The organism is Dysgonomonas gadei ATCC BAA-286, from assembly GCF_000213555.1.
Classification (GTDB): Bacteria; Bacteroidota; Bacteroidia; order Bacteroidales; family Dysgonomonadaceae; genus Dysgonomonas; species Dysgonomonas gadei.
The window spans coordinates 33,962-91,632 of the sequence record NZ_GL891992.1 but is presented as its reverse complement, the minus strand read 5'-3'; the positions used below and the strand labels follow the sequence as shown (position 1 = coordinate 91,632).

Genomic DNA, 57,671 nt, shown 5'->3' with positions numbered 1-57,671 from the left:
GGCTGTAACAAAATAATGGAACCCGAATTCACCGACTGTTACCGGAAATGAGTAGCTGTTGGTATGTAAGCCTGTAACCAGTATATTACCGGCATTGTTTATGTCTATTTCTTCGGTAGCAGAGGCGTATATATTGTAGGTGTAAGTTTCGTTATTGTCGGGAGCATCCCATTTTATATTCAGATAGCCCTGATCTTTATATACTTGTGTAATAATCGGAGAGTTTGGAGATATATTATCCAGCCATGTCAAAGGTGGTAACTTAGCAGGAGTAGGGTAATAGGTCCGGATAGAATCCTTAATCCCTTTCAGATTGCTTAGAATATTTCCCGTGCGGAAATACGCTTGTCCTTTCACATTATTATCCCGTGTATATTTCATCTGGTTTAAGATATCCTCTAACGACCAATTTTGTTCATCCATTTGATAAACGCCTAGTCCCGGTACAACAACCCTTCCGTTGCTGTTTGCCACCCAATCGTCGAGAAATGGATAGAAACGGTGTTCTTTGTAATACATCATAGGGAATACCAAGTCGTGCTTACCGCTTTTCATCCAATGGCCTGCGTCCTGAAAGACGGTTTCATAAGCTGTCCAGCCATCGTTGGGTGCCACATGCTGCAATACCCGGTACCGTCCAAGAGGTGAACTGCTTATCTGCACCCAAGGTTTAATTGCTTTTACATTGTCGTAAATATCCGCAACTAATTGGTTTATATTGTCTCTGCGCCAGTCGTGCAAACTTTTCCCATTACCATATTTCTTGAAGGTGTCATCGTCGGGGAACTTCTGAGTATTACTGGGGTAGCGTATGTAATCGAAATGTATGCCGTCGACGTCATAGTTCTTTACTATTTCGTCAACAATGGATGAAACTAACTTTTTTGATTCGGGCCTTCCGGGATCGAGATACCAGGTTCCGTGGACTTCTTTGTAGTAATCGGGTTTGTCTTTAACTACAGTGCCCCTCCGCCTTTTACCTTTTCCTGTATATTTCATCTTAGCTTTATCCATCGTGTAAGTCACAAGCCAGGCATGACATTCCATACCTCTTTTGTGGCACTCCTCAATGGCAAAGGCCAATGGGTCGAAACCTTCCGCCTGATTAAAGTAGGTACTCAAAGGTTCTATCTTAGATCTGTAGAACACACGTCCCTGTGCACGTGCCTGAAATAACACAACATTAAAATGTTCTTCTTGCAACTGATCAAGAATATCTCTTAATTGCTTTTTCTGCGCATCCACGCTGGTTCCTTGTTTAGGCCAGTCCAGCCCCCAGTTGGTAGTAAGCCATGCGGCCCTTACTTCAGTGGAAGGAACTTGTGCAAAGATGGATAATGGAAACAAAAAGAATATTGATAATAATCTGAATAATTTCATGCTTTATAATCCGCTAAAATTTACATCGCTGAACAAGAGGGATGGTAACCGCCATGGCGAACTTTCACGCGGGTCATTTCCTACTTCTGCAAGATTTTTCCATAGAACAAGTATGTTGCCTGTAATGTTCATCTCGCTTACAGGAGTGGTTACTATACCTCCTTCAATCAGGAAACCCTCTATGCCAAACGAAAAGTCGCCTGTTGTAGGGTTGCTGTTGCCACCGTTGAAGCCTGTTATCCAGATCCCTTTTTGCACAGATTGTAATAATCCGTCAAAACTTTGGCTTCCCGGTGTAGTTTGTATAATGGATGGTGAAGCTATTGTAGGCTCTATATTCATTTTTAGCGAGTTGTATGTGTCTATGAAGTATGTTTGTAATATACCTTTGTCTATGATGACACGCTCTTTGGTGGCGATGCCTTCGCCATCAAACCACCTGGCTCCGAACGAACGTGCAAGATGCGGAGTGTCAATGATTGTCAACTTGCCGGATGTAATCTGCTGTCCGAGTTTATCTAACAGGAACGAATTCTTTTGTTGCAATGCTGTTCCATACATCGCTCCCATTATTGGAGAAAATAAACGTGATGCGGTGGTGTTGTCGAGCAGCATATCGTATCTGCCCGATTTGATTTTCCGTTGGCCTATTTTTCGCAGCGACCTCTCAAGCGCTGTCTTTCCTATTCCGGTCTTTTTCAGATCATCCCAGTAGATAGAACTGTCGAACCAATAAGATTCGGCCCGGGCATCGCTGTCTGTTTTCAGGGCAACCTCTACTGTCAGATTGAAGGCAGAGTCTATACTTTCTGCTTCAAATCCGTTGCTGGCAATCATATATTCAGCACCCACGCCATCATCATATGATGAAGTGATGGAGATGATACGTTTATCCGATTCATATATCTCTTCAACCGCCTGCCGGGCTATATCCAGTTTTTTATCGGTACTGATGTTTTCAAATGAGTTATCATATAAGTCCAGTCCCTGACTGTCCCCTTTATAATATCTGTCAGGATTGGGTAGTTGGCGGAGTGTATCCGGAGCCAAATATCCTGTTGATACGATTCCTTCTTTAATGAATGTTTCCAGCCCTGCTTTTTCTATGCGGTTGGTAGAAAATGTACCATATTTTCCATCGACAAAAAACTCGATATACAATTTGTTTTCAGAACTTTGGTGCAATTTGTCCAGTTGTGTATTGCGGTATTCAAACGAATTATTGTTTGCCGTGATAATCGAAACACGTGCAGCCTGGCATCCGTTTTGCAAAGCAAATCGCATGGCCCATTGCGCAGTATCTTTATGTTGTTCAGTAATCATATTATAATCTTTTCACATGCAAAAATACACAGAATAAGATAAAGCAATTCATAATTAAGAATGAAAATTAATAATTGGCTTGCCGCTTATCAGTAAACAGCCACAGTTAACAATTAGAACCTCTTTATACTTTTTACTCAATACTGACTATTTTGAAAAGGTAACAAAAGTAACACGGAAAACAATTAAGAATGAATAATTAATAATTAGCTTGCTGAGCAGAGCGAAAACTCTCACCAGTGAATAGTCGTCAGTTAGCAACTTGTATCTCGTGTTTTGTCTACTCGTATCTCATATAACTTTCAACTTATTACTTTCAACTTATTACTTATCCCAATACTTCAAAGAACTCCAAAGCCATAAGCTTTACCTATAGATAAAATACTCCGGTTATAATAACTCATAACTTGTAAGTTTTTCTACCTTTGTAGCATTCTTATTCTAAAAATGAAAGAATGGAAACATTTCCTTCGAGCCCTTACATTCAGTTTTCCCGTAATCAATGGGCTGCTCTTCGCGACTCGGAACCGATGACGCTCACATACGAAGAGTTATTGACTCTGCAAGGTATCGACTACGAGCTTTCCATTGATGAAGTAGAAGATATTTACCTTCCCCTTTCCCGATTATTGAGCTATTACTTCAATGCGCGTACCAGCCGCCAGTCGGTACTGACAAAGTTCCTCAATCAGAAATCGATGAAAGTACCGTTTATCGTAGGTATTGCAGGCAGTGTGTCGGTGGGTAAGAGCACTACCGCCCGTGTATTACAGGCATTGCTTAGCCGCTGGAAAGAAAACACCCGCGTATCTCTGATAACTACCGACGGATTCCTGTATCCGAATGCGATATTAGAAGAAAAGGGCATTATGCTCAAAAAAGGCTTTCCTCAATCATATGATATAAAGACTTTATTGAAGTTCGTCACCGACCTGAAAGCAGGGAAAAGAAATGTAAAGGTGCCCAAGTATTCACATCTTATTTATGATATTATTCCAAACGAATATCAGGTTATAGACCAGCCGGATATACTTATCCTGGAAGGACTGAATGTTCTGCAGAGCGGAATGGACTATCCCAATGAGAAACCGCGTATATTTGTTTCCGATTTTGTCGATTTTTCAATCTATGTCGATGCCGATGAGCAGAAACTGGAGGAGTGGTATATCTCCCGTTTTATGAAGTTCAGAAAAGGGGCATTTACCAATCCTGATTCGTATTTTCACAGTTTTGCCAAACTTGCCGACAAGAACGCGATCAATACAGCAAAAACCATCTGGAGAGAAATAAACCGTAAGAATCTGCGTAAAAACATACTTCCTACCCGTGAGCGTGCCAGTCTGATATTGCATAAGGGGGAAGGGCATGCTGTGGATTATGTAAGGCTAAGGAAATAAGTCTTATTATAGAGTTAATACATAAAAAAGGAGGCATCTGTGCAGATGCCTCCTTCTCATTTTATCTCTGGTATGAATTAGTCGATAAAGTCTACAGTTTCTTCTCCAATCATCTGGCGAAGTGTATTTTTTAACTTCACGTATTGGATAAACAAGTCATGCTCTGCAACCTTGCTAGGCTCGTGCATAGGGCTCTTGAAGTAGAATGACAACCAGTCTTGTATACCGCTCATTCCTGCACGTTTAGCCAGGTCTGTAAACAGAACAAGGTCTAAGCAAAGAGGAGCTGCAAGGATAGAGTCTTTGCAAAGGAAGTCTACTTTCATCTGCATTTTGTAACCTAACCATCCGAACAAGTCGATATTATCCCATCCTTCCTTATCGTCGTTGCGAGGCGGATAATAGTTGATACGAACCTTGTGGTAAACATTACCGTAAAGTTCAGGATAAAGTTCCGGTTGAAGGATGTTGTCGATAACCGAAAGTTTCGATTCTTCCTTTGTTTTGAATGAACCCGGATCGTCAAGAACCTCACCGTCACGGTTACCAAGGATGTTTGTAGAGAACCATCCGTTAAGACCAAGCATACGGGTCTTGAACATCGGAGACAATACGGTCTTTAACATTGTCTGACCTGTCTTGAAGTCCTTTCCACATATCGGAGTCTGGGTTTTTGCAGCCAGTTCCCACATTGCAGGTATGTCTACAGTCAGGTTAGGCGCACCATTGATATATGGTATACCCATAGATACTGCAGCATATGCATACACGTTTGAAGGAGCAATGTCTTTATGGTTTTCTTTCAACCCTTTTTCTAAAGCGGCAAGAGTTTTGTGTACTTCACCCAGCGGAGTAAACACTTCTGTACTACCGCACCAGATAACTACGATGCGATCGCAATTATTTTCTTTCTTGAAGTTTTCGATGTCTTGTTTTACTTGTTCCATCAATTCCCATTTAGTAGGAGCCGATTTTACCCAAGTACCATGCAAGCGTTTTACAAAGTCCTGATCGAATACAGCTCTCATCGGTTTGATAGCAGCCATCTCATCTTTAACCTTGTCTAAATCATCTCTTGTTAAAACATCTGCATGTTTTGCAGCCTCATAAGCATCTTCTTCAAAAATGTCCCATCCACCGAATACGACATCATTAAGATCAGCCAAAGGCACTGCATCTTTGATTTTAGGAAAGCGGTTTTCTTCTCTTTTCCCTAAACGCATTGTAGCCAATTGAGTTATTGACCCTACAGGAACTCCTTGTCCTTTACGTGTTAACAACGTTCCTGCCATGAAAGTTGTAGCAACAGCTCCAACTCCTACTGTAAGAATACCAAGTTTTCCCTTGGCTTCTCCTACTTGTACTTTTCCCATTTTTAATTAAAATTTTAAGTTATACTGCAACCCGCAGCTTACATTAAATTCTGCTGTCTCATCAGACAACATATAATAGAATAGCATCAAGTGTACCCTCACTATCATTTTATTATCCCAACCCGATATTTTCCATCACAAGACATTTGCCCGGCAACTTCCATTATTGGTAGCAACAATACAGCTGGCACTATAATATCATCAAAAAAACAAGGATTTCTTTTCAATCTAGCTGAAAAGCTGATTTCAACTCTATGAAATCATCTATAATCAGGTCGGCTGTTGCATCTTCGGCATCCTCTTCCCATCCTGTGCCTTTGAGCCAAATAGTATGACACCCAAGGCTGCGGGCGGGAACGATGTCTTTTGTGTAAGAATCTCCGATAATCACTACCGAAGAAGCCGGAATATCCAGGCTCTGGACTCCTAATCCAAATATAGCAGGATCGGGCTTTCTTATACCAACAACAGCAGATTCAATTATATCATCAAAATAATCCAGTAATTCAAAATCGCTCAAAACAGATTGTACGTTTCCATAGAAATTAGAGACCAATACCATAGGATAACGACTCTTCAATATTTCAAGCAAGGGCTTCTCTTTTTCTATTAAGCTCCTGACAAAGGTATAACATTGTGTCGAAATAGCAAGGCTATAGCTCTTTGTTTTATCATTTTCGGGTAAAAAACCTTTATTAATTAAGTAATCTATCTGTAAATCTATCTTTTTTCTAAGCAATATAAAAAAGTTATCCTCTGCTTCAATAACGGGGTGTGTAGCCAGATAACGCTCGGCATATACATAAGCTTCGCGAAATTGTTCTTTCGAAACCGGCACTCCATTATCCACATACGCATCCCAAAGCACTTCGGCCCAATGTTTTCCATTACTGTCGATAGTGCCTCCGTAGTCGAAGATTATTCCTTTTATTTTACTTATATCCAACATTCTTTTTCAAATCTTAAAAGGTAACAAAGGTAACACTTTTTTCAGTTAACAGTCAACAGTTATCAGTTGACAACTTGTAACTATTTCAAAAAGGTAACAAAGGTAACATGATTAAAGTCTTTTCAGAGTGTTACTTTTTACTGAATCCCTTTGCTTTTACTTATTCGATAGTATAGATAAAGATAGATGGGAAATAAAGCGGATAATCCGATATTTATTTTGTAGTTCGAGTCCGGATTATTCAACGAAAATATAATCCTTGTACGTGATTATTTTATACTCAGCCTCCAATTACTACATAACAGAGAGCTAAAAAGAAAATCATTATAAATAGTGAAATTATAAAAGAACTAATAGCCAATACAAGGTATATAGATTTTTGATTGTTAATCTTTAGCTTTCTGAAATAAAGTATAATTAGAATTATTGAAGTGACAAACAAAATAATAGATGATATAGGTATAGAATATATTAGCCACATAATTTGCTGTTTTTGACAAAGCTAACAATTTTCTCTAAATTCTTACAAAAAGAGTTCGATACTTTGATGCTGTGCTCCACAAATAAATATCCCTGCATTTGAAAAGTTTAGGGATATTTATTTTTATATTCGTAATCTAAATAACTTTATACAATTAATATAAGCTATGAAAAGGAGCTCGATAATATCTCTTTTAGGATTCTGTCTATCAGTTGTATTTACGTTTGTGTTATTTGTCGGATTATTTACAGCTAGATGGGATTATGTAATAGAGCATACCTTTGATACCATCTATGTTTTGTCTTTAGGGTTACTTGTCCCAATATCATTTTTTGTTGGTATCATTTTTTTTATAAAAAGTATTCTTTGTAAGGATAAACTATTGTTTATTCCTATTATTGTAGGTATTATTGCTTTAGTGTTTAACTCTGTATATTATTTATCCATTGTTGATTCAGTTATCGAACTTCTAATGATAAAGTTAAATATTGCATAAGATAAATTTATTATTTTCTTAAAATCCTCACAAAAAGAGTTCAATACTCTATAACTATTATATTATCTCCTGATATCAACGTGATATTTTGCGAAATACTTCTGTAAAATTACAGGGGTAGCTCTTCAAATATTTGAATTTTGTGTAAATCATTATCCCAATTAGCCCTGTGGGATAAAAATATATGACCTTGTGGGACAATAGGAACATCTGTATCGAGACTGCCTGCGGGAACAACAAGCAAGCTTCCTTGCATCTGAATGTTTGGAAGTGCAGATCCACAATCAAGACAAAAACTTTTAATATGTCCTGATGATTCAAAATCAAAGGTTTTTACGTTATTCTCCCCTGATAACCAGTTTAATTTGGCGGTCGAAGAAAATAAATTAGCAGCATGAGCTGAGCCTGTATCTTTACGACAATATTCGCAATGGCAAAGGAAGAAACGCTCAAAAGTACCTGTTATTTCAAATGTAACTTTGCCACATAAGCATGTTCCTGTATGTTTTATATTCATATTGATTTATTTTGAACAAAGCTAATAATTTTCCCAAAATCCTCACAAAAAGGGTTCGGGACTTTGATGTTGTGCTCCACAAAGTTTAAATCCTCGAACAGAAATGTTTGGAGACTTATTATTTTATTAGTTTATTTTTTATCACTTTCATATAAGAATATGCTATGCTATCTTTTCCAAAAGAAATATGCGATTTGTCATTCCATAATGTACCATAATCGAAATCATAAATATCTTTGCCTTCAGGGCTATCAAAATAAATAGTATCATTTTTTATTTTGTATTTACCCTTCAGTTGTTCTCTACCATAACTATATTCGTAAGTATTATTTCCATAAAGAGTTAACCAACCATTATTCCCTGCAACTCCATCCAAGTATGCTATCAATAAATCACCTTTATAAAGAACTCTTTTCGGAATTAAGCCACCTGGCATCAAAAAAGGTATTATTAGTGCTGTTATCATCAATATAGTGACAATATTATGCGTCTTATTTTTCAATTTGGCCTCAATGCACTTGACAATATTATAAAACGTATACACTATTGCACATAGAAAAATGGTGATATATGTTAGTCTTATTATAGATGTCCATTCACCTAATTCATATACCCAATAATCAGAAGTATTTTCATATAAGAACACGAAAGAGATTAATATTATTTGAGAAATATATTTTTTCATAGTAAATACCTTTTATTTCAAGACAGAAAGTGAGTAATACTCTCCCAATCCTCACCAAATGAGCTTCTTTTGTGCTATGCCCCATGAATAATTAGCTCCCTTTAACTGGAATATTAGACGATTTTTTATTTCTGGTTTTAATCAAAACCACAATTCCAATAGCAATACTGATCAGTGTATAAAAAGCGAAGACGAATAACCACAAAAACTTACTGTTCAAGTATCCGTAACTGTCAACTGCCTCATATTTATAGCTAACCATACAATCTAAGATTTCGTAAAGGATTCTAAAGAACCCGATAGTTGAGAGTATAAGATATATCCAAATAGTTATTTTCATTAAATACGATGATTGTCACACATTTGCACAAAGCTAATAATTTTTCCAAAACCTTCATGAAAAGAGCCTGATACTTTGGCATTGCATTTAACCAAAAGAAAAGCACCTGATTTCTCAGATGCTTTTATATCTTAGTGTCGAAATGTATGCCGGGATACCTCCAATTATCTTTTCTTCTTCATGGCATAAGTCTGTGCTTTCAAAAATTCGCCAAACTCTTTTATATCTGTGAATTTGGCTTGCTCCTCAACAGAGATCGGTTTACCGAAACGTACATAAATAGTCTTACCTCTTTTGTTCGTCGTTTCATGCAATAGACGTACAGTCCTTATTTTCCAGCTAATAAATCCTAATGTACGATATATCCACGAATTGCTTCCATCTATATACATAGGAATAACCGGAACCTTTGCTTTCTTTATCAATTTAAGAACAGTCGGTTGCCATTCACGATCTTCGGTCTTAGTCAGATGATTGGTCGATACACCTCCTGCCGGAAACAGCCCCAACGGATGTCCGTCATGCAAATGCTCCAGGCATTGCTTTACACCCCCCAGACTCGATTTCAAATCTTTCATCTTATTTCCTTTAGCATAAGGATTGACCCCGATAAAATGCTCATCCATTGTATCTATCTGGCTCAGCATCCAGTTTACCATCATCTTGTAGTCGCGGCGTTTACCTGCTACTGTACTGATAGCTATTATTCCATCTATATGACCTATTGGATGGTTCGAAACCGTAATGAACGGCCCTTCTTTGAATTGATCAAGGACTTCATAATTCTCATACTTGCGGATGATCCCCATTTTGTCGAGCATATCATTCACAAATTCAAGACCTGTATACTGTTTGGAGGCATCGTAAATAGCGTTTACCTTATTTAGGCCTCCTACACTAAATACAATATTTGTAAGGACGTTTCCAAAACGCCCTCTGAATATAGGATGCAGGTTTTGTATCATATCCCTGCTTATTAATTTCTCTTTCATATGCTTTTTTCAGCTGACAGTCTGTTACAAACAATCTGTAACTTACTTTATATAATTCAGATATTTGCTGTAAAATGATTTAAACCAGCCCAGTCTCATCAGCACAAATTCGAATAAGGCAATGCCCACTACTGCGCAAAGGATGCCTAACAGCACATCTATGATATAATGGTGAGACGTATATACTGCTGTAAACCATATGCCGAATAAAAATATTATAACAACGGACAGAATACCCCGGTTACATTTCTTCTTTATAGCATAGAACAGTACCACTACCAGATATGCCGAATGCAGGGACGGAACCGCCGCAAATACATTGGCATTACGCCCATAGATGGAATTAAACAAGGGGAAACCTATCAGTTCATCAAACCGGACTAAGCCGGCCATATTACCGGGTGTATTCAATACCGGTTCAAACCCGTAATTCATCGCATACCATGGCGGTGCAGCAGGATGAATATAATAACACGTGAAACCGAGCAGATTGACAAAGAGGAAAACCATTGCAAAGCGAAGGAACATATCCCTGTCTTTCTTGAAATATAGGTATAGACCGAATGCCACCGGAACAGGTACCCAGCCCAAATAAAATATACCGGCTAAAAAATCGGCGATTGCACTCGTATGTAGAGTGAAATACTCGCAAGGAATAAGTACGGCACCATCTACTGTAATACCGAATAACGCTTTCTCCAGATTGTATAATCCCTCTACATCTATCGGATTCACCAGATAATTGGGATATACACGCATCCAGTCGTATGAAATGCCAAATATAAGAAATGGTAATAATCCTACAGCTAATTTCCGGGTCTTGGTATTAACAAAAAACAACAAGAGAAAAAGGGCGATCAATAGAAAATGTTCGGGTCGGAATCCTACAAATATGCTTGTCAATATAGAAAACAGAATGGTTATCCCAACAACAATAACACTCTCTCTCAGAGTTGGTAAAGAAATCTGTAACTTCATCTATTTATTCTCCTGCTTTATCTTTTCGGTCTTGTTCCTGTAACACTCTTTTGCAGTGTCTCAGGCGGTTAATAGCTGTAATATTGGAAAATATGGCAACAAAGGCAATCGGTACTACCATAATTAATATAGGTTCAAACAAAGGGATGCTTTCTTTGTGAGGTACTGCGACACGATAATCAGGGAAGAAATATCCGAACAGCCCGCAGAGTATACATCCTACGGCAATAGTCACCACACGCTCGGGACGTTGCATGAATCCACCTTTACATTCTATACCCAATCCTTCGGCACGCGCACGTACATAACTTACCATCATGGAACCGATAAGAGCAATAAATGCAAATAACGAACTAAAGAAATATCCTTGCAGAATCAGATAATAACAAATACCGAATAGGACAATCAGTTCACTGTAACGGTCAAGCACCGAATCGAACAGTGCTCCGTAGCGGGAACTCATTTTTCCAATACGGGCAACCTGTCCGTCCATCATATCGAACAGTCCGGCAAATAAAATAACGAATCCTCCCCAACCTACAAATGACAGATCACCCGCATGGCCATAGGTGTGCCCGAAAAAGACTTTTCCCCGCATAGCCCCGCAAATAAAAATGACACAGGCTACGATATTCAGAATCAGTCCCGTGGCTGTAATGAAATTGGGTGTTATACCAATCCTTACCATCCCTCTGACAAGAGGGTCAATAATTTTATAAATTATTTGTTGAGCAATATCTCTAGCTTTCATTCTTCCACTTTTTAAGGTTTATATATAGTTGTGCATACAGCAACACCTCTCTATATGTCATCCGTATGTTTCTTTTCTCTCTCTATAACTTCTTCTTTTTTATTTTCCGCCGTATTCTTTTTTACAAAATATTTTTTGAAATCTCTGTTTTTGTATACAAAAAGGCGCTGCATATTGTAGTTCCATCCAAAACCCACGATAAGCGATACAATTATCTTTGGTATAAGGAACACATTGTTGGCAATAATATCCGGAAGGCTTTCCATAGGCAGCCACTTGGTCACCAGTTCTGTCACCAGCACGGTTCCTTCCCTGTTCAGGAACAGATTGACCAGCCAGACCATCACGTATTTTATAGCGACGTGTTTTATCTTACTGTCCTGAGCCTTGAATGTCCATTTATAATTTATAATACAATTGACTACTCCTCCCGAAATATTACCGAAAAGGGTAGCATTACCATAAAAGACACCAAAAATATTAGTGAGTAATATGGTTACAGTAAAGTCTGTCAAACTAGATATTTGTGAGGAGAACTGCGCCCGCACAAACATGAAAATCCCACCTTTTTCAGAGACGGTTTTCGTGACCTTCTTTACCCAATCAGCCATTTTCCTCCTAATAATATTATAAAGCCATACACTCCTGCAAGCACGTCATCCATCATTACACCCCATCCGCCTTTCAGGCTCTCCATTTTGCGGATGCCCAACGGTTTCCATATATCAAATAACCTGAACAAGGCAAATGCAATCAGCGCATGATATATATTTCCTGCGTCGGCAGCCAGAAGGGTTATCCATACACCGACCATTTCATCGACAACAATGCGTGAAGGATCTTTGCCCCAAGAGGGTTCAAGTACATTTGAAGACCAAACGCCAAGAGCTGTAAATATGATAATTAATGCAATAGTTATCAGTAGTAGGGGGAGAGGAGAAACAAATAAAGAAAGGGCAATCCATATAATAGCAGCTAATGCTGCGCCCGCTGTACCGGGTGCAAACGGGGAGAAACCCGTACCAAAGCCTGATGCGATAATTATATGAAAGAGGTTCTTTTGTTTCATTTTTTCAATAAAGGCACAAAGTTATCAAAAAATGCATTGATATCAAAGTGGTTAAAAATATATAATCTGACTACATTTAATTTTCTGAAAATGTTTGTCAATACGACATTATTTACATTTTATCAATATTCCGTATTTGTATTCGCAGATATCTTTTGCGAAATACGTTCAGCAATATACGGAACGGATTTTTCACGGCAAGGTGCAAAGCTGGGCCAGTCATTAAAATCAATAATTTTGAACGAACCGTCAGCTGCGATGATACAATCCCCGCCGTATATATCTACATTCAGTACTTCTCCGGCTTTACTGCAAGTCTTCTTCAAAGCGTCCAGATCGAATGGAAATTCTTTCGCGCTCCCGTTTACAGCTTCCAAACCGAATTTGGTAAGACTTAGATCGAAAGGATAGAACCAATAGAAAAAGTCAGTGCCGTATACTCCGTAAAACTTAACCAGATCTCCGACAAGATGCTCGTTTATCACAGCATTGGGTATATCGCGCAATGCAAATTCCTGTAAAATAGATTTAGCTTCTTCTATATTACGGGCATAAGTGACATCCTCACGGTGAATCGTATGTGAATCGCCTCTTTTTATCCAGAAAGCACCGGTATTCATTCTCTCCAGTTCTTTGGTAGGATCGTCGGTCACATCTACGATTATACTTTCAGGGTGCGGTATATTATTATCCATCAGCAAACGTGTCATGGTAGTGCGGGTACAGTTTTCGATACCTGTTCCTGGATTTATGATTATCGCACCGTCTGCCTCATATTGTTTCAGCCGTTTGAGTGTGCTTTTGTCGCGGGCCATATTGAAAATATACTTCTCGTTCTCCTCGCTTAGTACAAACTCGGATTCGGTATACTCTCTTACTTCATATCCCATATTACGCAGACATTCAGCCGTAAGGTTGAATATCATACCATCATTACCAATATGGTTGGGAGAAAATTTAGTATTCCTTTTGACTCCTGCTATTCTAATTTTTGACATCTTTATTTTTTACAAATTGCTCTGCCTTCTTTATATCTTCTGCATGGTCTACGTCAACAATCTTTACAAAAGGAAATGCTTTCAGATTCAGGTTATCAGTTACCAGTTGCCGTTGAAAATTACGCATCCGTGACTGCCCTGCTTCGAGACAGGATTCTAATGTATCTATTGCTTTGGGGGTGAGTCCATATATTCCACCCGATATATACTTACAATTATCTGAATTATCAAGAAAACCCTTTATATTCATTTTACTGTCAACTTCCACATACAATGGCTTTTCATCGTCTATATAGTCTGTTACAGCCATCATGCCGTCATTATCTTCATCTGAGGCAAAAGCCTGTATGAAATTGCCGAATTCCTCTTCTTTGAATATGGTATCGACTGTAGTCAGGCAGAATTTTCCATCCCGTAGAAAATTTCGCAGTTCAAAAAAACTATGCATCGAACTGGGGGTAGATTTCACCACGACATTAAACGGTACATTAAGCTTCAGATTGGATATATAATCCTGAACCTGTATCATCTCCTCATTGATAATAATACTTATCGAAGAAGCATCATTCTTGAGGAAAATATCGATCAAACGACGAATCATTTCTTTTCCATCCAGCTTTACCAAAGGCTTCGGCAAAGTAACACCTTCTTGAGCCAGTCTGGAGCCTTCCCCCGCTGCTATTATAGCATAATTCATAAATATTAATATTTTTTGACTAAAGTCAATCAAAAAGGTTTAATCTGAACAGAAAAATTATTCTTCTGTAGTCAGGTCAAGCACTTCATTATCTCCACCTCTTTCTACATAGAGTTTCTTCAATGGGTTGGCATGTGCTTTATCAAATTCGATCCTATTACCGAAAGTATCTATGGCCATATAGACGGCCTGACGAAAAGATTCTTCCGAAGCTTCATTCTTTCCGGCTATGCCATAGGCCGTTCCGTGAGCCGGAGACGTACGGATAATAGGTAATCCGGCCGTAAAGTTAACACCGTCTTCCATAGCTAAAGTTTTGAAAGGTGCTAAACCCTGGTCGTGATACATTGCCAGTATACCGTCGAACTTTGCGAATCCACCTGCTCCGAAAAAACCATCGGCAGGATAAGGTCCAAAGCACAGTACTTTTTTATCTTGTAATTCCTTTATGGCAGGAGTGATGATATCATTCTCTTCTGTTCCCAGTAAGCCGTTTTCTCCTGCGTGCGGATTAAGAGATAATACTGCAATACGTGGCCTCCCAATTCTGAAATCACGTTTCAGGCTGGTTTCGAAGCGTATAGCAGCATCCATTATTTTTTCTTTTGTTAGTGATTTAGGAACATCAGCCAACGGAATATGCCCTGTTACAAGAGCAATGCGAAGCGAGTCCTTAATCAGAATCATCAGGCTTTTATCTCCGTCTTTACCAAACCGTTCTTCAAGATATTCCGTATGCCCGGGAAAATGGAAATCTTCACGCTGAATATTATGTTTGTTGATAGGGGCTGTCACAAGGACGTCGATCAGTCCGCTTTTAAGGTCTGCAACTGCTTTTTCAAGCGATTTATATGCTGCTTCTCCTGCTATTGCAGTCGATTGTCCGATTTCAATTTTAGTATCTTCATTAATACAGTTGATGATATTCACTTTGTTTACCACCGCATCTTTCGCATTATTTATCTGGTTGAACGAAACAGGTTGTAATTCCATCGCTTTGCGATGAAAGGAAGCTACTTTTGCCGAGCCGTAAATGACAGGAATACACATCTCTGCCATCCGGATATCTGCAAATGTTTTCAGAATAACTTCATATCCTATCCCGTTTATATCACCTTGTGTTATACCTACTTTTATCATAGTTTGATTTAGTTTTTAGATTCTATTACCTGCAGCCATTGTCCGGCAAGGGTTTCGACAAAATCGACAAAGGTCGGGGCTTTATCGTATTGATAAATTGTACATAACGGATGACCTTTGTGCGGTGTGATTTCGAATGGTGAATAGTCGTCATGTAAATAAACGAAAACTTCTTTTGTTTTATGATTATAGAAGGTCGTATTTCCATTCGCTTCAAGAGCAAAAGTCAGAAAGTCGGACGTATCCATCGGTTCTATACCCTGCAATTTACATTCATCCGCATAATTTTGTTCCCATCCTCCGATACCGACTGTGGAATCTACTAACGAGAATGTAAACTGATTGGCATCTATGAAACTTTCCGCCTCCATAGTATTGTCTTCGAGCCAATATTCTACAATCCCTCCCATATTTTGGGATAGCAGAATGTGCTCGGGTATAATATTACGCCCTTGGGGCACACAATGTTCCAGTTTACAAAGCCAGCCGATGGTACTTCCGCCGTTGAGCGTCCATATATACTGCCGGAACCGCTGATTGCCGTTCAGCGTAAATTCTACTTTATATGCTTTATCCAATAACCGGGTCATTTTTGGGAAAAGAACGGCAAAGTCTTTCGGCAAAGTCATCTTCCCATCATGGATCCCGTTAAATACAACCTGATTATTCTTCATTCTTTTTACTTTTCATTGTCGACAACATACCGCAAGCCGCGAATATATCTTCGCCGCGCGATGCGCGTATGGTCGAAGTAACACCTTTACTTGTCAGATAATCCCTGAATGCCTCCATTTTTTCCTTTGTCGATGTTTTCAGATTAACATTCGGTATCGCATGGAAACGTATGAGATTTACCCTGCATTCGATTCCTCTGAGCATCTGTGCCAGTTCTTTGGCATGTACGAGCGAATCGTTGAAATTATCAAACATTATATATTCAAAAGACAATCGCCGTTGCTTTGTCCAGTCATATTCTTTTAATAAGTCCATCACCCCGGCTATAGGAAAAGCCTTTTCGGCCGGCATAATGGATAGCCTCTGTTCTTTCTCCGGGCTATGGATGCTGATTGCCAGATGGGCATTGCTTTCATCCAGAAAACGTTTCAACTTGGGCGTAACACCGGTTGTAGATACTGTTATTCTTTTCGGACTCCAGGCCATGCCATAATCGGCTGTCATAATTTCGAGTGTCTTTTTCAATTGCTCATAATTGTCCAGAGGCTCACCCATTCCCATAAAGACAACATTCGTCAGATCTTCGGCTTCACGAACCGAATAGAGCTGATTCAATATTTCATTGGCAGTAAGATTGCCGTTGAAGCCCTGTTTCCCTGTCATGCAAAACAGGCAGTTCATCTTGCAACCGACTTGTGAAGACACACAAAGCGTAGCCCTGTCGTCCTCGGGGATCATCACGGCTTCGATAAGTTTATCGTTCTCCGTTTTGAATAAATACTTAACAGTACCATCTACAGATTGCTGAAATTCGAGCGGGATATATCTTCCCACATCGTATTTTTCCGACAACAAAGCCCTGTTTGCGACCGAGATATTTGTCATCTGGTCTATCGATGTTACCCTTTTCTTGTATACCCAATCGGCGATCTGCTTTGCTGCAAATCTGGGTAGACCGCACTCACCTGCCACTCCATAGAATTCATCCATGGTCATACCCAGTAAGTGTTTTTTTTCTATCATATTTTTAGTTGATAGCCGTCAGCTAATAGCCGCTATAAACTAACGGCTATTTACTAATGGCTTTATTGTGTATTATAATCTTTTCTTAATAGCTTCGCTATCCTTTTCAAAACCCGGTTTATCCAACAAAGCGAACATATTTTTCTTATATGCTTCCACTCCCGGTTGGTCGAATGGATTCACACCTAAGATATACCCGCTGATACCACATGCTTTCTCGAAGAAGTACAACAACTGTCCGATACAGTATGCATCCAGTTTAGGTACCTCCACTTTGATGTTCGGCACACCTCCGTCAACGTGAGCCAACTGTGTGCCCAGTTCAGCCATCTTATTCACAAAATCCACACGTTTTCCTGCAAGGAAGTTTAATCCGTCAAGATTTTCTTCATCGGTAGGCACTGTCAATGTTTCATTCGGTTGAGCTACTGATATAACAGTTTCGAAGATAGAACGTTCACCTTCCTGTATCCATTGTCCCATAGAGTGAAGGTCGGCGGTAAAGTCAACCGCAGCATTGAAGATACCTTTATTTTCCTTGCCTTCGCTTTCACCGTAAAGTTGTTTCCACCATTCTGCGATGTAGTGCAACTTAGGGTTGAAGTTGGCCAGGATTTCGATTTTCTTACCTTTTTTGTATAATTCATTACGCGTTACGGCATATATTTCAGCAATGTTTTTTCCGAAAGGTACAGCAGGTGCGGTTTCTTTTTCCATATATGCAGCACCGGCAACCAGCTGACGGATATCAATTCCGGCTAGTGCGATAGGAAGCAAGCCTACCGGAGTCAACACAGAATAGCGTCCTCCTACATTATCAGGAATCACATATTTTTTAAACCCTTCTTTTGTAGCCAGTGTAAACAATGCTCCACGCGCAGCATCTGTAATAGCTACGATACGGTGTTTCGCTTCACCCTTACCTACTGTTTTTTCCAGTTCGGCTTTAAGGATGCGGAAAGCCAAAGCAGGTTCTGTTGTTGTTCCCGATTTGGATATATTGATGATACCGAAAGATTTACCTTTCAGGTATGCCAGTAATTCCACAAGATAGTCTTCACCGATATTGTTTCCTGCATATAGGATTACAGGTGTCTTACGGTCGCGTTGCAACCAGTCGAAGGCATTCGACAGGGAATCGATAACAGCCCTTGAACCCAGATAGCTACCACCGATACCGACAAGTACAATCACTTCGCATTTTGCCTGTAACGCTTTCGCTGTATCTTCTATATCTTTTAATTCAGCATCTGTAATCGAGGAAGGTAAATTCAACCAACCCAGAAAGTCGTTTCCTTTACCCGAACCATCGTGCAATGCTTCATTGCATTTCTTTGCCAAAGCAGCCTGATTGTTGATATCAGCCTGATTAATAAAACCTAAAGTCTTGCTAATGTCTAATTTGATAACCTTATCCATAACCTTTATTTATTTTAATATTTGTTCTCTCAATACTTTAACTCCCTCGCGCGCTGATGCATTTTCGTATAATACGCGATACACCAGATCAGCTATAGGAATATTCACATTATATTTTTCGTTCATTTCCCTGATACATTTTGTACCATAATATCCTTCGGCGATCATTTCCATCTCTATCTGAGCGGCTTTTACGGAATAACCCTTTCCTATCATGGAACCGAATGTACGGTTACGGCTGAAACTGGAATAACAAGTAACTAATAAATCTCCCAGATATGCCGAATCCTGAATCCGTCTTTCTATCGGAGATACAATATCTACAAAACGTTCCATCTCGGATATTGCATTCGATACCAGTACCGCCTGAAAGTTATCTCCATATTTCAGTCCGTGGCAAATACCCGAAGCAATGGCATATACATTTTTCAACACAGCCGCCAGCTCGATACCTGACACGTCATTCGATACGGATGCCCGCACAAACCTGTTATTGAATATTCCGGCAATGGCGTGTGCCTTTTCAATGTCAGGGCAGGCAATGGTAGGATATGTCAGTCTCTCCAAGGCTATTTCCTCGGCATGGCAAGGCCCGCCGACAATAGCCATATTCTCAACAGGGATATCGTAGAATTGCGTCAGATAATCGGTAACCAACAGGTTTTCGGGAGGGATAATTCCCTTGATGGCCGAAATAATAAACTTGTCGCTTATTTTAGTGGTCAGTTTATCCAGATGGCTTTTGAGAAAAGGAGAAGGAACAGCTAAGATCAGTGTATCGGAATCCTCAACAACCTGAGTAATATTGGAATAGAATGAAATTCTATCCAGATTAAATTCAACTGTTGATAAATAAGAAGGGTTATGCCCTGTCTTTTTGAAGTCCTGTATCTGTTCCGGACGGCGCATATACCAATTGATATGCTTTTCGTGATTCAGCATAATCTTGGCTAATGCGGTAGCCCATGTTCCACCACCTAAAATTGCAATTTTACCGGGAAAACTCATGTGTTTATGTTTTAGTTAGAAATAGGGTGATTAATTAATCTTTTTTACCCAACTCTCAATCACTTCAACCGAAGGCAATGCCAGTTCCAGCTTATGCTTTTTGTTGATATCACCTAAATCCTGTCTTATCTTCTGTGGATTGACATCTTTCAAGTCTTCCACTGTAAGGTATCCGGCTTTTTGGAGAACAGGAACCAATTCTTCCGACACTCCCAGTTCCGTATATTTTGCTACAGGATCTTTCTTCGCCACTTTTTCAGGGCGCATCTGAGGGAAGAACATCACTTCCTGAATACTTTCCTGTCCGGTCATAAACATTACCAGACGGTCCATACCTATACCTATACCGCTTGTCGGCGGCATTCCGTATTCCAGTGCTCGCAAGAAATCCTGATCGATAAACATCGCTTCGTCATCTCCTTTTTCCGATAATTTTAGCTGGTCTTCGAAACGGGCGCGCTGATCTATCGGGTCATTCAACTCCGAATAGGCATTCGCAAGTTCCTTACCGTTTACCATCAATTCGAAGCGCTCGGTAAGTTCGGGATTATTGCGGTGTTTCTTTGTCAGCGGCGACATTTCCACAGGATAGTCGATGATAAATGTAGGTTGTATATAATTTCCTTCACACTTGTCTCCAAAGATGGCATCTATCAGCTTTCCTTTGCCCATCGTCTCGTCCTGTTCCACGCCAAGCTGTTTGCAAACATCGCGAAGCTGAACCTCATTCATTCCGCTAATATCCACACCTGTAAAATGCTTAATGGAATCTATCATGGTCACACGTGGGTAAGGCGCTTTGTAGTCAATCTCATTTTTACCCATTTTCACTTTGGTAGTTCCATGCACATCCATACAGATTTTCTCCAGCATACGCTCGGTGAAATCCATCATCCAGTTGTAATCCTTATATGCTGCATAGAATTCCATTACTGTAAATTCAGGGTTGTGTGTCCTGTCCATACCTTCGTTGCGGAAGTTACGTGAAAACTCATAGACACCGTCGAATCCTCCCACTATCAGGCGTTTCAGGTAAAGTTCGTTTGCGATACGCAGATACAATGGAATATCCAGTGCATTGTGATGAGTAATAAACGGACGCGCCGTAGCTCCTCCCGGTATGCTTTGCAGTACGGGTGTGTCCACTTCTATGTATCCGTGTCCGTTCAGGAATTCACGCATCGAATTAAAAACTTTTGTGCGTTTGATAAATGTATCTTTTACGCCTTCGTTGACGATCAGGTCGACATAACGCTGACGATAGCGTTGCTCAGGGTCAGTAAATCCGTCGTAGGTAACCCCGTCTTTTACCTTCACTACCGGAAGCGGACGAAGCGATTTTCCTAATACGGTTAATTCTTCGGCATGAACAGAAATTTCGCCCATCTGCGTGCGGAATACAAATCCTTTAATACCTATGAAGTCTCCGATGTCCAGTAACTTTTTGAAGACTGTATTATAAAGTTCTTTATCCTCGGTCGGACACAGATCGTCACGTGATATATACACCTGTATACGTCCTTCCGCATCCTGTAACTCCACAAATGAAGCTTTACCCATGATACGGCGGCCCATGATACGACCGGCAATAGTTACCGGGCGACGCTCTGCTTCATCTTTGAAGTTTTCTTTTATCTCTTTTGAATATGCATTTACATCATACAGCGCTGCCGGATACGGTTCTATCCCTAACGCTCTCAACTCTTCTAAACTTTGTCTACGAAAGATTTCCTGTTCGCTTAATTCTAGTATATTCATTATCAATCTATCTTCAGATTTTTTTAGTTTCAAAAATTAAAATTGGTTCGTATGCGAATAACCACGCAAAGTTAAAAAATATAATCACAAATACACGTTTTGTATTCGGTTTAATAGACACCACACGTGAAAGCAGTTCTTTTTTTAACAAAAAAACGAAAATTGATATAGGTAAAATCGGAGACCTTTACATGTGAAATAAGTAATATAAATTGTACCTTTGCACCCTCAAAGATGGGAGGGCTACACTCCTTAACCGTATTAGAACAGATTAAAAATGTTGAAAACCGCAAACATAGATGAATTAGAGAATAAAAAGATAAGTAAACTACTCTGGCAATATGCGCTCCCGGCTATCGTGGGAACAATGGTCAACGCGCTATACAATATTATCGACCGTATTTATATCGGACATGGCCCTAATCTGGGAGACCATGCTATCGGAGGACTGGGGATCGTACTGCCTATTATGAACCTAACTGCAGCTGTGGGTATGCTGGTAGGAGCCGGTTCGGCAAGCCGCATATCTATCTGTCTGGGTAGGGGCGATAAGGAAACCGCAGAGAAAATTATCGGCAACTCTTTTCTGATGACCCTTATACTGACCGGAACATTAGTCACCGTATTATTTATGTTCCTCGATCCTATACTGATGCAAATAGGTGCAACTGAAGAAACATTCCCTTATGCAAAAGAGTTTCTTTTGTATTATTTACCTGGGAATATCTTTCTTACCATGTGCTTTAACTTCAACAGTATGATGCGTGCATCAGGTTATCCGACTAAGGCAATGTATACTATGCTGATCGGGGTGATAGCGAATATCATTATTGCTCCCATATTCATATTTGTACTGGAATGGGGGATTAAGGGAGCTGCTATTGCAACTATTATATCCATGTTCATCGGGTTATGCTTCGTTATGCATCACTTTATGAACCAAAACAGTATGCTCCGTTTACGCAGGAAAAACATAGGGCTGAATCCGAAGATAGTATGGGCGATCGCCAGCATCGGTTTGTCCCCTTTCTTTATTCAGGTAGCTGCGTCGGTCGTGGTATTCATGCTCAACAACAAGCTGAAAGTGTATGGCGGCAATGTGGCCATAGAAGCATATGCTATTGCCAATACCCTGGTAATGATCATTATCATGGTACTGGTAGGACTTACACAAGGTATGCAGCCGATAGTGGGGTATAACTATGGAGCCAGAAGGATAAGTAGGGTGAAAGAAACACTCAATTATACGATTAAAGTAGGGGTGTGTATAGGTATTGTAGGCTGTGCGATCGGACTGCTGTTACCTAATGTTATAGTACAGCCGTTCAACCCTTCTGCCCCGCTGGCTGCCGAAGCATCGAAAGCTCTGCGCATCATAACCGTGATGCTGCCTTTGGTCGGTTTCCAGATTGTGGTTACCAATTTCTTTCAGTGTATAGGGATGGCGGCGAAATCAATCTTCCTTAGTCTGACGCGCCAGTTTCTGTTGCTTATCCCTGCTCTGATCATATTACCGCACTTTTTCCAACTGAATGGTGTCTGGTTCTCATTGCCGGTGGCAGATAGTTTGTCAACATTGTTGACTGCGGGGATGTTTATATGGCAGATAAACAAATTTAAGAAAATGGAGACTTCAGAATTATTATGATAGATAATATAAACAGACAGAATATACTGCAACATTTCTCCGTCACGGAAAGTGACTTACTGAAAGTGATCTCAGAAGCCCTGAGTAAAGGAGGAGATTACGCCGATATATATTTTGAGCATACATTCAGCAATAGTATCTCGCTCCGGGATGGAGACGTTAACCGTGCCGCTTCGAATATCGATTACGGTGCGGGAGTAAGGGTGGTGTCGGGAGATCAGACCGGATATGCCTATGTCGAGAACACCGATATTAAGGATTTACTGAAAGCGGCCCGCACAGCGGCAAGTATCGCGTCAATGCTTGTAAGGACAAATAATGCGGTTGAAATAAGAGAAAGCCATTTTCATAACTATTATAAAATAGAAAAGCCCTGGCTAGACGTATCGGTAGCCGACAAAAAACTATTTGTCCAGAAATTGAATGACAGGATATTCGAGCTTGATCCCCGTGTTATCAAAGCATCTGTAAGTCTGAATGATGCTACATCATATATCCTTTTTTTCAACTCGGAAGGTATACTGACTTGGGATTACCGTCCGATGTCAATCATGTCGGGATCTTGTACGATGGAGCAGGACGGCAAAATAGAAAATGGCTATTGCTCACGCGCTTACCGGAAAGGATTTGAGTTCCTGAACGAGGAATTAATTGAAACGATTGCCCGCGAAGCCGTAGCACAGACCTCCCTCATGTTCGAAGCCATAAAGCCTAAAGGTGGCGAGATGCCTGTGGTTATGGGAGCCGGAAGTTCGGGTATTCTGTTGCACGAAGCTATCGGACATACCTTCGAGGCTGACTTTAACAGGAAAAATGTATCTATATTTTCCGACCGGTTTGGCAAACGGATCTGTATGCCCGGTATCAACATTGTGGATGACGGCACAATAGAACATGCCCGTGGCGCAATCAATTTCGACGATGAAGGCGTGGAGAGCCAAAAGACATACATTGTAAAGGACGGCATTCTCGAAAGTTACCTGCACGATCGCATCAGCGCAAAGCATTACGGTGTGGAACCGACGGGAAACGGGCGGCGTCAATCGTTCCGGTACGCGCCATTACCACGTATGCGGGTTACCTATATGGAAGAAGGGAATACGCCGGAAGCCGATATTATAGCATCCGTAAAAGAAGGTGTGTATGTGGATAATTTCACAAACGGGCAGGTACAGATCGGCGCCGGGGACTTCACATTCTTTGTAAAGACAGGCTACCTGATAGAGAACGGAAAACTGACCCGGCCGATAAAAGATATAAATATCATCGGGAACGGCCCGAAGGCGTTGGGCGACATCACCATGACAGGCAACAACCTGAAAATAGACGAAGGGGCATGGACCTGCGGCAAAGACGGGCAGGGTGTTCCGGTCGGACAGGGTTTACCATCGGTATTGGTGAGTAAACTGACTGTGGGAGGGGAATGATTGTTGTTTCAAGATTTCAGGTTTCAAGATTTCAAAATTAAGGAGAATAATCTTGAAACTTGAAATCTTGAAATCCTTATAATATCCCCTTATCCGTATCGGCATTATCCAGGCTCTTCTTCCCTGCCTCATGCTTACGCCCGAAAGACATGTTCCATGAAAAGCGCAGGTAAAGCATATGCCCGTTCTCTTTTATGTACGACCACGATGTTGCCGGTTTTACGGATGAGATATTTCTACTGCCGGCACTCCAGTAATCCTTGAACGGATATGACATCCCCAGCGATAATTTAGCCTCTTTGTGTTTATATCCGGCTTCTATATAGTTCCAGTCCTCCCCGTAGTAAATAGATTCTCCCCATAATTCCTTATAGCGGGAATTCAACCCTATAACAAAGCTGAGGTTTTTATACAATACATTTGAGCGGAATCCTCCATAAATAGCATTATAAGTATGGTTTATCCCGGTGTTTGCATTGAAGATATCCCGTTGCAGGCCAAACCAGCCGGTCAGAGTCCAGATGTCCTTTATTATTTTAGCGGTAATATCTCCCGACCAGTAGAAGTAATGCTGCCCTTTATGATTGTCTGAATACGACACGATCTTATCCCCCTCTATGCTGTATGTATTGACAATAACTTTATCGAAATACATATATCCGAGTGTAGTGCTGATGTCAAAGATTCCTTTGTTTACATTGAATATCAACTTGTTGTTATATGTATTGGTAAGTTTCAGATCCGGATTGCCCCTGCTGAGCTGATAAGCATCCACCTGTTGCTCCACTCTGCTGAGCTGGCCTAACGACGGGGTTCTATTGCTCACTACAAATGAATACTTTACCGACAGATTATCATTGAATGGATAATTTAACTGCACGGAAGGCCGTATCGTATAAAATGCGGCATCATTCTCTCCCTCCTTAAACCAGATGCGCGAGCCGCCGAGCCCTAAAGTATAACCCAATTTTTTTGCTATCTTGCCTTGTATCTGTGCAAAAGCATACGAATCGGAGTTTTTCATTTCCGTTTTTGTATCCGTATTCCCTCTGTATGTATTATCTGCAAAACCCTGCGTATGCTTTGCCCCGGCGCTAAAGGTCAGGTTTTTGAACTGTTTTTCATAAACAGCTTCACCGATAACTGAATATTTATTACCATCCACCTTGTTATAGATCTCTGTCTGCGGCACGGATTCCTCCGATTCCAGATAATTGCTTTCACTGTCCGAATTGATATATGTACCTACTATATTAACAGCCAGCGATTGCTTATTTTTCAATTCCTGCTTATAGTATATATCCAGAACCGGAGTGTACTCGAAGCCATTCCGCCTCGCGCTGGAATAAGCCGGGGTAACCTTGTCGGAGTAGAAGTTATTGAAGTCTGTTGTATTATCGTAATTATAAAGCTGATTCTTAAGAGCCACATTAAACACATATTTATCTACGGATGTCAGGTTATATGTCAGGTTGAAGCGATGATACTGGTATTCCATAGGGGCTTCGATCCCCCTTTGTTCCCGGGAGACCGGATTTGCCGGGAAATTCAGTAATTCGCTTTGTTCTGTCCATCGTTTATCGTAAGACCTGTAATTTATATAATAATTAAGCCCGAATTCCGACGCTTTATTATTCATCTTGAACGTAATATTATCGTCTCCGAATCCTATATAAGGAGAATTGCGCCCGTCTACGGATACATATCCGCCATAATTCTTCTGCCTGTCCACGATCAGGTTTACGACCGCGCCTACATTTTCGTTGCCGAAACGCACGCCGGGGTCTTCAAAATATTCCACTCGTAGGATATCTTTCGAGCGGAGAGCGGCAACTTCCTGTACGGTAGCACGTACACCATTGATCCGAAGTTGTACTTCTTCATTGCCTACTTTTATTGTCTGGTTTACAGGGTCGATATTCAAGCGGGCAAGCGACATATTGCTTAGCAGGTCGAAGGCATTGACAGAACTTTTTATCTGCATCGAATCGGGAAGGATTATCTGCCTGTCTACTTTATTTATTATTCTGTTAGCCGTCACTGTTACCTCTCCCAGTGCTTTCGATTCTTCAATCATCTCTATATCGCCTAAGTCGAGGTGAGACGACAAGTTACTTATCTTTATAAATGCAGTCCTGTATCCCAGAAAGGAGGCTTTCAGTAGATAATCCTGTTTCTGGAATTGTCCTGCCATAGCAAATAATCCCAATGTATCCGTCTGGCAGCCGGTAATATATGTGGAGTCGGTCTTTAGTAATACCATCGTTACGAACTCGACCGGCTTCTTTGTATTTACGTCTATTATACGTCCTTTCACATCAATCGCTTGCAAAGAAATACTAAAGAGGAAAATAAATAATAAAATGATCGCGCTTCTCATCATTAAGCTTAATTTATGTAACATCAATTTTATTATTATGACGGAAGAAAAAACGGGGTGTTACAATTAATCTTGGAGAGCAAGACTGATTTGTATATAAACTTTCGAATAATTTATCTATGTAATAATAGCTAATAGCCTTTAGCTGTTAGCTTATAGTTCTTTGAAATATTGTAGTAAGTGAAAAACGAAAAGTGAAGAACGAAAAATATTTATCACTTTTAATTTTTCACTTACTAATTGTTTTCTGTGTAACTTTTGTTACCTTTTATTTTTAACCACAGAGTAAACGGAGTAGCGCGGAGTCTTTAGAAGAAAAAGTGACAATAAAAATTGAGTGAAAAGTCGTCAGGTTTGTCAGGTTTTGTACATAAGATATTGGCTAACAGCTATCAACTGAAAGCCAAAAATGTGTTACCTTTTATTTTAAAACACGGAGAACCAACGGTCGGCAGAGCCAAAAAGGAGTAGCACGGAGTTCTTATAAAAGAGACGCTTCGTTCAGCTTAGCATAACAAGCCAATTATTAATTATTCATTCTTAATTATTAGTTGCTCTTTGTGTTACCTTTGTTACCTTTTGAAGAAAGATACAAGTTACTCCGTCCTGCGGGCAATTATGAGTAGATTAGAGTTCAAGTCGTTAACTGCTAACTATTGACTGTTAACTGATATGTGTTACTTTTTACAAAAGGAAATAGATCGCAATCATATGACAGACGCTTCCACCCAGTACAAAGAAATGGAAAACAGTATGCATATATTTCTTCTTTGTCCACGAATAGAAGAGAGCTCCCACTATATATGAGACCCCTCCTGCTATAAGCAGGTAAAGAGCTCCGATGCGTCCGTCGGCAGATAATGCATCGGCCAGGGGTTTGAAGGCGACAAGTATGGCACAACCCATCAGTACAAAGCAAATCGTTTCCAGATTACTATGGTCTTTTAGCTTGGCAAAACTAAGTATCAAGCCTGCTATGGCAGCCAGCCAAATGAAGATGAAAAGTGACCAGCCCCATGCACCTTCGTTACGCAGCACCAACAGTGTAAATGGAACATATGTACCTGCTATATGCAGATAGATGGCAGCATGGTCACATTTGCGGAGCATACTTTTCCGCCGGTCGTGCTTGCAGCCATGATACCATGTAGATGTGATATACGACGCCATCATACCGAAAAGGTAGATGATAACACAACCAATAGCCCACCCGCTACCGTTCTCAATAGCAGTGGCGAGGAGTATATATCCACCGCTGATGCCCAGCAGAATACCTACGGCATGTGACAGGCTGTTTGCCAATTCTTCCTCTTTTGTATAAAATTTGCTTTTTCCCACTTTGTCTTGGATTAAGGTCGCAGACCTATTTCGCGTTTTCGTATTTAAAAACAGCAATAGTCAGTTATGATTAAATAATGTTGCATTAAATACCTTCTTTTACTTATGAGGAACAAAAGTACGGATTAAGTTTTTAAGAATGGCGAAAAAGAGAAATACATCCGCTTGCGCCCTGCTTTAATAATATTATACTAAAAGGGGGTAAGTCCTTATAAAAACGAAAAAGAGCAAACAAAAGCCTGTTCTATCTGTTCTATGAGTGATGCAAAATATTTATATATGTATTTTAAGTGCGTGGAATATCGTATCTTTGCAAACTGAAAGAGCTAACAGCACGATGGCCAAGGCTATCGGCTAAACAATTAATTACTCATGCAAGAAACTCAAGATAAAATTTTAGAAGATGTTACCTCCGGTGATTACAAATACGGATTTGTAACAGACATAGAAACAGAGGTTATTCCGGTAGGACTCAACGAGGATGTTGTCCGTCTGATTTCGGCAAAGAAGAACGAGCCCGAATGGCTGCTGGAATTCCGTCTGAAAGCATACCGTCACTGGCTGACAATGGATATGCCGGATTGGGCAATGCTCAAGATTCCGCCGATAGATTACCAAAGCATCAGTTATTTTGCTGCACCTAAAAAGAAAGACGGTCCCAAAAGTTTGGATGAGGTAGATCCCGAACTGTTGAAGACATTTGATAAGTTGGGCGTGCCTCTTCACGAGCGTGAAATACTGGCAGGTGTGACGGGTATGGCTGTAGATGCGGTAGTGGATAGTGTTTCGGTGAAAACGACATTTAAAGAAGTGCTGGCCGAAAAAGGGATTATATTCAGCTCGTTCAGTGAAGCTGTGCAGGAGCATCCCGAGTTGGTGAAAAAATACCTCGGGTCGGTAGTGCCGTATCGTGATAATTTCTTTGCGACACTCAACTCGGCAGTATTCAGCGACGGGTCGTTCGTATATATTCCTAAAGGCGTTCGTTGCCCGATGGAATTGTCTACATACTTCCGTATCAATGCTGCTAATACAGGACAGTTTGAACGTACACTGATCGTTGCCGACGACAATTCGTATGTGAGTTACCTCGAAGGCTGCACAGCGCCTATGCGTGATGAAAACCAGTTGCACGCGGCTATTGTGGAGATTGTTGCTCTCGACCATGCCGAGGTGAAATATTCGACTGTCCAGAACTGGTATCCGGGCGATAAAGAAGGTAAAGGCGGTATTTACAACTTCGTGACTAAACGGGGTGTTTGTAAAGGGTGCGGATCTAAGATATCGTGGACACAAGTGGAAACCGGTTCAGCTGTAACATGGAAATATCCTTCATGTATCCTTGCGGGGGATGATTCTATCGGCGAGTTTTATTCTGTAGCCGTAACGAACAATTTCCAACAGGCTGATACAGGAACGAAAATGATTCATATAGGGAAGAATACCCGGAGCCGCATCGTATCGAAAGGTATTTCTGCCGGACAAAGCCAAAACTCGTATCGTGGACTGGTAAAGGTATCTCCGAAAGCAGAAGGCGCTCGTAACCACTCACAATGCGACAGCTTATTGTTGGGCGATAAATGCGGTGCACATACTTTCCCATACTCGGATATTGCCAATCCAAGTGCAATCATTGAGCATGAGGCTACAACATCGAAAATCAGTGAAGACCAGATACTGTACTGTAACCAGCGTGGTATTGGTACGGAAGAGGCTGTCGGCCTGATTGTAAACGGATATGCAAAAGAAGTGATGCAAAATCTGCCTATGGAGTTTGCAGTAGAAGCCCAAAAACTATTACAGATAAGTCTGGAAGGTAGTGTGGGATAAACCGCCATTATTCTTCGGAATCTAAAATATAAAAGACAGTTGATGAGGCTGTCTTTTTTTGTGGAGAATATTCTATGAAATGTATTTTTCAGGGATAACTTTATCTATGTATTGTATATGAGCTACCTATATCTCCGATAGGCACATATATGCAGATGCAAAAAAAGGAGGTGTTTTAATTACTGTAAAAGCCACTTGCAAACAGTAAATAAAGACTTCATTTTTGCAAAGCATTCATAGAGTAAAGAAAGAATAATAAGTTTATTTTCTAAATTTGTATATCATTTAATAAGAGTCAATATGAAATTTATAGCTATTATCCCCGCGCGTTATGCCTCTACCCGCTTTCCGGGAAAACCTCTTGCCGATATGGCTGGAATGCCTATGATACAACGTGTTTATGAGCAGGTAAAGAAAGCCATTGACGAAGTATGGGTTGCAACGGACGATCCCCGGATATTCGAAGTCGTAGAATCTTTTGGAGGAAAGGCTGTAATGACTTCGCCGGATCACAAGAGCGGTACGGATCGTATACAAGAGGCGTATGCTAAAGTAGGTGATGGCTTTGATGTGATAATCAATGTGCAAGGTGATGAGCCGTTTATTCAACCCGGACAGATTGAAGCGCTTAAAAACTGTTTTGATAACAAAGATGTTGAACTGGCAACATTGGTAAAGCCATTTAAAAAAGAAGATGGTTTTGAAGTTCTGTTCAACCCGAACTCGCCTAAAGTAGTTGTGAATAAAAAGAACGAGGCCATTTATTTCAGCCGTTCCATTGTACCTTATATCCGGGATGCGCACCATACCGAATGGCTCGATAAGCATACTTTTTTCAAGCATATTGGTATGTACGCTTACCGCTCCGATATTCTGAATGAAATAACCAGATTACCTCAATCCTTATTGGAAAAGGCGGAATCGTTGGAGCAGCTTCGCTGGATAGAAAACGGATACCGCATCCGTGTGGGATATACAGATGCAGAAACTATCGGTATAGATACTCCGGAAGATATGGAAAAAGCATTGGCCTTTCTCGGTAGCAGAAAGTGAACTATCTGACTCCTTTTACATTCATGCGCAAGCTATATAAATACTGAGAAGCTGTAATAAAGAGGGTTTTCATGTCTTTGCCTCCAAAGCAAACGTTGCTTGTCCAGTTTGCTTCAACAGGAATATACTCTATTTGCTCTCCTTCAGGATTGAAGACTGTGACACCCCGTCCTGTCAGATAAATATTCCCTTCATTATCAATAGTCATTCCATCCGAACCTAACGAAGTGAAGAGTTTCCTGTTTGTAAGAGAACCATCGGGAAGAATGTCATAAACATATGTTTTATTTGCCCCGATATCGGCAATATATAATTGTTTCCCGTCAGGAGTGCCAATTATGCCATTTGGTTGGACAAGGTCTGTCGCGACTTTTATTACGGTCTTCCTGTCCGGATAAAGATAATAAACATATTGTCCTTCCTGTTGCATTTCAGAACTTCGGGTCCAATAATCACGTTTGTATAGTGGGTCTGTGAAGTAAATACCACTGTTTGGATGTATCCACAAATCGTTAGGGCCGTTTAGCTTTTTCCCGTTAAAATCTGTAATTAGGACAGTATGATTGCCTTCCTTATCAATGCTCCATAATTCATTATCCATATCCGAGCACGAGAGCAGGCCTCCGTTCCGGTCAAAATAGAGGCCGTTTGCCCGTCCGGTATTTTCCAAGAATGTCGATAGCTTGCCATCTGTCGACCATATTAGGATCTTGTCGTTTGGCTGGTCAGTAAAATATACATTCCCTTTTTTATCTGCGGCAGGCCCTTCGGTAAAGCTGAAACCATCGGCTAACTTCTCTATTTTTGCGCCTGGGGCTACAAGGCTTTTCGGCTTTTGGGCGAAGGTTGAGAAACTGAACGGGATGAGAAAAAGGGAAAGAAGGATTTTATTTTTTATCATGTCAGGTAATTTTTACAGATATAATTATTCGCCGCAATTAAGTCATTTTTCCTGAAAGAATGATAAACATAGATGTTTAATGTTGCATTTATTCAAGTTCTAAATTATTGTATTAAAATACTATTGAATACTTAAACACTTGTTTAGTCCGATAATCTTTTTTATTTTTGTAACTAAACAATCGTTTAGAACACATGTTTAATAATGAAGATTCTTCGGAAGTAAGGAAACGAATTCTTAAAGAGGCACAAGTGCTTTTTATCAAAAATGGTTTTAAGGGAACCAGTGTCAGGGATATAGCAAAGGCCTCGGGCACGAATGTGGCCATGGTAAATTATTATTTCCAATCGAAATATAATTTATTTGAGATCATATTTGAAGATGCCCTCGATGTATTCACAAAAAGGATATTTGAAACGATAACATCTGACCTGCCATTTTTTGAACTTATCGAAACCTGGATACATACTTACTATGAAATCCTTTTCGAATATCCGCAAATTGCGGCGTTTATACTGAATGAAGTAAGCCTTAATCCTGCCGGCCTGACTAACAGGATTAAAGCTCGTAATCCATATATATCTTTCAGTAAGGTTGAGGAACGCATAGAGGAAGAGATCAAAAAAGGTACGATAAGAGAGACTCCTGCCGCCGATTTTTTACTGAATATATTATCGCTGTGTATGTTCCCTTTTATGTTTGGAAATCTGGCTATGACATTGATGGAAATTCCCCGCAATATATATGATGAATTGATTGCCAATCATGAGAAATATGTAATAGAATTTACGATAAACGCATTGAAACCGTGCGATAAAGAGTTCAAAAAAAACTAAACTACATTATAATATGAATAAAAGACAACAATATAAAATGGGAGTTGACGTAGGTTCGACAACTGTGAAGATTGTCGTTTTGGATAATAATCAACAAATTATACACAAATCCTATTGTCGTCATCAGGCTAATATACAACAAACACTTGTAACAGAACTGCAAAAAGTTGTAGAGTTATATCCCGATACTATATTTAATATTAATATTTCAGGTTCGGCCGGTATGGGTATCGGAGAGCGTGTAGGGATACCCTTTGTACAGGAAGTAGTTGCTGCCGTTGAGGTAGTAAAGAATGTTTATCCTGCCGCCCATACACTTATCGATCTGGGTGGAGAAGATGCTAAGATGGTGTTCTTTAGTGAAGGCCGTCATCCCGATATCCGTATGAATGGAAGTTGTGCCGGAGGGACAGGTGCATTTATCGACCAGATGGCCAGCCTGATGAATATATCGGTAAATGAACTGGGCGAAAAGGCTTTGACTTATGATAAGATATACCCCATAGCATCACGTTGTGGCGTATTTGCCAAAACAGATGTGCAGAACCTGATAAGCCGTAATATCCCTGTTTCGGATATTTCTGCTTCTATCTTGCATGCTGTAGCCTTGCAGTCGGTTACAACACTTGCCCGTGGATGCGATGTAGTGCCTAAAGTGATATGTATCGGCGGCCCATTAACATTTATCCCTGCCCTTCGTAATTCTTTCCGCGATGTATTGAAAATTGAGGCTTCGGATATTATTGTACCTGAGAATGGAGAATTTTTCCCTGCCTGGGGAGCTGCTTTATATGAAGAAGATGGCGCAAAATCTTTTGAATTAAATTGTCTGATCGAGAAGCTCAATGAGTCCACTTCGTCTAACCACAGTGAAGCGTTGCCGGCTCTGTTCAAAGACGAACTGGAGTATATAGAATGGGATGCTAACCGCAATGTAAAGACTCTGCAGTTTAGAGCATTGGGTGAAGAAAAGTATGTAGAATGCTTCTTAGGTATCGATTCGGGTTCCACAACCTCAAAAGTGGTAATAATGGATACCGATGCGAATATTATCTATAAATTCTACGGAAATAACGAAGGTAACCCTCTCAAGAAAGTGATGGAGGGGTTGGAGTTGTTCTATAAAGAAGCTGAAGAAAAGGGTGTTACAGTAAAATTCCTGTCTTCGGCGGCTACCGGGTATGGCGAAGACCTGATGAAGTCTGCACTCGGACTCGATTATGGTATAGTGGAAACTATTGCTCATCTTTCGGGGGCGCAATATGTAGACCCTGATGTATCCTTCGTGCTCGACATCGGCGGGCAGGATATAAAGTCGATATTTATCAGTAACGGGCTGATATCAAATATAGAACTGAACGAGGCTTGTTCGGCCGGTTGTGGTTCTTTTTTACAGAATTTTGCAACTACTATGAATATGGAACTGGCGGACTTTACCCGTGCTGCCTGTCTTGCAAGATTTCCGAGCGATTTGGGTTCACGCTGTACAGTCTTTATGAACTCGAAAGTGAAGCAGTCGCTTCGCGAGAATGCAGGCAATGACGATATCGCCGCAGGACTGGCTTATTCTGTGGTAAAGAATTGCTTGTTTAAAGTATTGAAAATATCCAATCTGAATCAGTTAGGCGACCATATTGTGGTGCAGGGGGGAACGTTCCGCAACGATGCTGTTTATCGAGCTTTGGAATTGTTGTCGGGTAAAACAGTAAGTTCTACCGATCATCCCGAACTGATGGGGGCATTGGGGGCTGCTCTATATTCGCAACGCCTTTGGCAGAAGGGACAGGAAGAAACTGCTTTTGCAGGGGAGGAGGCTCTGTTCGATGTAAGTACGATAGACTCGAAAGAACTGACCTGTAAGGGTTGTACAAATCTTTGTTCGGTACTTCGGTTCAAATTTAACAATGGAAATATCAGCTATGCAGGTAATAAATGCGAAAAGGTATTTTACAATAAAAGCAATGACCGAAAAGCCGGATATAATGCTTTTGACAAGAAAAACGAGATACTTTTCGCACGTCCGGTTAATGCGGACAATATAGAAAAAGGAAAAACTATCGGTATCCCTCGTGTACTGAACATGTTCGATAATTATCCGTTCTGGCATACATTGTTGTCAGAGTGCGGATTTAATGTCCGTTTATCGCCCGAATCTACATTCCCTCTTTATCAGAAAGGGGTAGGAGGGGTGATGTCCGACAATATATGTTTCCCGGCTAAACTGGTACATGGTCATATCCTTGCTTTGATAGAGCAAAAAGTAGACAGGATATTTTATCCGATAGTACCAAAGGAAGAAAAAGAATTCGGACAAGCGTCCAACTCATTTAACTGCCCTGTTGTGAGTGGTTACCCTGATGTGATTCAAAGCTCTATCGATCCATCGGGCCGTCATGGTATTCCATTCGATGAGCCTGTGATTACTTTCAGTAGTGATAAAGCTTTGGCGAAAGGCTGTTTCAATTACTTATCAGGTCTCGGCGTATCCAAATCTGCTTTCGAGAAAGCTTTCTTAAAAGCATTGGAGGTAAAGAACGGATTGAAGCAGGAGTTATATGGTTATCAGAAAGAATTGCTGGATAAGGCTATAGAAACAGGAGAGCTGATATTTGTTGTTGCAGGCCGCCCATATCATACCGACCCTCTGATACATCAGAAAGTAGGGCAAATCCTCTCCGACCTCGGGGTTATCGTACTGACGGATGATGTCTTTCGCAAACCCGAAAGTCATGGCTTCGGGAAACTGAATATCATATCCCAATGGTCGTACCCTAACCGCGTGGTACAGGCTGCTATGGAAGTAGCTAAACTGCCTCAGAATGTGCAACTGATACAGCTGAATTCATTCGGATGTGGTCCCGATTCTTTCTTTATGGATGAGACACGGGATATACTGAAGGCCGTTGGTAAAAATATAACAGTGCTTCGTATTGACGAAATTGCCAGTCCGGGTTCTATCCGTTTGCGTCTTCGTTCTTTAGTAGAGTCATTGAAAGCAGTAAAGTCTTTTGATGTAACTACTGCTCAGGAATACAAGGGTTATTCTGTCCCGTACAAAAAGGCGAAGGACGGCAATAAAACAATCCTTATACCGTGGTTATGCGATTTTATATCTCCGTTTGCTCCGGCATTGGGTGAAATACTAGGTTTAAAGGTGGAAAACCTGCCGAAATCGAATAAACTATCCGCCGATCTGGGTTTGATGTATGGCAATAATGAAGTTTGTTATCCGTCGACTCTTGTTCTTGGTGATATTATAAGCACCTTGCAATCCGGAAATTACGATGTGAAAGATATTGTTCTGGCAATAACCCAAACCGGTGGGCAATGCCGGGCAACTAATTATATTGCGCAAATCAAGACAGGACTGCAAAATGCCGGGTTTAACGATATTCCCGTTATCGCATTAAGTTCGGGAGATACCTATCAAAACGGAGAAAGTGAGTTTACACTGGAATGGAAAAAGATTGCGAAACTGGCTATTCCACTGGTGCTCTATGGTGATGGCTTGCAGCAAATGCATGGGGCTATATCCGTCAGGGAAAAGAAAGAAGGTGCTTCGCAGGAAGTGTTTAACTTCTATATCGAACGAGGGATAGACGCCGTTAGGGCAAAAGATGTGAAAACATTGTTCCGCCTATTGAAGGAAGCAGTAGAGGATTTTAATAATATACCGATTTTTGACAAAGAGTATTCTAAAGTAGGCCTTATCGGGGAAATCTTTGTAAAGTATAATAATTATGCGCAGGCAAATATCTCGGAGTGGCTTCGCTCTAAGAATGTAGAGGTTTCTACGCCTCCGCTTCTCGACTTCCTGATGCAGTTCTTTGTGAATAGTAAGGTGAATGTAGAGAATGGACTGGCTGAGGAAACAATTTTCTCAAAAACTTTGAAACCTCTGATCTGGTGGTATATCAATGGTAAGGTAAAGAAATCGGAAAAGATTCTGAGCAAATTTAAATTCTATGAAGCCTCAGAATCCATATATGCCAAAGCAGAAGCAGCATCCGAAGTTCTCAACCTTTCCAATCAGTTTGGAGAAGGCTGGTTGATACCGGGCGAGATTGCCCATTATGCCCGTAAGGGTGTGAATAAGGTCGTATGCCTGCAGCCATTTGGTTGTATTGCTAACCATATTGTAGCCAAAGGAGTGGAAAAGCGAATCAAGGAAATTTATCCGAATATGAATATCCTATATCTGGACATTGATGGAGGTATAGCCGAAGTGAATTTGCAGAACCGCCTGCATTTTATGATTTAGAGATCAACTATCCATATATAATTTGAGGAAAAGCCGGAAACTATATTAGTCGCCGGCTTTTCCCTATTTATATGAATGTGTGAAGATTGTTACTTATTTAGGCCTTTCTGCCATTGCGGTTAAGCTGCCTTTTGTTTTGAGATTCTCCATCAGGAACTTATCCCCTTCTTGCAAATCGACGATAGTGTATTTATCAACCCCGCATATTTGCATTTCGTCGAGAGCATCCACCAGATTTTTATAATTGGAGTCTTTAGTCGCTTTAATAACAACATTAAGTCCTTCATCAGACTTCTTTACTTCAGAGATCAGGCTTTTCAGCTGGTTTTCATTTATTTCTTTCCTGTAATATTTCTTTTTCAAATCTTGTATCTTGGACGCTACAAAGCTGTTCCGTTCCAGAAGCATCTGCCGTAGTCCCATATAATTGGTTTCCTTTAGCGATGTATAATCTTCGTAATTGGCTACGTCTGCATAATAGTAGATTTTGTCCTGTTCTCCCAGGATAACAGTAACAGATTTTGATCCGGGAATTTTTATCTCCCCTGTTGGTGCAGGCATTGCAATGTCCATTACTTGTGGTATACTGAGGGTGGTGCAAAACATGAAAAATGTAATAAGTAGCATATTCATATCCACCATCGGGGTGAAATCCACTCTTAAAGTTCTTCGTTGAGGTTTTCCTTTTTTGTCCTTTCCTCCACTGTTGGTATCTATACTAGCCATAATATTTGATTTTTTAAGGATTAAACTTCTATTTTTACTTAATAGAGCAATATTGTGTTGAAATTCCATAAAAGGACTGTACTTTTTTCCGATATATTTTATCTTTGTGTTTTGTAAGCGGTCAGTAGCAGCCCTGTCAATCTTTCTAACTAAGGTCGTAGACCTGTTTATTCTTTCGTATCTAAAACAACAATAATTAGTTACGATAAAATAATTTTGCATTAAATACCTTCTTATATTCATAATATAAATATATACTTAAGCTAATGAAACAAAGGATATTACTTCTCATCACCATATTTGTCTATTTTATATTTATATTTTGTATAGAGAAGCTGGCTTTCATGTTGATGCATTCTTCTGCCGGAGGAGGGATTACATCTTCTGAAATCTTTCAGGTGTTGTATCACGGCTTACCGCTCGATATGTCTATGAGCGGATACCTTGCAGCCATCCCGGCACTTATACTTATTTTTTCCATCTGGATCGAACCTAAGGTCATAGCTAAGGTATTCAATGTATACTTTGGAATAATTCTTTCTCTGGTAGTAGTTATAGCAGTAGTTGACCTTGTTGTATATCCGTATTGGGGTTTCCATTTCGATTCTACTGTATTCCTTTATTTACAAAAGCCGAAAGAAACTTTTGCAAGCGCTTCCGCTCTGGAAATTATTATGGGATTTTTGGCTGCAATAGTGTTTAGTCTGATTGTATACATTGGTTATGTGTTTATAATCCGTAAGCAGATATTAAAATTAACCGTACCTAAATCTATATGGAAGGCTTGTCTGGTTATGATACTTTTGACTGCGGCCTTATTCTTACCAATACGAGGAGGGGTGACCGTTTCAACAATGAATGTAGGGAAAGCCTATTTCAGTGATAATATGTTTCTTAATCATGCGGCGATCAATCCTCAGTTCAATTTGATGTATTCTTTCTTCAAATCGGATAACTTCGGCTCGCAATACCAGTTTTATGATAAGACCGAAGCTACGGCTATTTTTGATACACTAATGATACAACCGCCTGCAGACAGTATTCCGCAATTACTGAATACCGACCGGCCCAACATAATATTATTTATACTAGAGAGTTTTTCTGCTGAAGCGGCCTTGGACTCTGTCATTGCGCCTAATATGAGCCGTTTTGCAAAAGAGGGTATCTTATTTGATAATTTTTATGCGAATAGTTTCAGAACCGACAGAGGGTTGGTTTCCGTTCTCAGTGGTTATCCCGCACATCCAACGGTTGCCATTATGAAGTATCCGCAAAAAACGGAGAATCTGCCTACTATTCCAAGAACATTGAAACAGGCAGGGTATGAGAACCTTTCATTTTATTACGGGGGCGATGCCGACTTTGCAAATATGCGGTCGTATTTTGTTGGAGCCTGTGCGATTAAAGAAGTCGTTTCGGATAAAGATTTTCCGCTAAATGAGCGAATGACTAAATGGGGAGCGCCGGATAAATTTCTTATTGACAGGGCGTATAAAGATATAACGACTCAGAAGCAAGAAACACCGTTTATGAAGACAGTATTGACACTTAGCAGCCATGAGCCATTTGATGTTCCTGTACATAAGTTTGGAGAGCCTTTCCTGAATGCAGTATCATATACGGACGAATGTTTAGGTAGCTTTGTTGAACGGCTGAAATCAACAGCCTTATGGGATAATACACTCCTTATATTTATTGCAGACCATGCGATGCAGTCATATCCCGGTGGTCTGAACAATAGCGATCCCAGACGATTTCATATTCCTATGATTTGGCTTGGTGGGGCTGTGAAAGAACCAAGGGTTGTATCTGATTTTGGTTCGCAGAACGATCTGGCGGCTACTTTACTGTCTCAGTTAAACTTAAGACACACTGACTTTAGATTTAGTGCAGATATGTTGAATCCGAATAGTCGCAAGTTTGCTTTTTACTCTTATGTAAATGGTTTTTGTATGACAGATTCGACAGGGACAGTTACTTATGATAATGACAGGCAGGAGATTATTCACCAATCAGGGAATGTTGAACTGGAAAAGAGCGCAAAGGCATTTTTCCAGAATATGTATATGGATTTAGGGGAGAGATGAAGTTTCAGCCCCGTTTCCGAATTGTTTTATGGGTTATAATATAAAAGCTGAGAATATTTTTATATTTTTGTGTCGCCAATGAATGGCCCTGTAGTTTAATGGATAAAATAAAGGATTCCGGTTCCTTAGCTGTGGGTTCGATTCCCGCCAGGGTCACAGAGTGTAAATATCACTGTAAATAAGTAATTTACAGTGATATTTTATTTTTAGCCATATATTTCTTTCTTTCCTGCCAGCAATGTGTTCCGCATCAATGAGATAATGGTCATAGGTCCTACGCCTCCGGGAACGGGGGTGATATAAGATGCTTTATGCGCAACTTCATCGAAAGCTACATCACCTTTCAGCCTGAAGCCCGATTTTGTCTCGGTAGATGGCACGCGGGTTGTACCTACATCTATAACAACAACACCTTCTTTGACCATATCACCTTTGAGGAATTCAGGAACACCAAGGGCGGCAATGATAATATCGGCGCTCTGGCATACTTCCTTGATGTTTGGCGTACGGCTGTGGCAGACCGTTACGGTGGCGTCGCCCGGATAACCCTTCTGCATCATAAGATTGGCTACAGGCTTACCTACTATATTGCTACGGCCAAGAACAACGGAATGTTTCCCCTGAGTTGGTATCTCGTATCTTTTCAACAGTTCCAATATGCCTGCCGGAGTAGCCGAAAGAAAGCAAGGCAAACCGATGGACATGCGTCCTACATTGATAGGGTGAAAGCCATCCACATCTTTCCGGTAATCTATTGCCTCAATCACTTTCTGCTCCGAAATATGCTTTGGCAGAGGGAGTTGAACTATAAAGCCATCCACATCAGCATCATTGTTCAACTTATCGACGCAGGCTAGTAAATCCTCTTCACTGACATTGTCTTCGAAGCGGATAAGGGATGATTTAAATCCGACCTCCTCGCATGTCCGTACTTTACTGGCTACATAGGTTTCGCTGCCACCATCGTGTCCGACAAGCACAGCGGCCAGATGTGGTGTTTTTCCTCCTGCCGCCTTTATTTGCGCTACTTCTGCTGCTATTTCCTCTTTCATCTGCGCCGAAATGGCTTTTCCGTCGATTAGTTGCATATATATGGGTTTAGTGATATATGATAGTGCTTCTCTTAATGCAAATATACAAATATGAATGTAATAGAGTTAATGATCCAAATGAAAAGAGGACATCCCTGTGCCCTCTATTCCTATTATTTGTTACTTACCTCTACTTTCTGGGTAGGGGCAAATTGACTATTCCGTTTATCTACCGAAGCTATAAAGTTATCAGCCAGATGAGCGAATGCCATACCTGTTATCGTATTCTCATTCAGGGCCACCGGCGTACCTTTATCCCCTCCTTCACAGATACTCTGTACGATAGGTATTTGCCCGAGTAAAGGTACATTCATATCTTCAGCCAGGTTTTTAGCTCCGTCCTTACCAAATATGTAGTACTTGTTTTCCGGCAGTTCAGCAGGAGTGAACCATGCCATATTTTCTACCAGCCCTAGTATTGGCACATTGACCTTATCATTGGTAAACATATTGATTCCCTTGCGCGCATCGGCCAGAGCCACCTCCTGAGGCGTACTTATCACTACTGCACCTGTGATAGCCAGCGTTTGCACCAATGTAAGGTGTATGTCACTTGTGCCGGGAGGAAAGTCGATAAGGAAATAATCGAGGTCTCCCCAATTAGCATCGGCTATAAGTTGTTTCAAAGCATTTCCTGCCATTGCGCCACGCCATACCACAGCATCGTTCTTGTTCACGAAGAAGCCTATGGAAAGCATTTTTACGCCATATTTTTCAACAGGGATAATATATTCTTTACCATCTATCGGTTCTAAATATGGCTGAGCTTCTTCTTCACCAAACATTTTGGGTAATGAAGGTCCGAATATATCGGCATCCAATAATCCCACCTTATAGCCCTTTTTAGCTAGGGCTACAGCCAGATTTACCGATACGGTACTTTTACCTACACCACCTTTTCCTGATGATATGGCAATGATATTTTTCACCTGAGGAAGAAGTGTCGCCGGTTTTGGTTGCTCCGCCTGCTTGGTTCTTACTTCTATATTGCCTTTAATTTCAATGTCAGGATCTGCGTATGTGAGTATAGCCGTCTCGGCTGCTTTTACAACCGATTTGATAAATGGATCGTTCGGTTTGTCAAACATCATGGAGAAACTAACCTTCATACCATCGATATGTATATCATCGGATACGAAGCCCATTTCCACAATATCTTTCCCTGTACCGGGATAACGCACATTGCGTAGTGCGTCGATAATCAGTTTAGGATATATATTAGCCATTTTTAGTTGATTGATTTAATTCGTTACTGCGTCCGTAACTGCGATACGGGTCTTTTTCGATTTCAATATCGGGTTCAGTCCAGTTATCACGTGCGGCGCACTCAAATTTTATATACTTGATATTTAAACCACGTGAAAGCCATTGTTGTTCATAGAACGTCTGTATTTTAAGAATATCATCCACGAGTCCCGAATGATATAGGTCATCGGACTCGAACAATACAGGAAGCGTATTGGCTTTTACCATTTCACAGGTGTATGTAAACATGAAATTACTATCGGTCTTCAGGTGTATGATACCATTGTCTGACAGAATCTGACGATACAGTTTCATAAAACGGGTTGAAGTCATACGCTTGTTTACCTTACCCATTTGCGGATCGGGGAACGTTATCCATATCTCGGAAATTTCCCCTTTGGTAAAGAAGTGGGTTATCAGTTCGATATGGGTACGCAGGAAAGCTACATTTGTCAATTTTTCGTTGAATGACTGCTTTGCACCTGTCCACATTCTGGCGCCTTTTATATCTATTCCGATAAAATTCTTGTCAGGAAACAGTTTCGCCAGACCTACAGTATATTCGCCTTTACCGCAACCCAGTTCGAGAACAATAGGATTATCATTTTTGAAAAACATCGCATTCCACTTGCCTTTCATTTCAAATTCCTTTTCTTGCAGAACTGCAAACGGGTATTGGAATACGTGCGGATATTCCTCCATGTTGGCAAATTTGGCAAGTTTATTCTTTCCCATATTTTAGTTGCAAATTACGAGTTACAAGTAAACAAGTTCGCGCTTTATAATTAGAATTTGTCATTCAGCTCATTGATTAATTGGCACATCGGCATATCAGCACATTAAAATTGTTGCATATCACACAGTTTCCGGTAATATCCGTTCATCTCATACAGTTCGTCGTGATGTCCGCGTTCTACTATTATACCTTCACTCATCACACATATTTCATCCGCATTCTTGATAGTGGATAAGCGGTGAGCGATAACCAGCGTTGTGCGGTTTTTCATCAGTTTTTCCAAAGCGTCCTGCACAAGGCGTTCCGATTCGGTGTCCAGAGCAGATGTTGCTTCATCCAGAATCAATATCTGAGGATTCTTCAGTATGGCGCGGGCAATGCTGACGCGCTGGCGTTGTCCGCCCGACAGTTTGCTGCCACGGTCTCCTATACTGGTTTCATATCCTTTCTCTGTGGCGGTAATGAAGTCATGTGCATTAGCTACCTTGGCGGCCTCGATAACCTGTTCCATTGTGGCATTTTCTACCCCAAACGATATATTATTGAAAAATGTATCGTTAAACAGGATGGCTTCCTGATTCACATTGCCCATCAGCGCCCGTAAATCATGTACATCAGCATCCTTAATATTGGTGTCGTCGATGTAGATACCTCCTTCATTTACATCATAGAAGCGGGGCAGAAGATCGGCCATTGTCGATTTTCCGGAACCGGATTGTCCTACCAGAGCAATGGTCTTGCCTTTTGGTATTGTGATGCTGACATCTTTTATTACCCAGTTTGTCTCGTATCTGAACAATACATTCCGGTAAGTTATTTCCCTGTTGAAAGATATTGGTTTCGGGTTTGCAGGGCTCTTTATATTATTTTCAGCCTTTAATATTTTGTCTATACGTTCTACCGAAGCCATACCTTTCTGTATGGCATAAGCCGATTTAGAAAGATCTTTTGCCGGATTGATAATCAGGTAGAAAATAGTCAGATAATATATAAATCTCGACGCATCCATATATCCGCTACCTTCCAGAATGAGAGATCCTCCGTACCATAGCACCAAAACAATGGTTATTGTCCCTAACAGTTCACTCATCGGATGTGCCAATTGTTGTCTGCGTGCGATACGGTTCGACATGTTACGGAATATATTACTTGTTTTATCGAAACGTTCGATCATCTTTTCTTCGGCATTAAATGCTTTAATAATGCGCAGTCCGCTAAGGGTTTCTTCTATCTGCGACATCATACCGCCCCATTGGGATTGAGCCTCTACGGATTGTTTTTTCAGGCTCTTACCGACTTTACCCATAATGTACCCGGAAATAGGCAGCAGAATGAATACGAATATAGAGAGTTTCCAGCTGATGAATAGCAATGTACCCAGATATATCATAATCATAATCGGGTTTTTACTGATCATATCCAGGGAACTCATCACAGAGTTTTCTACTTCACCCACATCTCCGGTCATACGAGCCATAATATCACCTTTGCGTTCATTGGAGAAGAACCCAAGAGGAAGAGACAAGACTTTGTCGTTTATCTGTTTGCGTATATCTCTTACAACCCCGGTGCGCACATCCGTAATGAAATAAGCGCTGAGGTAGGTAGTTCCTGTTTTCAATATGGTCATTACTACCAGGATCAGGCCTAATATAAGCAGAACAGCGGCCGCCGAATGAGTATCCATAGTTTGTGAAAGGTAATAATATACATTGTTCTCCAAAATCTTAAAGTTGAATATACTTGAAGAATCCATTGGCATGTATTCATAGACTTTGTCGTTCACCTTAAATAAAATCTGAAGAATTGGAACAATCAACGCAAATGAGAATACATTAAGGAAAGCACTCAGTATGTTGAAAAAGATATTGAGTATTACTTGTCTTTTGTATGGCGGAACAAACCGCTTGATAAGTGAAATAAAATCGTTCATCAAAAGATGTTTAGTTGATAAAAAGTATAGCCTCAAGAGAGGCTATTTCAAAAACGGCTGCAAGTTAGCTATAATTCTTCTCTTAATGAATAGCTTTTATTTATTTTCACTAATATGACTAACAATTGCCATGAAAATTAGCAATCTTTTTATCCTGAAAAATAATCAGTTCTTACCAACTTATATATAAAAAGGTAACAAAGGTAACACATGTTTCAGCTTTTAGCTGATAGCTATCGCATAAGTGGCTTTACGGTAAATAGTATTTTCACGCGAAGATGCTAAGGCGCAAAGTCCAATTCATCATTTATAACTCATAATTCATAACTTATTATCGCATTTACGTTTATTAACTGCATTTAGTTAAAACCTGACACATCTGACAGTTTTTCCTTTGTTTTCATCTTGTTATTTTTGCATCCGTTAACTATGATAGTTAAAAGGTAACAAAGGTTACACAAAGAGCAATTAATAATTAAGAATGAATAATTAATAATTGGCTTGTTATGCTAAGCTGAACGAAGCGTCTCTTTTATAAGAACTCCGTGCTACTCCTTTTTGGCTCCGCCGACCGTTGGTTCTCCGTGTTTAAAAATAAAAGGTAACACATTTTTGGCTTTTAGCTGATAGCTTATGTACAAAACTTGACAAACCTGACGACTTTTCACACAATTTTTTATTATCACTTTTTCTTCTAAAAACTCCGTAACTTCATCTTAATCAGGGATGAGATATTTGTAACTATAACAAAGGTAACAGATATATCAGTTAACAGTCATCAACTCATAAGCAGGGGAAGCGAATCATCCCGTAAATAAAAAGACTCCGTGCTACTCCGTTTACTCTGTGGTTAAAAATAAAAGGTAACAAAGGTTACACAAAGAGCAATTAATAATTAAGAATGAATAATTAGCTTTTACCCTCTCTGTAGCCTCCCCTCGGGGAGGTTGGAGGGGCCACCAATATTTCAAAGAACGGTCAGCTAATAGCTAAAGGCTATCGGCTAATAACATAGATAAATATTTTTTAATAAGATCAAATAAAAACGGGACTATCTCTTATTTGAAATAGTCCCGTTCCGAATAAAACTCAAATAAATACAAAGTTACTCGTATGATGCCGGAAAAGAAGTTATCCTTAACCGGGCAGTGCCCATAGGCACAAGTATGATGTCATCTATTTGGGATGATTTTTCACAGTCTTCGTCGGGTAATACACCACATAATTTATATTGATCTAATTTCCATGATGGTATTTGTCTCCCTTTTGCCTTTATTACAAGAGGAGAGTTCTGCTGGGTAAACGGATAATTATCCGCAGGCCATGTCCTTTTTTCAACAACAAGATTGCTGAATGGTTTCTCCGGATCTAAAACCAAGGCGTAATTCCACGCTGTCTTAGGATATATCTCGTATGACGGCCATTTGGACGGATCGGCACTTTCCTGCCATTTCGAGTCCCAGATGGCGCTTTCTTTACTATCTACCTTCTTGTATTCTTCATCGATATTGAGCGATAGAGTCAATGGCCCGTAATCAACGCTTACGCTATTTTTGTTCACTTGCCATGTTTTCAGCGAGAACTCCATCGGATAGGTCACTTTTACTATATCTCCGTTGTCCCATTCACGGTTGATACATGCATATTTGCCTGCCACCAGATCCGCAGGGATTTTCTTCCCGTTTATTTCCAGTTGCGCATTTTTTGTCCATGACGGGATACGGAGATAGAATGGAAATCTCACCTTTTTCGGTGTGTTTACCCTAAACCGGATTGCTCCGTCAAACGGATATTGCGTATCTTCACCGATAGTGACTTCAGTGCCGTCACCCACTTTCACTTTTGCCTCGCAGGCCGCATAGATGGCTGCTGCAACGCCATTGTCAGGAGTTGCAAGAATCAGGTTCTCTATAAAATAAGGCCAGCCCTGCGCATGGTTGTGCTGGCAGCAACGGCTGCTGAACGGATTCATTGCCAGAAAAGGCCCTCCGTTGTCGATACCCGGCTTGTGATTTTCGGAATCGCTTTGTACATGATTCGGACAAGTGATATAGCGCAACGATTTCAGGTCGGGCATCATTGAAGCTGGATAGGAATTGAACGCGATATTTTCGCAATGCTCTGCCCACAATGGGTCTCCCGTGTACCACAACATCATTTCATCCGAAGCCATTTGCTCTACAAAACCGCATGTTTCCGTGCCCTGGCGAGGGTCTATGTACCCCATACGTGCATTTTCATCTGCGCCGAACATTCCCCCCGATACTTGTCCGAATGTGCGGCGTATGAGATCATGTACGTTATAGGTGGCGTGAAGATGCGCAGGGTCTTTGGTGAGCATATAGTAGGTAGCAGGTTCCCGGAAGCCTTGGGCTATATTCACGTTATGCCAGTTAGGAAGAGTCGAATCCAGCATCCAGTTGGCTGTATTACGGTGTATTTTATGAACCAGTTCCAGTAGGAAAGAGTCTCCGGTGATATTGTATAGCCAATATACACTGTAAATATTATCCCCACCTCTGGAATTCTCCCAATAGTCTTTCAGAAATTTTTCATCAGGAACGGTCAGTTGCCATTTGAAATAATTGGTCATCAGATCAATAACGCGCTTGTCGTTCGAATATTCGTAATAGGATTGCAGACACCATAACATGATCATGTTAGCCCAGAGTTCTCTTTTTCCGTCTCTTTCATTGACGGGGCCGAAGTATCCGTCAGCCTGCTGGCTTTTTATGGCTGCTTCTATCCATATTTTTGTTTCGGCAAGCATTTTCGGATCATTAAGTATGTAGGCCATATTGCCATACCCTTTCAGCCAGTAGGGAACTTCTTCCCACCCGTACTCTCCTCCGGCATTAAGCCACGCATTGTTCTTTTTGTTGAGCCATGCGCTGATTTCGCCCAGTTGTCCGGCCAGTCCGTCCCGCTGAAGCTCGAGCATCCGTTTTGTCCAGCCTTTAGGCTGCACTTTACCTACTGGCAATTTTATAAAATTATTGGGCAATAAAGGAGCCTTGTTACTTGTATAGTGATTGTTGAGGGCCTTTACTGACGGTCGGTTCACGATTGTAACATCAATGTCGCCTCCCGATGCAGAAATACTATTGCTGCATAAAAAGAGTGTGACTGCGATTAAGCTGTTTAAAAGACCTTTTTTCATATGTATTATTTAAAATTTATTCTGTTTTCTGAACGTATAACCGGTGATATTCTGAGTAAGAAAAATAATTGTACCGGACTATCACAGCCCAGTACAATGTAAAAGTATTTATTTAATTACTATAGAAAATCATTTCATCATTCTGTCGTTCAGCATCTTGATATAATATCCGCCTACTACCGAACGGGCCTTGAATCCGACATGCGTTTTACTGTCCGTATTGTACCAATCGCTCATAGGTACACGGTCAGTCGTTTCATTCATGAACTTATGCACCGGAGTAATGAATTTCAGGAATGTGGCATTATCATCAGCCAGTGTCGCTGTCCAGATAATCCAGTCGGCTTTCGTATAGTTCTTCCTACTATCGAGTGGTAATCCGTACTCATTCTGTTTGGTCAGATAATAAGGGAGCTCTTTCTGAGCCACAGATTCAGGGAATATATTCAATTTAAGAATCTTGTTCCATATCAAATTGTATTTCTGGCTCCATGTTCCCGGCTGGTCGAATGTCAGGCGGTAGTGGTCGCCATCATCAGCCATCTTCATCCATTCCTGCGCCATCTCCTTAGCTTTGGCTGTATATTTTTCAGCGATGTCTTTTTTTCCGAGCATATCTGCCAGATATCCGTAAGATGCGATACCCATAATTGCTTTCACCGAAAGGTTTACATTGTGGGCGAAGTGACCTGCAAAGTCGTCGGTACAAAGCTGATTTTCCGGATCGAGTCCTTTTTCTACAAGGTAATCTGTCCATGTGGTCAGTACATCCCAATGTTTTTCCGCGTATTTTGCATTTCCTTCCACAGCGGCTATAGCGGCGGTCAGAGCCAGCATGTTTCCGCCTTCTTCCACAGGCATGTCGCCACCGTATGTTTGTCCGTTAGCCCAAGGATATGTACCGACATCGTGCGCAGGAAACGGTTTTACCCATTTGCCACTCTCGCTGTAGTAGAAGATATGATTGAGCAAGCCTTTCGCCAGTTCCGGATTGTAGTACAAGAATAATGGAGCGGAAGGATAGGTTACGTCTACTGTCCCGATAGATCCGTTACTATTGTTTTCTTTGGATAAGAATAACAGGTCTCCGTTCGGCGCTTCTACAAGCTTGTGTGCGGATATGGCCTGACGATAAGCCAGCGCACACAATTCGGCATATTCTTTTCCCCCGGCCTGAGCTGCTTCATTCATCAGTTTGAAGTCGAAGTCGCTACATTTGTTGCTTAGACTGATAAACTCTTTATTGGCTTCAACAAAAGCCTGTTCTATTGATTTGTCGCCTTTCTTATTCCAGTATGGGCGAAGATTCTCTTCAAAATACTGGATGGAATAGATATCATCATATCCGATAAGCACTTTTCCCGAGGCGGATTTACCGCTACCCAGAGTTTGCGATATAGCCAGGCTGGCATTGTCTTTAGAACTTACATCCCCTGCAAGTTTTCCGTTCTTTACAAAATCGTTTCTCATCTGATAAGGGTCACCTACATTATATGTAGAGTTGTTTTTCTCTCCACTCAGATAGAAATAACCCCAGTCGATACGGATATCGTCACCTCTTTTTCCCAGGATTTTCTGGTTGGTGCTTCCTGTTTTAAGGAACAGCAGCCCGTCTTTTTCAAATCCTTCGGCTTTACTTTCCTGGGATGGAATATTCAATGCCCAGTTTGGCGCGGCTTCGAAATAGATTTGAACGTCGTGTTCCTTGCCATCCAATGAATTGATATCATATGAAATATAATTTACCGGACGTGATACAAGATTCAGGTCGTCCATGAGCAGTGGTGCTAGGAAAGAGAGTTTCAGTTCCACATTTCCACACTCGAAAGTATAATGGGTCTGGGTTGCCTGTACATCAGCGGATTTCTGTACTGCTGTTGTACTCAGGAATGTTTCGATATCATCTTCCACATAGATGCCAAAATCCACGAGAGCTCCTCCCATTTTGTTGTGACAATGCGCTGCAATGACATTTTTGCCTGCTTTCAGTGTACTTTTTACTTCATCACTGAGCGTGATCTGTACATCTTTTTTCCATTCATATCCTGTCTTTACCACCTGTATGCCGTTGATGTACAGCTCGAAGATGTCGTCATGTGAATATATAAGGAATACCTTTTTATCCGACAGGTCTTTATCCAGATTTATATTCCGGCGTACCCATATGTCTTTGGTTTCCCATAGTGTGTTTACATTGGTTTCCTCCGGCGTTCCGAATGCTGCTTGCCCTTCTTTCCAGCCGTTATCGTTAAAATCGGTTTTTTCCCAGCCTTTAGCCGGAGCGTTGAATGTATATTTGCCTGTCCAGGCTGTTGTTACAGACATACCCGCTACAGCTTCTATAGGAGTTTGTTCTACACCCATAAAACGATATGGTTCTCCATCGACACGTATCACCCCTAATAGAGGAAATTCCTTGCCTGTCCAGTGTTTCACCGGTTCATCATACAAATTATCGGTTGCCGACCACGCTGAGGTGTAAGGGTCAATTGTTACCAATGGGTAAGCGGGCGCCCGTAAATCGTTCTTAATAATCTGTGCCGGTTCTTTTGTGCCGCCGCAACTGAATAGTCCGGTGAGGCATAAGAGATAAAGTAAATTTTTCATTTAATATATTTATTTCAAAGAATTACATATTTCCAGGTTAATTTGTCTTAGTCGGGGTTCTTCCAGTTTGATAACTTTGCGGTCATATGTCATCAATCCGTTTATTTCGCCTTCTACGTCAGTTGTCTGGGTATAAACTGCAGCTGTGAATCCTCTTTTGATAAAACCTTTTAATATTTCTGCGTATTTGATATATTCATCTGTAACTTCTTTTGCATTTTTAAATTGAACATATCCCCAGTTTTTGTCGGTCTGCCAAAGGTGATTTTCGAGAGGTAAGCCAATGCCGCCATATTCTCCCAGTACATTCGCTCTTTTGGCATCGAAAAGGAACATATCCGGTCCCGGATAGTTGTGCAAGTCTATCATATCCCCTACATGGTAATGATTGCCGCCACTGGCCGGATTTACCAGGCGGGAAGGGTCGTGATTCTTGGTCCACGCTACAATTTCAGGTGTTTTGAATTGTCCCCATGCTTCATTGAACGGAACCCATACTACAATTGAAGGATATGAAATCAGATAATCCATAATTTCTCTCCATTCTTTGCGGTATACATTTTCAGATTCGATAGAACGTTGCACTTCCACACCGTTGAAATGATTATGCATTTGCCACTGAGGCGATGGCCCGCCATTGGGCATATCCTGCCAAACGAGGATTCCAAGACGGTCGCAATGTGTGTACCAGCGAGCAGGCTCAACCTTTACATGTTTGCGGATCATATTGAACCCGAAATCCTTTGTTTTCTGAATATCATACGCCAGCGCTTCATCGGTAGGGGCAGTATATAGCCCGTCAGGCCACCAACCCTGATCTAACGGGCCGAACTGGAAATAATCCTTGTTATTCAACTGAAAACGGTAGATGCCGTTGGCATCTCTTTTCGAGGAGATTTTGCGCATGGCAGCATAGCTTTTCACTTTATCGGCTGCCTTACCATTATTGTATAGGGTAACTTCCAGGTCGTACAGGAATGGAGTTTCAGGAGACCAGAGTTTTAGGTCCGGAATGTTTATGTCGGAAGATTGTCCTGCGGCAAATTTGCTTGTTGCTACAGTTTTCACTCCGTCTTTTACTGTCACTTCTATTATATCTCCGGGAGTAGTACCTTCTGTACAGATATCAATAGATAACTGGTTTTTGTCTATATTGGGAATTGTTTTGATGGCTGCAATATGCTTTTCTGCCACAGGTTCCATCCATACAGTCTGCCAGATGCCCGATACAGGAGTATACCAGATTCCATGCGGATTCTTGATTTGTTTTCCCCTGGCCTGGTCGCCATCATCTGTAGGGTCCCAGACTTTGACTACCAGCTTTTGATTTCCGGAAGTCAGATAGGGTGTGATATCGAAACTGAACGGAGTATATCCTCCGGTATGGGAACCAATCTTAATGTCATTTATAAACACCTCGGTTTTCCAGTCTACGGCTCCAAAATGCAATAGAATTTTCTTGCCCTTCCAATTTGAAGGAACCGTAAAAGTTCGTTTATACCATAGTTCTTTTTCTTTACCCAGTTCTTTTTGTACTCCGGACAAACTTGACTCCACAGCAAAAGGGACCAATATCTGTCCGTCAAATTTCTGAGGTTCTTGTTTTCCTACAGGCAAAATAGCATATTCCCAGAGTCCGTTCAGGTTTGTCCAGTCCGAACGTTCCATAATCGGACGCGGATATTCAGGTAATACATTGTTTGGATTAAGGGTTTCCGCCCACCTGGTTTTGAGTTTATCCCCTACGGGCTTCCATTGAGCGAATAAACTGGTGCTCGATAAGACCAAAGCTAAAATAAGAATCTTCTTCATTTAAATAAAGTGTTTATTTTTAGGTATTATACAATATAATTTTATTTTTGAATTTCAAATTTTTTATACTTGCGATATTTCTCATGTTTTCTCGTATATGCAGGCATTTACTACTCCTTAAGTTTTATGTGTTTTTTATTTTGCCGGATATTACAAATGTACTCTGATGTACCCGAAATAGGTGAAACTTATTGTTCAAAAAATATAAATATCAGGTCACAACTCCTTTTGAATCGGTCGATTAACATGTGAAAGTTGAAAAATGAGATATTTTTTTTGTTTTTTACAAAAAAACATATACTTTTGTATCGCTTTAAGAAAAGCAAATGTTTGTCTCATGGTGTAATGGTAGCACTGCAGTTTTTGGTACTGCCTGTCTAGGTTCGAGTCCTGGTGAGACAACGAAGTTCATAAAACTAAAGAATTGAAAAAGTCGCTGAATAGGTGGCTTTTTCTTATTATGGGCCAAGAGCTTTAACCTTCAATGAGTGGCTCCGAATCCGGGGTTATACTTTATAATTCGATACCTCACAAATAAATCCAATAATCTCGTATTTATTTTTCAGATAGCATTCTGGGACTCTATTGCTAAAAAATTGAAACTTTTTCATTTGTTCAATTGTTAAAATAAGGAATTGTACAAAGCTAACGTCCTTTTTTAGGATGAAATGATAGATTATCAATCCTGATAAATAAAATCAAAAATAATATGGGGAAAGAAAAAACATTATGTAATAACAACTGGCATTCTCTCGAAGTCGGTGAAGTTATAGAGTTACTAACAACTAATGCGACAAAAGGCTTGCCGGAAAAAGATGCTAATGAACGGCTTGCTCAATTCGGAGAAAATATCCTTCCGGAAAAGAAAAAAGAAAGCCGATTGTTACGCTTTTTCAAGCACTTCAACGATATTCTTATTTATATCCTGCTTATAGCTGCTATAGTTACGGCATTCCTGGGACATTGGGCTGATACTGTCGTAATTGTAATTGTAGCCGTAGTGAACGCGTGCATCGGATACTTTCAGGAAAATAAGGCTGAAAAGGCATTGGAAGATATAAAGAAGATGTTGTCTCATACAGCCCAAATCGTAAGGGACGGAAAAAGGCTGGAAATAGGGGCCTCGCATCTGGCTGTGGGAGATTTGGTTATCCTTCATCCCGGAGATAAGATTCCGGCCGACCTCAGGCTGATAAAATCAGATAATCTGAGAATAGAAGAATCCGCTTTAACCGGAGAATCCATCCCATCGCAAAAGAATGTAGGAGCAATAGCCGTGGATACCCCTTTAGGAGACAGGGACAATATGGCCTTTTCTACAACTACAGTTAGTGCAGGAACAGGAATGGGCATAGTTGTTGCTACGGGACAAAATACGGAAATCGGAAAGATAAACCGTATGATGTCGGAAGTAAAACTTATTACTACACCCTTGCTGCGACAGACAGCTAAGTTTGGCAAAACCGTATCTTTCGTAATAATTGCCATCGCTGTATTGGTTTTCATTTTCGGATATTTTTATCGTCACTACGATACAGGCGAGTTATTAATGTCCGTAATCGGACTTGCTATTGCTGCTATTCCCGAAGGGCTTCCTGCCATTCTATCAATAATATTGGCTATCGGCGTACAGAATATGGCAAAACGAAAGGCTATAGTCCGCACTTTACCATCGGTAGAGACGCTGGGTTCGGTAGCAGTCATCTGTTCTGATAAGACCGGGACTCTGACTAAAAATGAAATGACAGTCAAGACTCTTGTTACAAGTGACGATCAGTTTAGTATAACAGGTACAGGATATTCTCCCGTTGGAGATGTTGTTAAAGATAATGAGATTGTTGACTTCAATGCCGAATCGGTGCTGGATAGCCTCATAGGCTGTTTTTACATATGTAACGAAGCCTCTCTTGGAAAAGATGAAGAGGATAACTGGTACATAAAAGGTGATCCCACTGAAGGTGCACTCATAACTTTATATGAGAAGGCTTCTGTAGATCATCACGAAACAGATAGAATTGCAACTATTCCATTCGATTCGGAATATAAGTACATGGCTACCCTGGTTGAAGCAGAAGATAAAAATATTATATATATAAAAGGTGCGCCCGACCGTCTGCTGGATATGGCAGGCAAAGAACTATCACTGAGCGGAGAGAAACCATTCGATCGACAGAACTGGGAGAATGCAATTACCGGATTGGCCGGCAAAGGCCAACGTGTAATCGGGGGGGCATATAAAATAGTAACCAAAGACAAAAAAAACCTCTCGCATGAAGATTTACACGAGGACGTTACGTTTCTCGGTCTGGCAGGGATCATTGATCCTCCAAGAGAAGAGGCTATTGAAGCAATAAAACAGTGTTCTGAAGCGGGTATAACTGTAAAAATGATAACCGGAGATCATATCGAGACAGCAAAATCGATAGGACTGGAAATGGGAATTGGCGATGGAATCAAGGCTTTGGAAGGGAAAGCCATTGAACAGATGACAGATGAAGAATTAGAATCGGCAGCAGTCGAATATAACATTTTCGCACGTACCAGCCCCGAACACAAACTCCGTTTGGTGAAAGCTTTACAGGCCCGTAATATAATATGTGCTATGACAGGGGACGGAGTAAATGATGCCCCGGCGCTAAAAAAAGCGGATGTAGGTATAGCAATGGGCATAAAAGGTACTGAGGTAACTAAAGATGCAGCGGAGATGGTATTGGCAGATGACAACTTCTCGACTATTGCTGCTGCGGTAGAAGAAGGAAGAAGAGTGTATGATAATCTTAAGAAAACTATCTTGTTCATATTGCCTACTAATGGGGCTGAAAGCTTTCTGATCATAGCCAGTATATTGTTCGGAACGCTTATGCCGCTTACTCCTATACAAATACTTTGGGTTAATATGGTAACATCAGTAACTATCTCTCTGGCTCTCGCGTTCGAGAAACTAGAACCGGATACAATGAAGCAACCGCCGCGTTCTCCACAAACACCATTATTAGACGGATACTTTATATGGCGTATTTTGTTCGTTTCTGTTCTTATCGGAGGAGGAACTTTGTTATTGAACCTATACTTGTTGAATAATGGTGTAAGTGAAGATATTGTCAGAACCGTAACAATACAGACTATTGTAATCACCCAGATGTTTCACTTGTATAATAGCCGCAGCATCCGCAAATCTGCCTTCTCTGGAGACTTTTTCGGCAACAAGGCCGTATTTGTTGTTTCGGGATTGCTTATCTTGTTACAACTAGTGATAACATATATCCCGTTTATGAATCAAGTTTTCGGAACGGTTAAACTACCATTACATTTCTGGATATATCCATTCGTTTTTGGGTTTATTATCTTCATTATAGTGGAGGCTGAGAAATGGGTTATGAGACTAATGGATAAAAAAACTGATAAATAACAGACCGGATCATAACTCACAAAACAAAAAAGCTGTATTTTAAAAAAAATACAGCTTTTTTTGCATGCACGGGTTGTACGGTTGAGTGATTGAATGGTTAAATGGTGCTATGGTTTGACTTGTACTAAAAAAACTTTACGGATTTTATAAATTGTCCTGAATGCACTTTAGTTCTTTCTCTATTAGTAAAAAGGAACTATACCCTTTTCAACCACTTAATACGATGTCTTTTCATCACTCCAAGTGGGGTTTTGGATAAAAGTGATATTACATTCAATAAAAATGATATCAAATAAGTAAAATCAATATAAGTCTGGATGATTTTAACTCACACCTGCAGATTAGGGATGTATCTTTGATAATACAATACTTAAAGTCTAAGCTAAGAAAATATGCGGTATTATATCTACTCTATTTGTAATTTTCTTTTTGTTTGTTCAATGATGATTCTTCATATAGATGGAGCCACATTCAGTCCGACAATAATGCTTTCGAGCTTTATCATAACGGCCGTAATTTTTCTTCCCTATATTAGTTTTCACTCCTAATTATACAAGACGGATGTTAACCAAAGTCACAATTAATGAAAAAATGATATAAATGCGAACTATAACATGTTAATTTAAATATGTATACTATGAACATAATTATTTCTAAATCCAAACTATTACTCATCTTGTCGATAGTATTATCACTTATCTTTTTTGCGGCATGTGATGATACGGAAACTACCGATGAAACAGATTTCGCCCTTTACTACACAGGCATGACGGATATAGGTCCATCCATGACTGGAGTAATTAGTACCCCTTCATATATTGGAGGTAAGCCTTCTGGTTTTGAAATATTCAAAGTTACCCTCGATGGTGAGTCATATTCAAGCAGCAGCTTTGTGATAAATGAAGACGAAGGAGCTATAACTATCAGTGAAACAGCAGGAATGTATCAATATCAAAAGAGTTTAGGAAATCAAAATAACGGACATCTGTTCGGATTAAAATATAAGTTTTAAGTTTTTCATGGTATTATAATTATGGATAATTTTAGAACGGTTATCTAGGTAGATGGAGCGGCTTTATAGAAATAAAAAAGAGAAGTGAAAACTTCTCTTTTTTTATGTAAAATGATAGTGCATTAACACGAAGCTAAGAGTGATTGATAATCATTAATATATTTAGAAATTCTTTCAACCTGAGTTTTAAGTATATTTTTAAATCTAAAATTCTTTTCTCCTTTCTCCACTGCCACGGATCGACAGCATTATTATCTTTCCAAAGACCTCTTTTATCAGCTTTGGCTTTCTCCTGAAGCTTGATGTAATATTTACCTTTTGAGTATTTGTAATTGCATGCATAACCGGATCGGATCATTTCTTTACACAATTTTTATGTTTTAAAACCTGCTATCAAATATTAAATATTAATTAAATTATGTTATTTTTATATTTTGTTTGTGAAATATGAAGGAGACATTTATCTATATGATAAAAAGAGAAACATTTCTCTTTATATAAAGTACCTGAAATCGTAATTTAAAGACTAATAATTAATATCTTAACTATGAATCTTGCCCAAATTCTCGTCCTGCTATCCCTGTGGGTAGCATTACCCGGTTTTAGTCAATTGAACAGTTCTCACAACCATCTTCGTCCCGGTGATGTGTTAATAAAACAACAGGTAGAATATAGAGATCCCGGCAATGCTGGCAAAGATCAGCTGTGGGATTTCAGTAATCTCAAGACT

The 57,671-nt window shown here is 40.4% G+C and carries 41 protein-coding genes, 1 tRNA gene and 1 pseudogene (1 of these 43 cut by a window edge); 12 read left to right on the top strand and 31 right to left on the bottom strand.

Annotated elements, in window-relative coordinates; genetic code table 11:
- On the bottom strand, window positions 1-1,380 hold the 5' portion of the coding sequence (locus HMPREF9455_RS19230; RefSeq protein ID WP_006801429.1) for a glycoside hydrolase family 10-like protein. Its footprint begins 72 nt before the window's first position; only the first 1,380 of its 1,452 coding nucleotides appear in the window; the start codon lies at window positions 1,378-1,380; its stop codon lies beyond the left edge, outside the window.
- Between the two features lie 3 nt (window positions 1,381-1,383).
- Window positions 1,384-2,703, bottom strand: a complete 1,320-nt coding sequence (locus tag HMPREF9455_RS19225; RefSeq protein ID WP_006801428.1) for a TldD/PmbA family protein — start codon at window positions 2,701-2,703, stop codon at window positions 1,384-1,386.
- Window positions 2,704-3,158: 455 nt separating this feature from the next.
- On the opposite strand from HMPREF9455_RS19225, the gene coaA reads away from it, so the two are divergent.
- Window positions 3,159-4,100, top strand: coding sequence for a type I pantothenate kinase (coaA, locus tag HMPREF9455_RS19220; protein ID WP_006801427.1), 942 nt, complete (start codon window positions 3,159-3,161; stop codon window positions 4,098-4,100).
- 77 nt (window positions 4,101-4,177) lie between these two features.
- Here the strand turns inward: coaA and HMPREF9455_RS19215 are convergent, their stop codons facing one another.
- From HMPREF9455_RS19215 to lysS, 17 genes are all read right to left on the bottom strand, one after another.
- Window positions 4,178-5,473, bottom strand: a complete 1,296-nt coding sequence (locus tag HMPREF9455_RS19215; RefSeq protein WP_006801426.1) for an inositol-3-phosphate synthase — start codon at window positions 5,471-5,473, stop codon at window positions 4,178-4,180.
- A gap of 223 nt (window positions 5,474-5,696) precedes the next feature.
- On the bottom strand, window positions 5,697-6,422 hold the full coding sequence (locus tag HMPREF9455_RS19210; RefSeq protein WP_006801425.1) for an HAD family hydrolase: 726 nt from the start codon (window positions 6,420-6,422) through the stop codon (window positions 5,697-5,699).
- Window positions 6,423-7,508: 1,086 nt separating this feature from the next.
- Complete coding sequence (locus HMPREF9455_RS19200) at window positions 7,509-7,916, bottom strand: GFA family protein (RefSeq protein ID WP_006801423.1); 408 nt, start codon at window positions 7,914-7,916, stop codon at window positions 7,509-7,511.
- Window positions 7,917-8,034: 118 nt separating this feature from the next.
- The gene (locus HMPREF9455_RS19195) at window positions 8,035-8,601 is read right to left on the bottom strand and encodes a hypothetical protein (protein ID WP_006801422.1); all 567 of its coding nucleotides are present in this window, start codon (window positions 8,599-8,601) and stop codon (window positions 8,035-8,037) included.
- Window positions 8,602-9,105: 504 nt separating this feature from the next.
- The gene (locus HMPREF9455_RS19185) at window positions 9,106-9,933 is read right to left on the bottom strand and encodes a lysophospholipid acyltransferase family protein (RefSeq protein ID WP_006801421.1); all 828 of its coding nucleotides are present in this window, start codon (window positions 9,931-9,933) and stop codon (window positions 9,106-9,108) included.
- A 42-nt stretch (window positions 9,934-9,975) separates the two neighbouring features.
- The gene (locus tag HMPREF9455_RS19180; RefSeq protein ID WP_006801420.1) at window positions 9,976-10,911 is read right to left on the bottom strand and encodes a phosphoinositol dihydroceramide synthase; all 936 of its coding nucleotides are present in this window, start codon (window positions 10,909-10,911) and stop codon (window positions 9,976-9,978) included.
- Between the two features lie 4 nt (window positions 10,912-10,915).
- Window positions 10,916-11,662 carry a CDP-alcohol phosphatidyltransferase family protein gene (locus tag HMPREF9455_RS19175; protein WP_006801419.1) on the bottom strand — a complete coding sequence of 249 codons (747 nt, stop codon included), beginning with the start codon at window positions 11,660-11,662 and terminating at the stop codon, window positions 10,916-10,918.
- Window positions 11,663-11,712: 50 nt separating this feature from the next.
- A complete protein-coding gene (locus tag HMPREF9455_RS19170) occupies window positions 11,713-12,273 on the bottom strand; it encodes a GtrA family protein (RefSeq protein WP_044216809.1) in 561 nt (186 codons plus the stop codon).
- On the bottom strand, window positions 12,258-12,731 hold the full coding sequence (locus HMPREF9455_RS19165; protein WP_006801417.1) for a phosphatidylglycerophosphatase A family protein: 474 nt from the start codon (window positions 12,729-12,731) through the stop codon (window positions 12,258-12,260). Before HMPREF9455_RS19165 ends, HMPREF9455_RS19170 begins: the two co-directional genes overlap by 16 nt.
- A gap of 122 nt (window positions 12,732-12,853) precedes the next feature.
- Window positions 12,854-13,729, bottom strand: coding sequence for a hypothetical protein (locus HMPREF9455_RS19160; RefSeq protein WP_006801416.1), 876 nt, complete (start codon window positions 13,727-13,729; stop codon window positions 12,854-12,856).
- Window positions 13,716-14,426 carry a sugar phosphate nucleotidyltransferase gene (locus HMPREF9455_RS19155; RefSeq protein WP_006801415.1) on the bottom strand — a complete coding sequence of 237 codons (711 nt, stop codon included), beginning with the start codon at window positions 14,424-14,426 and terminating at the stop codon, window positions 13,716-13,718. The genes HMPREF9455_RS19160 and HMPREF9455_RS19155 overlap by 14 nt, the downstream gene beginning before the upstream one ends.
- A gap of 57 nt (window positions 14,427-14,483) precedes the next feature.
- Window positions 14,484-15,566 carry a 4-hydroxythreonine-4-phosphate dehydrogenase PdxA gene (pdxA, locus tag HMPREF9455_RS19150; RefSeq protein ID WP_006801414.1) on the bottom strand — a complete coding sequence of 361 codons (1,083 nt, stop codon included), beginning with the start codon at window positions 15,564-15,566 and terminating at the stop codon, window positions 14,484-14,486.
- A gap of 8 nt (window positions 15,567-15,574) precedes the next feature.
- On the bottom strand, window positions 15,575-16,240 hold the full coding sequence (locus tag HMPREF9455_RS19145; RefSeq protein ID WP_006801413.1) for a hypothetical protein: 666 nt from the start codon (window positions 16,238-16,240) through the stop codon (window positions 15,575-15,577).
- Window positions 16,230-17,264 carry a dual-specificity RNA methyltransferase RlmN gene (gene rlmN, locus HMPREF9455_RS19140; RefSeq protein WP_044216807.1) on the bottom strand — a complete coding sequence of 345 codons (1,035 nt, stop codon included), beginning with the start codon at window positions 17,262-17,264 and terminating at the stop codon, window positions 16,230-16,232. The genes HMPREF9455_RS19145 and rlmN overlap by 11 nt, the downstream gene beginning before the upstream one ends.
- 72 nt (window positions 17,265-17,336) lie before the next feature.
- A complete protein-coding gene (locus tag HMPREF9455_RS19135; protein WP_006801411.1) occupies window positions 17,337-18,683 on the bottom strand; it encodes a glucose-6-phosphate isomerase in 1,347 nt (448 codons plus the stop codon).
- Between the two features lie 9 nt (window positions 18,684-18,692).
- On the bottom strand, window positions 18,693-19,691 hold the full coding sequence (locus tag HMPREF9455_RS19130; protein WP_006801410.1) for an NAD(P)H-dependent glycerol-3-phosphate dehydrogenase: 999 nt from the start codon (window positions 19,689-19,691) through the stop codon (window positions 18,693-18,695).
- Between the two features lie 30 nt (window positions 19,692-19,721).
- Window positions 19,722-21,449 (bottom strand): lysine--tRNA ligase, encoded by a 1,728-nt coding sequence (gene lysS / locus HMPREF9455_RS19125; protein ID WP_006801409.1) that lies wholly within the window; start codon window positions 21,447-21,449, stop codon window positions 19,722-19,724.
- Window positions 21,450-21,726: 277 nt separating this feature from the next.
- Between lysS and HMPREF9455_RS19120 the strand changes: the two genes are divergently transcribed.
- Both HMPREF9455_RS19120 and HMPREF9455_RS19115 read left to right on the top strand, forming a co-directional pair.
- Window positions 21,727-23,097, top strand: a complete 1,371-nt coding sequence (locus tag HMPREF9455_RS19120; protein WP_006801408.1) for an MATE family efflux transporter — start codon at window positions 21,727-21,729, stop codon at window positions 23,095-23,097.
- Window positions 23,094-24,524 carry a TldD/PmbA family protein gene (locus tag HMPREF9455_RS19115; RefSeq protein ID WP_006801407.1) on the top strand — a complete coding sequence of 477 codons (1,431 nt, stop codon included), beginning with the start codon at window positions 23,094-23,096 and terminating at the stop codon, window positions 24,522-24,524. Before HMPREF9455_RS19120 ends, HMPREF9455_RS19115 begins: the two co-directional genes overlap by 4 nt.
- A gap of 76 nt (window positions 24,525-24,600) precedes the next feature.
- On the opposite strand, the gene HMPREF9455_RS19110 is transcribed toward HMPREF9455_RS19115, so the two are convergent.
- Both HMPREF9455_RS19110 and trhA read right to left on the bottom strand, forming a co-directional pair.
- On the bottom strand, window positions 24,601-26,907 hold the full coding sequence (locus tag HMPREF9455_RS19110; protein ID WP_245532211.1) for a TonB-dependent receptor: 2,307 nt from the start codon (window positions 26,905-26,907) through the stop codon (window positions 24,601-24,603).
- Window positions 26,908-27,588: 681 nt separating this feature from the next.
- Entirely contained in the window at window positions 27,589-28,242 is a 654-nt protein-coding gene (gene trhA / locus HMPREF9455_RS19105; protein WP_006801405.1) for a PAQR family membrane homeostasis protein TrhA, read from the bottom strand.
- Between the two features lie 372 nt (window positions 28,243-28,614).
- Between trhA and sufB the strand changes: the two genes are divergently transcribed.
- Both sufB and kdsB read left to right on the top strand, forming a co-directional pair.
- Window positions 28,615-30,072, top strand: a complete 1,458-nt coding sequence (sufB, locus tag HMPREF9455_RS19100; protein WP_006801404.1) for a Fe-S cluster assembly protein SufB — start codon at window positions 28,615-28,617, stop codon at window positions 30,070-30,072.
- A gap of 300 nt (window positions 30,073-30,372) precedes the next feature.
- Window positions 30,373-31,125 carry a 3-deoxy-manno-octulosonate cytidylyltransferase gene (gene kdsB, locus HMPREF9455_RS19095; protein ID WP_006801403.1) on the top strand — a complete coding sequence of 251 codons (753 nt, stop codon included), beginning with the start codon at window positions 30,373-30,375 and terminating at the stop codon, window positions 31,123-31,125.
- Between the two features lies 1 nt (window position 31,126).
- On the opposite strand, the gene HMPREF9455_RS19090 is transcribed toward kdsB, so the two are convergent.
- Window positions 31,127-32,026, bottom strand: a complete 900-nt coding sequence (locus tag HMPREF9455_RS19090; protein WP_006801402.1) for an SMP-30/gluconolactonase/LRE family protein — start codon at window positions 32,024-32,026, stop codon at window positions 31,127-31,129.
- Window positions 32,027-32,220: 194 nt separating this feature from the next.
- Here HMPREF9455_RS19090 and HMPREF9455_RS19085 point away from each other — a divergent pair, with 194 nt between their 5' ends.
- Both HMPREF9455_RS19085 and HMPREF9455_RS19080 read left to right on the top strand, forming a co-directional pair.
- Window positions 32,221-32,862: a TetR/AcrR family transcriptional regulator gene (locus HMPREF9455_RS19085; RefSeq protein ID WP_006801401.1), complete on the top strand. Its 642-nt coding sequence runs from the start codon at window positions 32,221-32,223 to the stop codon at window positions 32,860-32,862.
- Between the two features lie 13 nt (window positions 32,863-32,875).
- Window positions 32,876-37,123 carry an acyl-CoA dehydratase activase gene (locus HMPREF9455_RS19080; RefSeq protein ID WP_006801400.1) on the top strand — a complete coding sequence of 1,416 codons (4,248 nt, stop codon included), beginning with the start codon at window positions 32,876-32,878 and terminating at the stop codon, window positions 37,121-37,123.
- 93 nt (window positions 37,124-37,216) lie between these two features.
- Here HMPREF9455_RS19080 and HMPREF9455_RS19075 read toward each other — a convergent pair whose 3' ends face one another.
- On the bottom strand, window positions 37,217-37,849 hold the full coding sequence (locus HMPREF9455_RS19075; RefSeq protein WP_044216822.1) for an ExbD/TolR family protein: 633 nt from the start codon (window positions 37,847-37,849) through the stop codon (window positions 37,217-37,219).
- 266 nt (window positions 37,850-38,115) lie between these two features.
- Between HMPREF9455_RS19075 and HMPREF9455_RS19070 the strand changes: the two genes are divergently transcribed.
- Both HMPREF9455_RS19070 and HMPREF9455_RS19065 read left to right on the top strand, forming a co-directional pair.
- Entirely contained in the window at window positions 38,116-39,936 is a 1,821-nt protein-coding gene (locus HMPREF9455_RS19070) for an LTA synthase family protein (protein WP_006801398.1), read from the top strand.
- Between the two features lie 84 nt (window positions 39,937-40,020).
- Window positions 40,021-40,092 (top strand) — tRNA-Arg (locus HMPREF9455_RS19065).
- A 50-nt stretch (window positions 40,093-40,142) separates the two neighbouring features.
- On the opposite strand, the gene folD is transcribed toward HMPREF9455_RS19065, so the two are convergent.
- The 7 genes from folD to HMPREF9455_RS19030 all read right to left on the bottom strand — a co-directional run bounded on the left by folD (window position 40,143) and on the right by HMPREF9455_RS19030 (window position 52,520).
- Window positions 40,143-41,024, bottom strand: coding sequence for a bifunctional methylenetetrahydrofolate dehydrogenase/methenyltetrahydrofolate cyclohydrolase FolD (folD, locus tag HMPREF9455_RS19060; RefSeq protein WP_006801397.1), 882 nt, complete (start codon window positions 41,022-41,024; stop codon window positions 40,143-40,145).
- A gap of 116 nt (window positions 41,025-41,140) precedes the next feature.
- Window positions 41,141-42,253, bottom strand: coding sequence for an Mrp/NBP35 family ATP-binding protein (locus HMPREF9455_RS19055; RefSeq protein WP_006801396.1), 1,113 nt, complete (start codon window positions 42,251-42,253; stop codon window positions 41,141-41,143).
- Window positions 42,246-43,007 carry a tRNA (guanosine(46)-N7)-methyltransferase TrmB gene (trmB, locus tag HMPREF9455_RS19050; protein ID WP_006801395.1) on the bottom strand — a complete coding sequence of 254 codons (762 nt, stop codon included), beginning with the start codon at window positions 43,005-43,007 and terminating at the stop codon, window positions 42,246-42,248. Before trmB ends, HMPREF9455_RS19055 begins: the two co-directional genes overlap by 8 nt.
- A gap of 104 nt (window positions 43,008-43,111) precedes the next feature.
- Complete coding sequence (locus HMPREF9455_RS19045; protein WP_006801394.1) at window positions 43,112-44,941, bottom strand: ABC transporter ATP-binding protein; 1,830 nt, start codon at window positions 44,939-44,941, stop codon at window positions 43,112-43,114.
- A gap of 1,105 nt (window positions 44,942-46,046) precedes the next feature.
- Window positions 46,047-48,101: a beta-L-arabinofuranosidase domain-containing protein gene (locus HMPREF9455_RS19040; protein ID WP_006801393.1), complete on the bottom strand. Its 2,055-nt coding sequence runs from the start codon at window positions 48,099-48,101 to the stop codon at window positions 46,047-46,049.
- A gap of 129 nt (window positions 48,102-48,230) precedes the next feature.
- The gene (locus HMPREF9455_RS19035) at window positions 48,231-50,708 is read right to left on the bottom strand and encodes a glutaminase domain-containing protein (RefSeq protein WP_006801392.1); all 2,478 of its coding nucleotides are present in this window, start codon (window positions 50,706-50,708) and stop codon (window positions 48,231-48,233) included.
- 9 nt (window positions 50,709-50,717) lie between these two features.
- Complete coding sequence (locus HMPREF9455_RS19030) at window positions 50,718-52,520, bottom strand: glycoside hydrolase family 2 protein (RefSeq protein ID WP_006801391.1); 1,803 nt, start codon at window positions 52,518-52,520, stop codon at window positions 50,718-50,720.
- 709 nt (window positions 52,521-53,229) lie between these two features.
- Here HMPREF9455_RS19030 and HMPREF9455_RS19020 point away from each other — a divergent pair.
- Together HMPREF9455_RS19020 and HMPREF9455_RS19015 are read left to right on the top strand one after the other, a co-directional pair.
- Window positions 53,230-55,929, top strand: a complete 2,700-nt coding sequence (locus HMPREF9455_RS19020) for a cation-transporting P-type ATPase (RefSeq protein ID WP_006801390.1) — start codon at window positions 53,230-53,232, stop codon at window positions 55,927-55,929.
- A 637-nt stretch (window positions 55,930-56,566) separates the two neighbouring features.
- The gene (locus tag HMPREF9455_RS19015; protein ID WP_006801389.1) at window positions 56,567-56,941 is read left to right on the top strand and encodes a surface glycan-binding family protein; all 375 of its coding nucleotides are present in this window, start codon (window positions 56,567-56,569) and stop codon (window positions 56,939-56,941) included.
- A 133-nt stretch (window positions 56,942-57,074) separates the two neighbouring features.
- Here HMPREF9455_RS19015 and HMPREF9455_RS19010 read toward each other — a convergent pair whose 3' ends face one another.
- A complete protein-coding gene (locus HMPREF9455_RS19010) occupies window positions 57,075-57,299 on the bottom strand; it encodes a thermonuclease family protein (protein WP_006801388.1) in 225 nt (74 codons plus the stop codon).
- Between the two features lie 189 nt (window positions 57,300-57,488).
- Between HMPREF9455_RS19010 and HMPREF9455_RS21840 the strand changes: the two are divergent.
- Window positions 57,489-57,671: pseudogene (locus tag HMPREF9455_RS21840) on the top strand (T9SS type A sorting domain-containing protein); the annotation flags it as partial.

Bases quoted from the DNA above. Each gene is read 5' to 3' on its own strand.
- HMPREF9455_RS19225 (WP_006801428.1), bottom strand. From the start codon at position 2,703: ATGATTACTGAACAACATAAAGATACTGCGCAATGGGCCATGCGATTT.
- HMPREF9455_RS19040 (WP_006801393.1), bottom strand. From the start codon at position 48,101: ATGAAAAAAGGTCTTTTAAACAGCTTAATCGCAGTCACACTCTTTTTA.
- HMPREF9455_RS19070 (WP_006801398.1), top strand. From the start codon at position 38,116: ATGAAACAAAGGATATTACTTCTCATCACCATATTTGTCTATTTTATA.
- HMPREF9455_RS19180 (WP_006801420.1), bottom strand. From the start codon at position 10,911: ATGAAGTTACAGATTTCTTTACCAACTCTGAGAGAGAGTGTTATTGTT.
- HMPREF9455_RS19030 (WP_006801391.1), bottom strand. From the start codon at position 52,520: ATGAAGAAGATTCTTATTTTAGCTTTGGTCTTATCGAGCACCAGTTTA.
- lysS (WP_006801409.1), bottom strand. From the start codon at position 21,449: ATGAATATACTAGAATTAAGCGAACAGGAAATCTTTCGTAGACAAAGT.
- HMPREF9455_RS19115 (WP_006801407.1), top strand. From the start codon at position 23,094: ATGATAGATAATATAAACAGACAGAATATACTGCAACATTTCTCCGTC.
- HMPREF9455_RS19045 (WP_006801394.1), bottom strand. From the start codon at position 44,941: ATGAACGATTTTATTTCACTTATCAAGCGGTTTGTTCCGCCATACAAA.
- HMPREF9455_RS19160 (WP_006801416.1), bottom strand. From the start codon at position 13,729: ATGTCAAAAATTAGAATAGCAGGAGTCAAAAGGAATACTAAATTTTCT.
- HMPREF9455_RS19080 (WP_006801400.1), top strand. From the start codon at position 32,876: ATGAATAAAAGACAACAATATAAAATGGGAGTTGACGTAGGTTCGACA.
- trmB (WP_006801395.1), bottom strand. From the start codon at position 43,007: ATGGGAAAGAATAAACTTGCCAAATTTGCCAACATGGAGGAATATCCG.
- HMPREF9455_RS19110 (WP_245532211.1), bottom strand. From the start codon at position 26,907: ATGATGAGAAGCGCGATCATTTTATTATTTATTTTCCTCTTTAGTATT.
- HMPREF9455_RS19135 (WP_006801411.1), bottom strand. From the start codon at position 18,683: ATGGATAAGGTTATCAAATTAGACATTAGCAAGACTTTAGGTTTTATT.
- HMPREF9455_RS19090 (WP_006801402.1), bottom strand. From the start codon at position 32,026: ATGATAAAAAATAAAATCCTTCTTTCCCTTTTTCTCATCCCGTTCAGT.
- HMPREF9455_RS19155 (WP_006801415.1), bottom strand. From the start codon at position 14,426: ATGAATTATGCTATAATAGCAGCGGGGGAAGGCTCCAGACTGGCTCAA.
- HMPREF9455_RS19175 (WP_006801419.1), bottom strand. From the start codon at position 11,662: ATGAAAGCTAGAGATATTGCTCAACAAATAATTTATAAAATTATTGAC.
- HMPREF9455_RS19130 (WP_006801410.1), bottom strand. From the start codon at position 19,691: ATGAGTTTTCCCGGTAAAATTGCAATTTTAGGTGGTGGAACATGGGCT.
- coaA (WP_006801427.1), top strand. From the start codon at position 3,159: ATGGAAACATTTCCTTCGAGCCCTTACATTCAGTTTTCCCGTAATCAA.
- HMPREF9455_RS19035 (WP_006801392.1), bottom strand. From the start codon at position 50,708: ATGAAAAATTTACTTTATCTCTTATGCCTCACCGGACTATTCAGTTGC.
- HMPREF9455_RS19200 (WP_006801423.1), bottom strand. From the start codon at position 7,916: ATGAATATAAAACATACAGGAACATGCTTATGTGGCAAAGTTACATTT.
- HMPREF9455_RS19075 (WP_044216822.1), bottom strand. From the start codon at position 37,849: ATGGCTAGTATAGATACCAACAGTGGAGGAAAGGACAAAAAAGGAAAA.
- HMPREF9455_RS19215 (WP_006801426.1), bottom strand. From the start codon at position 5,473: ATGGGAAAAGTACAAGTAGGAGAAGCCAAGGGAAAACTTGGTATTCTT.
- HMPREF9455_RS19120 (WP_006801408.1), top strand. From the start codon at position 21,727: ATGTTGAAAACCGCAAACATAGATGAATTAGAGAATAAAAAGATAAGT.
- HMPREF9455_RS19010 (WP_006801388.1), bottom strand. From the start codon at position 57,299: ATGATCCGATCCGGTTATGCATGCAATTACAAATACTCAAAAGGTAAA.
- HMPREF9455_RS19015 (WP_006801389.1), top strand. From the start codon at position 56,567: ATGAACATAATTATTTCTAAATCCAAACTATTACTCATCTTGTCGATA.
- HMPREF9455_RS19195 (WP_006801422.1), bottom strand. From the start codon at position 8,601: ATGAAAAAATATATTTCTCAAATAATATTAATCTCTTTCGTGTTCTTA.
- HMPREF9455_RS19185 (WP_006801421.1), bottom strand. From the start codon at position 9,933: ATGAAAGAGAAATTAATAAGCAGGGATATGATACAAAACCTGCATCCT.
- pdxA (WP_006801414.1), bottom strand. From the start codon at position 15,566: ATGATAAAAGTAGGTATAACACAAGGTGATATAAACGGGATAGGATAT.
- HMPREF9455_RS19085 (WP_006801401.1), top strand. From the start codon at position 32,221: ATGTTTAATAATGAAGATTCTTCGGAAGTAAGGAAACGAATTCTTAAA.
- HMPREF9455_RS19020 (WP_006801390.1), top strand. From the start codon at position 53,230: ATGGGGAAAGAAAAAACATTATGTAATAACAACTGGCATTCTCTCGAA.
- rlmN (WP_044216807.1), bottom strand. From the start codon at position 17,264: ATGATAGAAAAAAAACACTTACTGGGTATGACCATGGATGAATTCTAT.
- HMPREF9455_RS19055 (WP_006801396.1), bottom strand. From the start codon at position 42,253: ATGGCTAATATATATCCTAAACTGATTATCGACGCACTACGCAATGTG.
- kdsB (WP_006801403.1), top strand. From the start codon at position 30,373: ATGAAATTTATAGCTATTATCCCCGCGCGTTATGCCTCTACCCGCTTT.
- HMPREF9455_RS19210 (WP_006801425.1), bottom strand. From the start codon at position 6,422: ATGTTGGATATAAGTAAAATAAAAGGAATAATCTTCGACTACGGAGGC.
- HMPREF9455_RS19170 (WP_044216809.1), bottom strand. From the start codon at position 12,273: ATGGCTGATTGGGTAAAGAAGGTCACGAAAACCGTCTCTGAAAAAGGT.
- sufB (WP_006801404.1), top strand. From the start codon at position 28,615: ATGCAAGAAACTCAAGATAAAATTTTAGAAGATGTTACCTCCGGTGAT.
- HMPREF9455_RS19165 (WP_006801417.1), bottom strand. From the start codon at position 12,731: ATGAAACAAAAGAACCTCTTTCATATAATTATCGCATCAGGCTTTGGT.
- folD (WP_006801397.1), bottom strand. From the start codon at position 41,024: ATGCAACTAATCGACGGAAAAGCCATTTCGGCGCAGATGAAAGAGGAA.
- HMPREF9455_RS19145 (WP_006801413.1), bottom strand. From the start codon at position 16,240: ATGAAGAATAATCAGGTTGTATTTAACGGGATCCATGATGGGAAGATG.